Here is a 55,419-nt window from a genome sequence, read left to right as displayed (position 1 = left end):
TTCTTGTACGGCCGCTGGCCCTGCGGGGCGTAGCCGGGCTGCTGGTAGCCCTGCTGCGGATACCCCTGCTGCTGCGGGTACGCGGGCTCGCGGTACGCCGGCTCCTGGTAGTGCGGAGCCGGCGGCGTCGGCGCGGCAGCGGGCGTCACCGCCCCCGCGCGGTCGATGATCTTGTCGAGTTCGCCGCGGTCGAGCCACACACCGCGGCACTCCGGGCAGTAGTCGATCTCGATGCCGTTGCGCTCGCTCATGACCAGGGTCGCGTTGTCGGTGGGACACTTCATGGCCACAGTCAACAAGGCCAACATGAGAGAACTCTCATGTGCAACCGGGAAACCGCCGTGACGGCGGCAGCGGGCTACTGGGCGGCGTCGTGGACGGGGAGCTCGATCGGGAGGACGGGGCAGTCCTTCCAGAGACGCTCGAGGGAGTAGTACATGCGGTCCTCCTCGTGGAAGACGTGCACGACCAGGTCGCCGAAGTCGAGGAGCACCCAGCGGCCCTCGGAGCGGCCCTCGCGGCGCAGCGTGCGCACGCCCGCCTCGTTGAGCTGGTCCTCCACCTCGCCGGCGATCGCCATGACGTTGCGCTCGACCCGACCGCTGACGAGCAGGAACGCGTCGGTCAGGGGCAGCGGGCCCGAGACGTCGAGGGCGACGAGGTCCTCACCGCCCTTGGAGTCGGCGGCGGTCGCCGCGATCTGCAGGATCTCGAGGGCGTGCGGGGATGCGGTCACGGTCGTGCCTCCGGTGCGGTGACGATGTCTGGTGTCGAGGTGGCGGAGCGGAGGATCAGAACACCTTCAGCCAGTAAGCGGCGACGAGCAGGCCGATGACGCCCACCGCGAGCACGCCCGCGGTGATGATGAGCACGGTCGGCAGGGCGTTGCCGCGCTTCTTCGGCGGCGTGATGACGCCGCGCGTGGACGTGTGGGTGCTGATCGCCCGGGAGGCGCGCACAGGGGCGACCTCCGAGGTGTTGAACTCGTTCTCTTCTCCGTCGAGCAGGTTGTCGATGTCGGAGGAGTCGAGGTGCTCCGGGTTGAGCCCGGTCGACCCGACGCCGCGCGGCAGGTCGATGGAGCCGGTCACGAGGATCTCCCCCGTGCTGCTGAGAGGGGCGGTCGCATCCGGGCGAGGGATGGACGGCAGGATGAGCGCGTTGGTGGTCGTCGCCGCGGTGGACTGCCCGACGTTGCGCGAGATGATCGGCTCGCTCGTGTCCTCCACCTCGGCCGCGGTCGACCAGTGGCCGGTCGGCGGGGTGAACGGGCGGCGCTCCTGCGCGGACGCGTCATCGGCCTCGACGGGCTCGGCGGCCTTCGGGGTCGCGGCCGAGGAGGGCGCGAGCCCGAACGCCGTGAACGGCGAGGTCGGGGCAGACGTCTGCACCGGCGGTGCGGCCGGGGTCGGGACGAACGGCGCGTCCTCGGCGGAACCGGACGGGGTTGAGGGCGTGAGCGGCGCGAACGGCCAGGCCGTCTTCGCGTCGTCGCCGGTCGCCTGCTCGGCGCGATCGTCTGTCGACGGCTCCTGCGCTGCGGGGGCGTCGGGCGCGTTGAACGCGATGGGGACGACGGGCTCGGCGAGGTGCGGGGTGTGGTTGGCCTGCTGGTTGGCCTCCTGCGCCTGCATCATCGCGCGCATCTCGCGGCGGGTCAGCGTGCGCTCGGGGGAACCGGCCGGAGCCGCACCGGTGGGCGGGACGACCGAGACGGGCTGGGTGACGGCCTCGGGCTTCGACGGGTCGGAGACCTCGTGGAAGAGCGCGGACGGCGCGGGCTCGTTCTTGTCGGCGGTGGCCGGCGCACCGGGCTCGGCGAAGAGGAGCGCGTCGAAGTCGTCGCCGCTCGCCGACTGCGGGCGCGACGGCGAGACCACGCCTGGATCGGCGAAGGCCGACGCAGGGATCGCGGGAGGCTCGGAGGCGGGGGTCGCGGGGACGGGAGCCGCAGGAGCCGGCGTGGTCGCCGAGTTCCCCTGGTTGGTCAGCACGGGGATCTCGCCGCCCGGGGTCGGCTCCGCCGTGCCGGCACGGCGCGACTCTTGGCGCGCTGCCGTGCGCTCGCTCTCACGTGCCTGTCGCCGCGTCAGGGGCGGCTGGCCATCCGCAGGCTGCTCAGGCCACGAAGTCATGCAACACTCCGATACAAGTGGTGTTTCGAGATGTACTGGACGACACCGTCCGGCACGAGGTACCAGACCGGGAATCCCCTGCTCACCCGGCTCCGACAGTCGGTCGACGAGATCGCCAGGGCCGGGACTTCCAACAAGCTTACGTCTCCCGACGGCAATCCAGAAATACTCAAGTCATGTCCCGGGCGACTCACAGCCACGAAGTGCGCGAGCTCCCAGAGCTCGTCGACGTTCCGCCAGCTGACGATCTGCGCGATGGCGTCGGCACCGGTGATGAAGATGAGATCGGCGTCGGGCCGCTGCGCGCGCAGGTCGCGCAGGGTGTCGATCGTATAGGTCGGACCGGCCCGGTCGACGTCCACCCGGCTGACGGTGAACCGCGGGTTCGAGGCGGTCGCGATGACCGTCATCAGGTAGCGGTGCTCCGCCTCCGTGACGGCGCCCTTCTGCCAGGGCTGCCCCGTCGGGACGAAGACGACCTCGTCGAGGTCGAACGACTGCGCGACCTCACTGGCCGCGACCAGGTGGCCGTGGTGGATCGGGTCGAACGTGCCGCCCATCACACCGATGCGCGGTCGCCGGCTCTCCTCCGTGAGCTCCATGCCCGGAAGGGTCAGTGCCCCTGGTTCGGGTGTCCGCTGCCGTGGTGCGTGGCGCCGGGGGCACCCGCGTGCGACGCGGCGTCGGCCGCGGCCTTGTGGCTGTGCCGGTTGGCGACGTCCTTGTAGCTGAAGACCACGATCGCGAGCACCGCGAAGATGGCGAGGGCGATGGCCCCGTACGCCCAGGTCGGCATCGGCAGGTCGACGTGGGTCTCGGCTTCAGCGAGGACGGTCGTCAGAAATGACATCTCGGGTTCTTCCTTTCCGGTGGGCGCTGGCCCGCCGACCAGTCTAGCGGGCGCTCAGCCGCGGATCTGCCCGGACCCGCGCACGATCCATTTGGTGCTCGTCAGCTCGGGGAGGCCCATCGGGCCGCGTGCGTGCAGCTTCTGCGTCGAGATGCCCACCTCGGCGCCGAAACCGAACTCGCCCCCGTCGGTGAACCGGGTGGAGGCGTTGACCATCACGACCGCGGAGTCGACCTGCGCGAGGAAGCGCTCGGCGTTCGCCAGGTCGTTCGTGATGATCGACTCGGTGTGCTGCGTCGAGTACCGGCGGATGTGGTCGATCGCCTCGTCGAGATCGTCGACGACCTTGACGGAGATGTCGAGGCTCATGTGCTCGGTCGCCCAGTCCTCCTCGGTCACGGGCACGCCGTCCGTCGCGTACGGCAAGGCGCGCTCGTCGGCGTGCACGGTGACGCCCGACTCCGCGAGAGCGCCGAGAACGGCCGGCAGGAGCCGCTCGGCGGCGGCCCGGTGCACGAGCAGCGTCTCGACCGCGTTGCACACGCTCGGCCGCTGCACCTTGGCGTTGCGGACGATGTCGACCGCCCAGTCCTCCCTGGCGCTCTCGTCGAGCACGATGTGCACCACACCGGCGCCCGTCTCGATGACGGGGACGGTGGACTCGGTGACGACCGTGCGGATGAGGTCGGCGCTCCCCCGCGGGATGAGCACGTCGACGTATCCGCGGGCGCGCATCAGCTCACCGGCGCCGGCGCGGCCGAACTCGTCGATGGTCTGCACGGCGTCGGCGGGGAGCCCGGCGGTCGCGAGCGCCGCCTGGATGACCGAGACCAGCACGCGGTTCGTCTCGATGGCCGCGCTGCCGCCGCGCAGCACCGCGGCGTTGCCGCTCTTGATCGCGAGGGCGGCGATGTCGATCGTCACGTTGGGCCGGGCCTCGTAGATGGCGCCGACGACACCGAAGGGCACCCGCACCTGCGAGATGGCGACGCCGTTCGGCAGGGTGCTCCCGCGCACGGACTGGCCGACGGGATCGGTGAGGCCCACGACCTCCAGCACGGCGTCCGCGAGGCCCTGCAGGCGTGCGGTGGACAGCGTGAGCCGGTCCAGGAGGCCGCTCGTCAGACCGTTCTCGCGGCCGTTCGCCAGGTCGAGCTCGTTCGCCGCGAGGATCTCGTCGGCCGAGGCGACGACACCCTCCGCGATGGCGGTCAGCGCGGCGTTCTTCTGCAGCGTGGTCGCGGTCGCGAGGGCGATCGAGGCGTGCTTGGCCGCGGCCAGCTTGTCGACGAGCGCGGCGGGCGCGACGGTGGACTGAGACATGCTCCCAGTCTAGGACGCGGCGGCACCCGGGGTGATGGCGGAGAGCGCTCCGGTGACGCTGGGGACGCCGTCGGGCGCGGGGGCGAACCACGTGCCGACGGCGTCGCCGCGCAGGGCCTCGGTGACGAGCGACGTGGCCGTGAGCACGACGGCCGTCCCGCGCTCGGCGGCCTGCCGCGCAGCGGACACCTTGGTGAGCGCTCCCCCGGTGCCGACGCCCGAGAGGCCGGTGGCGCCGATCTCGACGCCGGCGAGCTCGTCGTCGTACGCGACCCGGTCGATCCGCTCGGCCCCCGGCTCCTGCGGGGGCTTCGTGTAGAGCGCGTCGACATCCGAGAGGAGCACCAGGAGGTCCGCCTCCACCAGCAGCGCCACCAGGGCGGCGAGCCGGTCGTTGTCGCCGAAGCGGATCTCGTGCGTCGCGACGGTGTCGTTCTCGTTGACGACGGGCAGGATGCGCAGGTCGAGCAACCGCTCCATCGCCCGCTTGGCGTTGCTGCGGTGCGTCGGCGTCTCCATGTCCCCCGCGGTCAGGAGAACCTGCCCGGCGACGATGCCGTACCGGTCGAGGCTGTCCTGGTAGCGGTTGATGAGGACGTTCTGCCCCACGGCTGCCGCCGCCTGCTGTGTGGCGAGGTCGGTGGGGCGCTCCTGCAGCGACAGGTACGGGATGCCCGTCGCGATCGCTCCCGAGGAGACGAGGATGACCTGCGTGCCGCGCCCGTGGGCCTCGGCCAGCGCGTCGACCAGCGGCTGGATCTGCCCGGCGTTGTCCCCGCTGATGGAGGACGAGCCGACCTTGACGACGATGCGCCTGGCTGCAGGGATCCCGCTGCGGTCGTCGATGGTCATTCCTTGCCCGTCTCCTCGCTGCCGGCGCCTCCGTCGACGCCGTCGTTGTAGTCGTCGTCCTGCCACAGCCCGGACTCGCGCTCGCGGATGAGCTCCGCGCGGGCCTCCGCCTTCGCATCCATCCGCTCGAAGTACTCCTCGCGGCGCTGGTTGCGCGTCGGGCGGTTGTTGGCGTCCAGTCGGGCGTCCGTGCCGCGGGGCGCGGTCATGAGCTCGGCCGTGGAGGTGAGCGTGGGCTCCCAGTCGAACACCACGCCGTTGTTCCGGCCGATGACGACGGTCGAGCCGCCCACGGCGCCCGCCTTGAAGAGCGAGTCCTCGACGCCGAGCTTCGCGAGCCGGTCGGCGAGGTAGCCGATGGCCTCCTCGTTGGTGAAGTCGGTCTGCGCGACCCACCGCTCGGGCTTGGCGCCCAGGATGCGGTAGACCGGGCCGTCGCTGCCGCCCTCGACCTTGACCACGTACCCGGAATCGTCCACGGCCTTCAGCCGGATGACGATCCGCGGGCGCGCCTCCTCGAGGGCGACCTGCTCCGCCCGCGCCGTCTCGACGAGCTCGCCGAGGGCGAAGGACAGCTGCCGCAGGCCCTCGTGGCTCACCGTCGAGATCTCGAACACGCGGTAGCCGCGGGCCTCGAGGTCCGGGCGCACCAGTTCGGCCAGGTCGCGGGCCTCCGGCACGTCGATCTTGTTCAGCGCGATCAGCTGCGGGCGCTCCAGCAGCGGGAGCTGCCCCTCCGGCACCGGGTAGGCGGCCAGCTCGCCGAGGATCACGTCGAGGTCGCTCAGCGGGTCCCGGCCGGGCTCGAGCGTGGCGCAGTCGAGCACGTGCAGCAGCGCCGAGCAGCGCTCGACGTGACGCAGGAACTCCAGGCCGAGGCCCTTGCCCTCGCTCGCCCCCTCGATCAGGCCGGGGACGTCGGCGACCGTGTAACGGACGTCGCCCGCCTGGACGACGCCGAGGTTCGGGTGGAGCGTGGTGAACGGGTAGTCGGCGATCTTGGGCTTGGCGGCCGAGAGGGCCGCGATCAGGCTCGACTTGCCGGCCGACGGATAGCCGACGAGGGCCACGTCGGCGACGGTCTTGAGCTCGAGGAGGACGTCGCCCTCCCAGCCCGGAGTGCCGAGGAGCGCGAAGCCGGGGGCCTTGCGCTTCTGGTTCGAGAGAGCCGCGTTGCCGAGGCCGCCGATGCCGCCCGCGGCCGCGACGACGCGCATGCCGGGCTCGGTCAGGTCGGCGATCTCCTCGCCGTCCTCCGACTTGACGACGGTGCCGACCGGCACGGCCAGCTCGAGGTCTTCGCCGGTGTGACCGCTGCGGTGGTCGCCCATCCCGAACCCGCCGCTGTCGCTCGATCGGTGCGGTGCGCGGTGGAAGCCGAGCAGGGTGGTGACCTGCGGGTCGGCGACGAGGACGATGTCCCCGCCGTTGCCGCCGTTGCCGCCGTCCGGGCCGGCCAGCGGCTTGAACTTCTCCCGACGGACCGAGACGCACCCATTGCCGCCGTTGCCGGCGCGCAGATGCAACGTCACGCGATCAACGAACGTCGCCATGTGGTGCTCCCTACTTGTGTCCTAAACCGCGGATGGGCGGGCCGAAGCCCGCCCATCCGGAAAGTGGTGCTGGTGGTGGAGGCTAGGCCCCGACTGCCACGATGTTGACGACCTTGCGGCCGCCCTTGTTGCCGAACTCGACCGCGCCCGCCGCCAGAGCGAACAGCGTGTCGTCGCCGCCACGGCCGACGTTCACGCCGGGGTGGAAGTGGGTGCCGCGCTGGCGGACCAGGATCTCACCGGCGTTGACGGTCTGGCCGCCGAAGCGCTTGACGCCGAGGCGCTGCGCGTTCGAGTCGCGGCCGTTGCGAGTGGAGCTCGCTCCCTTTTTGTGTGCCATGTCTTCTTCTCCTCGGGAGGTCCGGGTCGACTACTTGATGCCGGTGATCTTGACGCGCGTGAGCTCCTGGCGGTGGCCCTGACGCTTCTTGTAACCGGTCTTGTTCTTGAACTTCTGGATCACGATCTTGGGGCCGCGGAGGTCGCCGAGGACCTCGGCGGTGACCTTCACCTTGGCGAGCGACTTGGCGTCGGACGTGATCTTGTCACCGTCGACAAGCAGCACCGCAGCCAGCTCGACGTTGCCGTCCTTGTCGGCCTTGATGCGGTCCATCGTGACGATGGTCCCGATCTCGACCTTCTCCTGCCGGCCACCGGCGCGCACAACTGCGTAAACCACTTTCACGTACCTTTTTCGTCGGGGAACAGTTCCCGGCGGCCTGACGGCCCGGACCTGGTCCTACTTACTGTTCTCGGAAGTCACTGGCGAGTCCGACGCCCCGGGGACCGGGAGCGGCTCTCAGAAAACCATGATGGCGAAGCGGGCGACGCCCAACACACACCAGCGGTCAACTTTACCTGAGGCCGCACGTCACGTCAATTCAACGCGGGGGCTCCAGGACCGTGCGGCGCCGTCGATGGCGCCGTTCCTACAATCATTGTATGACGGTCTTGATCGATCCCCCGGCATGGCCCGCCCACGGCATGTTGTGGTCGCATCTGGTCAGCGACGCGTCCCTGGACGAGCTCCACGCCTTCGCGGCGGCGAACGACGTCCCTCGACGTGCGTTCGACCAGGACCACTACGACGTCCCCGACCGCCGTCACGACGAGCTGGTGGCCGCCGGAGCGCTCGCGGTGCCCGGCACGGAGCTCGTCAGACGCCTGATCGCCAGCGGACTGCGCGTGAAAGCACGAGACCGCGTGCGGAGGCACTGACACTCGGTCAGCACCTCCCGCACGCGGTCCCGGAGGCTGCGGCGCGGTTACTCGGACTTGGGTGCGATCTCGCCGCCCGCGATCACCGCGGTACTGGCGCGACGGCTGCGGTTGCGGCCCTGCCCCGGCTCCTTCGGCTGCGGGAGGGAGTCGAGCACCGAGCCGAGCAGCTGCTCGGTCTCCTCGGCGGACGGACGCGCGGCCGGAGCGGCCGGCTCGTGCGGCTCGGGCAGGTCGAGCAGCGGGAGGAGGGCGGACGCGTCGTCCGCCGCCTCGTCTGCGACTGGCTCGACCGACTCGACGGTGGCCTCCTCGACGATCGCCTCCGCGACCGCCGCCTCGTCCACCGGGGCGGCCGCGGCCGCCGGCGCTGCGGCGGTGTCGGTCACGGTGTCCTGCTCGGCGGACGCGCCGCCCTTGCCCTTGCGGCGGCGCTTCTTCGGCGCGGGGGCCGACGCGGGCTCGGCGGCCGCGGGAGCGGCCTCGCCGTCCTGCTGGTGCGGGTGGATCGTCGACGCGGCGATCTGCGCGAGCGCGTTCTTCGCGTCGTCGGTGATCGCGTGGGTGCCGCCGTTGCCGGAGTGCGACGGAGCGCTCGCGGGGGCGGAGGCGGACGAGCCGCCGCCGTTGCCGTTGCCGCCGCGACCGCGACGACGCTCGCCCGACGGCGCCTGCTGCTGCGGCTGACGGTGCTTCACGACCGGGTCGTGGTGCACGACGACGCCGCGGCCGGCGCAGACCTCGCACGCCTCGCTGAAGGTCTCCAGGAGGCCGAGGCCCAGCTTCTTGCGGGTCATCTGCACGAGCCCGAGCGAGGTGACCTCGGCGACCTGGTGCTTCGTCCGGTCGCGGCTCAGGCACTCGATCAGGCGGCGCAGCACGAGGTCGCGGTTCGTCTCCAGCACCATGTCGATGAAGTCGACGACGATGATGCCGCCGATGTCGCGCAGGCGCAGCTGGCGGACGATCTCCTCGGCGGCCTCGAGGTTGTTCTTGGTGACCGTCTCCTCCAGGTTGCCGCCGGAGCCGACGAACTTGCCGGTGTTGACGTCCACGACCGTCATCGCCTCGGTGCGGTCGATGACGAGCGAGCCGCCCGAGGGCAGCCAGACCTTGCGCTCCAGCGCCTTCTCGATCTGCTCCGTGATGCGGTGCTCGTCGAACGCGTCGCGCTCGCCCGTGTACGCCTCGACGCGGTCGAGGAGGTCGGGGGCGACCTGGCGGAGGTAGTTCTCGATCGTCTGGCGCGCCTCGTCGCCCGCGATCACGAGCTTCTGGAAGTCCTCGTTGAAGACGTCGCGGATGATCTTGATGAGGAGGTCGGGCTCGCTGTGCAGGAGCGCGGGCGCCTGCTGCTTCTCGACCTGCTTGCTGATGTCGGCCCACTGCGCGGTGAGGCGGTTGACGTCGAGCGTCAGCTGCTCCTCCGTCGCGCCCTCGGCGGCGGTGCGCACGATGACGCCGGCGCTCTCGGGGAGCACCTCCTTGAGGATCTTCTTCAGGCGGGCGCGCTCGGTGTCCGGGAGCTTGCGGCTGATGCCGTTCATGGAGCCGTTCGGCACGTACACGAGGTAGCGGCCGGGCAGCGAGATCTGGCTCGTGAGGCGGGCGCCCTTGTGGCCGACCGGGTCCTTGGTGACCTGGACGAGCACGCGGTCGCCCGGCTTGAGGGCGAGCTCGATGCGGCGGGGCTGGTTGCCGGTCTCGACCGCATCCCAGTCGACCTCGCCGGAGTACAGCACGGCGTTGCGGCCGCGGCCGATGTCGACGAACGCGGCCTCCATGCTCGGGAGGACGTTCTGCACGCGGCCGAGGTAGACGTTGCCGATGAGGGACGCCTCCTGCGAGCGGGCGACGTAGTGCTCCACGAGCACCTTGTCCTCGAGCACGCCGATCTGGATGCGGCCGCTCTTCTCGCGGACGATCATCTGGCGGTCGACGGACTCCCGGCGGGCGAGGAACTCGGCCTCGGTGATGACGGGCCGGCGGCGGCCGGCGTCGCGACCGTCGCGGCGACGCTGCTTCTTCGCCTCGAGACGGGTGGAGCCCTTGACCTTCTGCGGCTCGGTGATGAGCTCCGGCTCGCGCGGCGTGCGCACCTTGACGACGGTGTTCGCCGGGTCGTTCGACCCCTCGCGGCCGCTCTCGCCCGCGCGACGGCGGGCGCGGCGGCGGACGCCACCGGTCGGCTCCTCGTCCTCGTCGCCGGGGAGCGGCGGGAGGGGGACGATGTCCGGGGCCTGGAAGAGCAGGGTCGTCGGCGGAAGGCCGGGCACGCCCGCGAGCGGCGCCTCGGTCTCCGCGAGCGGCTCCGGGAGGGCCGGCGGCTCGTGCGCGCCGCGCTCGGCGACGGCGACGACCGTCGTGGCCGCCTCCGGCGTCGTCTCCGTGGCCTCCGCGGGCTCGGCCGCGTCGGGACGTCCCCCGCGGTCGCCCGAGGGCTCCTGCTCCGGCGGGGGCGTCGTGGCACCCGCCTGCTGGACCGGGGAGTCGGTGGTGCGCTTCACCGCGCGTCGCGCTCCGAAGAGCCCCTTGCGCTTGCGCCCTCCCGTCTCCGTGTCGTTGCCATTGCTGTCGATATTCTCGTTTTCCACCATCGCTGGTGCACTCCTCGACCGGCTGCGGTTCCCCGCTCACCGGGTACTTTCCGTCGGAGCCGACCCAGGCCGACCCCGTAATCCTTGCTCGGACACGGCCGGCTCGTGGCGCGGCGCGCATCCGGCTCTGTCTTCGCCGGCCTTCGCGGCCGACCCTCACCGGGCGCCGGGGGCGCCCTCAAGCCTTCATTCGTCCGTCTCCGGCAGGGCCGGATCGACGTCCAGAGACGATTATCGCATGATGAGGGATCGGATGCCGGTGCTCCCAGGACCACCCGCGTGGCGCATGCCATAATCCGAGGGTGTCTGAACCTGCCGTCGCGGCGCCCTATCGCCGCCCGACCGTCCTCGCGATCTTCCTGATCGTCGCCGGTGTCATCGGCCTCTGGGCCGCGTTCATGCTGACGGTGGACAAGTTCCACCTGCTCGAGAACCCCGACGCCCAGCTCTCCTGCAACTTCAGCGTGCTGGTGGGCTGCTCGAAGAACCTGAACTCGTGGCAGGGCTCCCTGCTCGGCTTCCCGAACCCGATGCTCGGCCTCGGCGGCTGGACGGCGACGATCGCCGTCGGCGTCGGCCTGTTCGCGGTGCGCGGCCGGTTCGCCCGCTGGTACTGGATCGCGTTCAACGTCGGTGTCGCGCTGGCGCTCGCGCTGGTGATCTTCCTGATCACCCAGTCGCTCACCGTGCTGAACGTGCTGTGCCCGTGGTGCATGGTCACGTGGGTCGTCACGATCCCGACCTTCCTCGCCGTCACGCTCTACAACCTCAAGGAGGGGCACATCCCGGTGCCCGAGCGCGCCCGCCGGTTCTTCGGAGCGGCCTACGGCTGGGTGCCCCTGATCACCATCGTCTGCTACGCGATCGTGGCGATCCTGGCGCAGATCCAGCTGGACTGGATCCACCGGGCGTTCATCTGATCCGACCCCGTCCGTCGACGACAAGAGGGCCCGCGGCGATCGCCACGGGCCCTCTCTTCGTCGATCTGCGGTTCAGCCGAACCAGAGCGCGAGCTCGCGCTGCGCCGACTCGGGCGAGTCGGAGCCGTGCACGAGGTTCTGCTGCACCTTGAGTCCCCAGTCGCGGGCGAGGTCGCCGCGGATGGTGCCGGGCGCGGCCGTGGTCGGGTCGGTGGTGCCGGCGAGCGAGCGGAAGCCCTCGATGACACGGTTGCCGGCGACGCGCAGCGCGACGATCGGGCCCGACTCCATGAACTCGACGAGCGGCTCGTAGAACGGCTTGCCCTCGTGCTCGGCGTAGTGCTTGGCGAGCAGCTCGCGGTCGGCCTGCAGCATCCGGATGTCGACGAGGGAGTAGCCCTTCGCCTCGATGCGGCGCACGATCTCACCCGTGAGGCTGCGGGCGACTCCGTCCGGCTTGACGAGGACGAGGGTCTCTTCGACGGCGGTGGTCATGGGTTCTCCGTTCCGTTGTGGGCCGTTGCGGCCCGTTGGTTGCGGTCGATGCGGGCGGCGGCGATCATGCAGTAGGTCCACATGGCCGTGAAGATCGCCCCGACGATGAAGAAGGCGGGCACCAGGAATCCGGCGGCGACGACCGTCAGCTGCACGATCCAGCCGAGGATGACCCCGACCGGCCAGCGGAGTGTGCCGACGGCCAGGATCATGAGCACGATCACGGCCGCTCCCCCGCCGAGCGCGATCGCGGGGGGCAGCGCGCCGAGCCCGAAGAGCACGAGCGCGCCGAGGAAGACGATCACGAGCTCGAACGCGAGCAGGATCGAGCCGAGGCTCTCGCGCAGGCTGCGCCGGCGACGGGCGCGCGGCGCAGGGGCCGCGGGCTCGCCGGGCGTTCCGGGCTGTTCGGGAACGCCGGGGGCGTCGCTCACGCGCCGGCCCCCTTCCACTCCTGCTCCTCGGCGTACGCCATCGCGGCGCCGACGAGGACGATCGAACCGGTGACCACGACGGCGCGCCGGCCGCCCTCGCCCGCCCACTCCCGGGCGGACTCGAGGGCGTCGAGGGCGTCGCCGTAGACGATCGTCGCCTCGTCGCCCACCTCGTCGCGCACGATGTCGCCGAGTTCCTCGGCGTCCAGCGCGCGTTCGCTGGCCGGCTGCGTCACGAAGAACTGCGTGGCGACGGGCGCGAGCGCGCGGACGACGCCGCGGGTGTCCTTGTCGGCGAGGGCGCCGAGCACGAAGGTGAGCTCGTCGAAGTCGAAGTACCGGCGCAGGGCGTCGGCGAGCGACGCCGCGCCCGCCGGGTTGTGCGCGGCGTCGACCAGGATGGTCGGCTCGATCCCGATGAGCTGCAGCCGGCCGGGCGACGTGGCGGTGGCGAAGCCCTCCTCCACCAGATCGGCCTTGAGCGGCTGTGAGCCGCGCCCGAGGAACGTCTCGACCGCGGCGACGGCCACGGCGGCGTTCTGCGCCTGGTGGTCGCCGTAGAGCGGCAGGAAGACGTCCTCGTAGGTGGCCGCGCGTCCGCGGACGGTCACGAGCTGGCCGCCGACGGCGACCTTGGTCTCCGCGACGTCGAAGTCGCGCGGCTGCAGGGCGAGGCTCGACTCCGTGAGGGCCGCGGCCTCCCGCAGCACGTCGAGCGCCTCGGGGGTCTGCGCCGAGGTCACGACGTCCGCGGACGGCTTGATGATGCCGGACTTGGTCCGTGCGATCTCCTCGACCGTGTCGCCGAGCGCCTTCGTGTGGTCGAGCGAGATCGGCGTGAACACGGCCACCTGGCCGTCGCCGACGTTCGTCGAGTCCCACTCGCCGCCCATCCCGACCTCGATCACGGCGACGTCGACGGGAGAGTCGGCGAAGACCGCGTAGGCCAGGGCCGTCAGCGCCTCGAAGAAGGTGAGCGGCGGCTTGCCGGCCTCCTCCAGCTCGGCGTCGACGATCTCCAGATACGGGCGCACGTCGTCCCAGTTGCGGACGAGCTCCTCGTCCGAGACCGGGTGGCCGTCGATCACGATGCGCTCGTTGAAGCGCACCAGGTGCGGGCTCGTCAGGAGGCCCGTGCGCAGCCCGTAGGCGCGCAGCAGGCTCTCGACGATGCGGCTGGTCGACGTCTTGCCGTTCGTGCCGGTGATGTGCACGATCGGGTAGGCCCGCTGCGGGTCGCCCAGCAGCTCGACGGCGCGGCGGGTCGCGTCGAGCCGGCGCTCCGGAGCCCCCTCGCCGACGCGGGCGAGCAGCGCCTGGTAGACGGCCTCCGCCTGGTCGCGCCACTCGTCCTCGGGAATGTCGTCGCTCACGACTCCTCCATCCTGGTCACGCCGACGGTGAACCCGCCCGCGTTCGCGAACTGCCCGGCCGTGAAGGCCTTCTCGAATCCGGATGCCGCCGCGCCGACAACGAGCTCGAGCGCGAGGGTCTCGCTCGCGATGTCGACGTCCGCCGCGAGGCCGAGCGCGCGCGCGTCGTCCTCGTGCTCGAAGGTCAGGGCGAGGCGGATGCGGTCGCTCACGTCGAGGCCGGCCGCCTTGCGGGTGTCCTGCACGGCGCGGATGACATCGCGCGCCAGGCCCTCGGCCTCCAGCTCCGGGGTGGTGCGGGTGTCGAGCAGCACGAAGCCGCCGCCCGCCAGCAGGGCGAGCGCGCTGGACGACTCCTCGTCGGCCTGGGCGGTCTCGAGGACGAGCTCGTACTCCCCCTCGACGAGCTCGATGCCGCCGACGGTCACGACGCCGTCGTGCTCGCTCCAGTCGCCGGCACGGGCGGCGCCGATGACCTGCTGCACCTGCTTGCCGAGGCGCGGGCCCGCGGCACGCGCGTTCACGGTCAGCTTGCTGGTGATGCCGTACGCCGACGCGCTGCCCTCCTGGAGCTCGACCAGCTCCACGGACTTCACGTTGAGCTCGTCGCGCAGGATGGCCTCGAACGGCCGCAGCGCGTCCACGTTCTCGGCCACCACTGTGAGCGCCGCCAGCGGCAGGCGCACGCGCAGACCGGCCTGCTTGCGCAGCGACAGGGTCGTCGAGCTGATCGCCCGGATGCGGTCCATCGCGTCGACGAGCGCGTCGTCGGCGGGGAACTCGGCCGCGTCGGGCCAGTCGGTCAGGTGCACGCTGCGGCCGCCGGTCAGACCCTTCCAGATCTGCTCGGTGACGAGCGGCAGGAGCGGCGCCGCGACGCGGGTGAGCGTCTCGAGCACCGTGTACAGGGTGTCGAACGCCTCGCTGCCGCTGCCGTCCTCCGCCACGCCGGTCCAGAACCGGTCGCGCGACCGGCGCACGTACCAGTTGGTCAGCACGTCGGCGAAGTCGCGCAGCTTGGCCGAGGCCAGCGTGGAGTCGAAGCCCTCCAGGTCGGCCGTCACGGCCTCCACCAGATCGCGCGTCTTCGCCAGCAGGTAGCGGTCGAGCACGTCCGTGGAGTCCACGGAGCGCTTGGCCTCGTATCCCGTCGCGTTGGCGTAGAGCGAGAAGAAGTACCACGTGCTCCACAGCGGCAGCAGCACCTGGCGGACGCCCTCGCGGATGCCCTCCTCGGTCACGACCAGGTTGCCGCCGCGCAGCACGGGGCTCGCCATGAGGAACCAGCGCATCGCGTCCGAGCCGTCGCGGTCGAAGACCTCGTTGACGTCGGGGTAGTTGCGCAGCGACTTCGACATCTTCTGCCCGTCGCTGCCCAGCACGATCCCGTGGCTGATCACGTTCTTGAAGGCCTGGCGGTCGAACAGCGCCGTCGACAGCGTGTGCAGCAGGTAGAACCAGCCGCGCGTCTGGCCGATGTACTCGACGATGAAGTCCGCCGGGCTGTGGGTGTCGAACCAGTCCTGGTTCTCGAACGGGTAGTGCACCTGCGCGAACGGCATCGAGCCCGAGTCGAACCACACGTCGAGCACGTCCGGGATGCGACGCATCGTCGAGCGGCCCGTCGGGTCGTCCGGGTTCGGGCGGGTGAGGTCGTCGATGAACGGGCGGTGCAGGTCGGGCTCCCCCGCCGCGTTCTGCGGCAGGCGCCCGAAGTCGCGCTCCAGCTCCTCCAGCGAGCCGTAGACGTCGGTGCGCGGGTACGCCGGGTCGTCGCTCTTCCACACCGGGATCGGCGAGCCGAAGTACCGGTTGCGGGAGATCGACCAGTCACGGGCGCCCGCGACCCACTTGCCGAACTGGCCGTCCTTGACGTTCTCCGGCACCCAGTTGATCTGCTGGTTGAGCTCGCCCATCCGGTCCCGGAACTCCGTGACGCGGACGAACCAGCTGGACACCGCCTTATAGATCAGCGGGTTGCGGCAGCGCCAGCAGTGCGGGTAGGAGTGCTCGTAGCTCGCCTGACGGAGCAGCCGGCCCTGGTCCTTCAGGAGCTTCGTCAGCGGCTTGTTCGCGTCGAACACCTGCAGGCCCTCGACATCGCTGACGGCCGGGAGGAAGCGCGCGCCGTCGTCGACGGAGATGATCATCGGGATGCCGGCGGCCTCGCAGACGCGCTGGTCGTCCTCGCCGTAGGCCGGAGCCTGGTGCACGATGCCGGTGCCGTCCTCGGTGCTGACGTAGTCGTCCACGAGGATGCGCCACGCGTTCTGCGTGCCGTAGGTCTCGGCGTCCGCGTAGTAGTCCCACAGACGGTCGTAGTGCACGTCCTCCAGGTCGCGGCCGAGCACGGTGCGCGAGACGGCGGCCTGCGCGTCCGCGGCGGACTCGTAGCCGAGGTCCTTCGCGTAGTTGCCGAGCAGGTCGGCGGCGATGAGGTACTCGCCGCTCAGCACGTCGTCCTCGGCACCGCCGTGCGTGTCGGCGGCACCGTCCGGGCCGGCGGGCACGACCGCGTAGGTGATCTCCGGGCCGACCGCGAGGGCCAGGTTGGTCGGCAGGGTCCACGGCGTCGTCGTCCAGGCGAGCGCGCGCACGCCGGTCAGCCCGAGCGCCTCGGCCTTCGACCCGACCAGCGGGAAGGTGACCGTGACCGTCTGGTCCTGACGCATCTTGTAGACGTCGTCGTCCATCCGGAGCTCGTGGTTCGACAGCGGCGTCTGGTCGCGCCAGCAGTAGGGCAGCACGCGGTAGCCCTCGTAGGCGAGGCCCTTCCCGTGCAGCTGCTTGAACGCCCAGATCACCGACTCCATGTAGGTGACGTCGAGCGTCTTGTAGTCGTTGTCGAAGTCGACCCAGCGCGCCTGACGGGTGACGTACTCCTGCCACTCCTTCGTGTAGCGCAGCACGGACTCCTTGGCCGCCTGGTTGAAGGCGGCGATGCCCATCTCCTCGATCTGGCTCTTGTCGGTCAGGCCGAGCTGCCGCTCCGCCTCGAGCTCGGCCGGGAGGCCGTGGGTGTCCCAGCCGAAGCGGCGGTGCACCTGCTTGCCGCGCATGGTCTGGAAGCGCGGGAAGACGTCCTTGGCGTAGCCGGTCAGCAGGTGACCGTAGTGCGGGAGGCCGTTGGCGAACGGCGGCCCGTCGTAGAACACCCACTCGGGCGCGCCCTCGCGGTTCGCGATGGAGGCGCGGAACGTGTCGTCCTTCTTCCAGAACGCGAGGATGCCGGTCTCGATCTCGGGGAAGGCCGGGCTGGGCGCGACATCGGCGCGGTTCTGGGCGTCCGAGCGCTCGGGCTCGGCTCCGTCCGGTGCGGACTGGGGGTACGGCATCTCACTCCTGGCAGGTTCGCTGGTCTGCACGAGGACGCCGGACGCGTGAACGCCCGTCGCGGTACCACCCCGCTTGCCCCATCCGCCGGCGTCGCCGGATGCGGCCTCTCCTTCTTCGGCTGTGACGGGCCGGCCCCGTTCGGTTCTACTGGGCGCCGCCGGAGCGACGCGGTTCTTCCGAAGACTCGCCGGTGATGACCGGGTCGTAGTCAGTCCGTCGATTCTACTCGTTTACGAGCAGACTCGCGTAGCCCCGGCACACCGGCTCGACCGCGGACCGGACCAGCGGGGCGAGCGGGCCGCGGCGGACCCCGGCGCGCGCCCACACGGTGGCGGCGGCGACGGCGGCGCCGACGACGGCGGTCGCGGCCGCCCGCGGGAGCAGCGCGTCCGGGTCCTCGCCGATGCGGGTGGCGATCGCGGCCGCGACCACGCGTACCAGTTCGAGGAAGCGCGGGAGGCCCGAGGCCTGCAGCTCGGCGTCCGTTCCCATCAGCTCCACCTGCGTGACCGCGAGCGGAAGCCGGTCGGGGCCGAAGCCCTCCGCCAGACGCACCACGGCCTCCAGCACCGCGTCCATCGGGGCGAGCGTGTCGTCGACCACGGCGAGCGCCGCCGCGAACCGGTCGAGGGATTCGTCGACCTCGAGCCAGAGCAGGTCGCTCTTGGCGGGGAAGTAGTTGAAGAAGGTGGCGCGGCTGACGCCGGCGCGTCGTGCGATGTCGTCGATGGTGGTGCGGGCGTAGGTCTGCTCGAGGAAGAGTTCGCCCGCGGCCTCGGCCAGCATCCGCCGCGATGAGGCGCGGGGTCGGCCGGAGCCGGAATGCGGTGACGTCATCGGGTGTTCCTTTCGAATGCCTATTATTGGACCCGGTCCACATATTAACGAATCGAAGGACACCCGTGACTACCACCCCCACCGCCGTGCGCAGCGAGACGGATCGACCCGGCATCACACCCGGCACGGCCCGTCGCGTGACGATCGCCTCGTTCGTCGGCACCGCGCTCGAGTCGTACGACTTCTACTTGTTCGCGTACTTCAGCGCGTTCTTCGTGGGGCCGCTGTTCTTCCAGCCGCTCGGGGCCTTCGGCGGCGTGCTCGCCGGGTTCCTGACTATCGCGGCCGGGTTCGTCATCCGCCCGATCGGGGCGATCGTCTTCGGCCATCTGGGCGACCGCATCGGCCGGCGCCCGACCCTCCTCATCACCATCGCCATGATGGGCGTCGGCACCGGCCTCGTCGGCGTGCTCCCCACCTACGCGCAGGCCGGCTGGTTCGGCGCGATCGCCCTCGTCGTCCTGCGCCTCGTGCAGGGGCTCTCGCTCGGCGGCGAGTGGGGCGGCTCCATCCTGCTCGCGACCGAGTACGCGAACCCGAAGCGCCGTGGCTTCTACGCCGCGCTCCCCCAGCTCGGTTCGCCGGTCGGCTCCATCCTGAGCGCCGTCGTCTTCATCGCCATGACCGCTCTGATCCCCGCCGACCAGATCGCGGCCTGGGGATGGCGGCTGCCGTTCCTGACGGCCCTGCCCCTCCTGCTCGTCTCGCTGTACCTGCGCTGGTCGATCGACGAGACCCCCGTCTTCAAGCAGCTGCTCGAGACCGGCACGCGCGACCGCTTCCCCGTCCTCGACGTGTTCCGCAAGGCGCCGTCCGGCTTCGTCATCGCCATCGGAGCGGCCGTGCTCGGCATCGGCTCCTACTCGCTGATGAACACCTACATGGTCGACTACGGCACGGCCACCCTGCACTTCAGCTTCCAGGACCTGCTGGTCGCGACGACCATCGGCGGCCTGCTGCAGCTCGTGACCATCCCGCTCTTCGGGGTCTGGGCGACGCGGATCGGCTCGGCGCGCGTCGTGATGATCGGTGCGATCGGGACGCTGATCATCGCCTTCCCGATGTACTTCCTGCTCCAGTACGCGACGTTCCCGATCCTCGTGGGCAGCATGATCATCGGCGGCATCCTGCCCACGCTCTCGTGGGCGGGTCTCGGCGGCCTCATGTCCGACCTGTTCCCGAGCGAGGTGCGCTACAGCGGCCTGTCGGTCGCCTACAGCCTCGCCGCCCTGCTGACGGCGTTCGTGCCGGCGCTGACGCTGCTGCTCGGCGGCGCCACGGGCAACGCCTGGTGGCACCCGGGCATCGTGCTCGCCCTGATGAGCGCGATCACCCTGGTCGCCGCTCTCGTCGCCGCGCGCAGAAAGCCTATCGTCGACGAGGTCTGAGCGCCTCCCCGCGGTCCTCCGGTACGCTTGTACGGTCGCACACTCAGGCACCCCGATGACACGGTGCCGCACATATCGAACCGGAGGACCATGAGCGCCGCGAACCCCGTGCCCGAGAAGCCCGCACTCGAAGGGCTGGAAGCCAAGTGGGGCGACCGCTGGCAGCAGCAGGGCACCTTCCGCTTCGACCGCGACGCCGCACTGGCCGCTGGACGGGACTGCGTCTACTCGATCGATACTCCCCCGCCGACCGCCTCCGGGTCGCTGCACATCGGTCACGTCTTCAGCTACACGCACACCGACGTCGTCGCGCGCTACCACCGCATGCGCGGCGAGCACGTGTTCTACCCGATGGGCTGGGACGACAACGGCCTGCCCACCGAGCGCCGCGTCCAGAACTACTACGGCGTGCGCTGCGACCCGACCCTCCCCTACGAGGCGGACTTCGTCCCGCCGTTCGAGGGCGGCGACAACAAGAGCAGCAAGGCGGCCGACCAGAAGCCGATCTCGCGCCGCAACTTCATCGAGCTGTGCGAGCGGCTCACCGTCGAGGACGAGAAGCAGTTCGAGGCGCTCTGGCGCTCGCTCGGCCTCTCCGTCGACTGGTCGCAGACCTACCGCACCATCGGGCACGAGTCCCTGCGGACGTCGCAGCTCGCCTTCCTCCGCAACATCCAGCGCGGGGAGGCGTACCAGGCCCTCGCCCCCACGCTCTGGGACATCACCTTCCGCACCGCCGTCGCCCAGGCCGAGCTCGAGGACCGCGAGCAGCCGAGCGCGTACCACCGCGTCGCGTTCCACGGCGCCGACGGCCCCGTCTACATCGAGACCACGCGACCGGAGCTGCTGCCCGCCTGTGTCGCCCTCGTCGCCCACCCGGACGACGAGCGCTACCAGCCGCTCTTCGGCACCACGGTGCGCACGCCGGTCTTCGGCGTCGAGGTCCCCGTCGTCGCCCACCACCTCGCGCAGCCCGACAAGGGCAGCGGCATCGCGATGATCTGCACCTTCGGCGACATCACCGACGTCACCTGGTGGCGCGAGCTCGACCTGCCGAACCGCGCGATCATCGGCTTCGACGGCCGCATCGTGAGCGAGCCGCCCGCGGCGATCGAGAGCGCCGAGGGCAAGGCCGCCTACGCCGAGCTCGCCGGCAAGACCACCTTCTCGGCCAAGCAGGCCGTGGTGGAGCTGCTGCGCGCCTCCGGCGACCTGATCGGCGACCCGAAGCCCATCCAGCACCCGGTCAAGTTCTTCGAGAAGGGCGACAAGCCGCTCGAGATCGTCTCGACCCGGCAGTGGTACGTCAAGAACGGCGCCCGCGACGAGCAGCTGCGCCAGCGTCTGATCGAGCTCGGCCAGGAGATCGACTGGCACCCTGACTTCATGCGCGTGCGCTACGAGAACTGGGTCAACGGCCTCACGGGCGACTGGCTGATCTCTCGCCAGCGCTTCTTCGGCGTGCCGATCCCGGTCTGGTACCCGCTCGACGCCGACGGCAACCCGGTGCACGACCAGCCCATCCTGCCGACCGAGGAGCAGCTCCCGGTCGACCCGTCGTCCGACCCCGCCCCGGGCTACGACGAGTCGCAGCGCGGCCAGGCCGGCGGCTTCGTCGGCGAGCTCGACGTGATGGACACCTGGATGACCTCCTCCCTGACCCCGCAGCTCGCGGGCGGCTGGGAGCGCGACGGCGAGCTGTTCGACGCGGTCTACCCCTTCGACCTGCGCCCGCAGGGCCAGGACATCATCCGCACCTGGCTCTTCTCGACCCTCCTGCGCTCGCAGCTCGAGAACGACGTCGTGCCGTGGCGCAACGCCGCCATCTCCGGCTTCATCGTCGACCCCGACCGCAAGAAGATGTCGAAGTCGAAGGGCAACGTCGTCACCCCCGCCGACATCCTGGAGCGCCACGGCTCGGACGCCGTGCGCTACTGGGCCGCCTCCTCGCGCCTCGGCACCGACGCGGCGTTCGACCCGCAGAACCCGACGCAGATCAAGATCGGCCGCCGCCTGGCCATCAAGCTGCTCAACGCGGCGAAGTTCATCCTCGGCTTCGAGGCGCCCGCCTCCCTCGATCTCGAGCAGGTCACCAGCCCGCTCGACGTCGGGATGCTGCAGAACCTCTCCGACGTGATCGGCGACGCCACCGCGGCGCTCGACGCGTACGACCACGCCCGCGCCCTCGAGATCGTCGAGACGTTCTTCTGGACGTTCTGCGACGACTACCTCGAGCTGGTCAAGGAGCGTGCGTACGGCGAGGCGAACGCGGAGCAGGTCTCCGCCGTCGTCGCCCTGCGCGTCGCCCTCTCGGCGTTCCTGCGCCTGCTGGCGCCCGTGCTGCCGTTCGCGGCGGAGGAGGCGTGGAGCTGGTCCGCCGAGGGCTCCGTGCACGTCGCGCCGTGGCCGACCGCCGACGAGGTGGCCCCGCAGACCGCCGATCAGCGCGCGGTGCTCGCGATCGTCGGGCGCGCCCTGACGGGCATCCGCGGCGCCAAGACGGCCGCGAAGGCCTCGCAGCGCACCCCCGTCGACTCGGCTGTCATCGCGGGCCCGGCGGCCGAGATCGCCGCCATCGAGTCCGCCGCCGGCGACCTCCGCTCGGTCGGCAGAATCGCCGAACTGCGTTTCGCATCCGCCGACGAGCTGGCGGTCACCGATATTCTGCTTTCTCAGGCCCCGAACGAGGAGAAACGATGACGGCGACCGTCCGGAAGGTGGAGGACAACGAGTTCTTCACCTGGCTCGACCTCTATGCGGGGTACGGGGACTTCTACGAGAACCCCGTGACCGACCAGAAGGCGCTCCTCGTGTGGAGCTGGATCACCGACCCCGGCAACGAGCTGGAGGCGTACTTCGCGATCGACGACGAGGGCACCCCGGTGGGCGTCGCGCACGTCCGCGAGTTCGTGCGCCCGCTCGACGGCAGCAAGGGCCTCTACCTCGACGACCTGTTCGTCTCGCCCGACGCGCGCGGCGAAGGAGCGGGCAGGCAGCTGCTCGAATTCCTCCGCGACGCGGCCCGCGATCGCGGCCTGTCGGTGGTGCGCTGGATCACCGCGAAGGACAATGAGACGGCGCGTCGCCTCTACGACGCCGTCGCACAGAAGACCAAGTGGGTGACCTACGATCTCGTCCCCTGAACAGGATCGGGATATGGTCAGAACACGCAGGCGGCTCTCGTGGCCGTATGGGGAAGGCGAACGGAGTAACCCATGACGATCGAGGTCCGACCGGTCAGGGACGGAGATTTCTTTGCCTGGCTTGAGCTGTATTCGAAGTACGCGGAGTTCTACGAGACCGAGCTGACCGACCAGAGGGCCCTCGTGCTCTGGTCGTGGCTCACCGCTCCCGAGCACGAGGAGCAGGGCTACGTCGCCGTCGACAGCGACGGCGACCGCATCGTGGGGCTCGCGCACGTGCGCGAGTTCGCACGCCCGCTGGAAGGCGACCGCGGTCTCTTCCTCGACGACCTGTTCGTCCTGGAGAGCGAGCGCGGCTCGGGCATCGGACGCGCGCTGATCGACCACGTGCGGTCGCTGGCCGAGGAGCGCCGGCTCGGCGTCGTCCAGTGGATCACCGCCCAGGACAACACGGACGCCCAGCGCGTCTACGACGCCGTCGCCTCCCGCACCTCGTGGGTGACCTACGAGATCGACCTGGCGGGTCAGGGCTGATGCAGCTCGGAACCCGATGGGCCGTCGGCGCGACCCCGCCCGAGAACCTCCCCGAGGTCGTCACCTACGCGGTGTCGACCGTCGAGGAGGAACTGGTCGCCACGGACGTGGCGACCGAGGGCTGGCGCTGGACCCTCACCTGGCTGGAGGGCCGTCCGGTCGTCGAGCTGGACGACGGCACCGTGGTGCGGTACAACCCGCAGGAGGACTCCGCCACGATCACGCAGCCGGTCGAGCAGCAGGCCACCGACTACGACGAGGTCTGAGCCCTCCGTCGGCGCGCTCTAACGCGGAAGCCCCGCCACGACACGCGCGGCGCTGTCGCGCGTGGCCTCGACGAGGGCAAGGCGCTCTGCATAGGCCGGCGAGCGGCGGACGGGGCGGGCGCCCCACGCGGTGAGCGCGCGGCCGAGGCGGAGTGCGGTGCGATGGGTCCACGGCCGGCGGGCCGGGAGCACGTAAGCGGTCATGAGGCGGATCCTTCCGGGACGGGCTGGGGCGTCGGCTCCGCGGAGCCGCCGTCGTAGGTGCGGGCGCTGAACAGCAGCCGCATGGACACGAGGGTGAGGACGACGACCACGCCGCCGCCGATGACGAACGGCAGCCGGAGGTCGATGCGGGCGACGAACCCGCCGAGCACGGTCGCGATCGGGGTGAGCCCCCAGCCGATCGTGCGGACGATGCCCATCGCCCGGCCGAGCATGTCGCCCGGGATGAGGGCCTGACGGAGCGCGCCCCACGGCACGTTCCAGACGGCGACGCCGAACGCGCCGACCGCGTAGCTGGCGATGGCCACGACCACGTTGGCCGTGACGCCGACCCCGAGGACCCCGACGCCGCTGACGAGGATGGACCAGAACATGATCCGCCCGCGCCCGAAGCGCGCGACGAGGGCGCTCGAGAGGAGCGCGCCGACCAGGGCGCCGAGGCCCACACCGGCGGTCACGACGCCGATCAGGGCCTCGGGCACCGAGAAGGTCTGCAGGAGCAGCAGCACGACGCTCCCCTGCGCGAACGCGAGCGCCGACGCCGTGAGCGACGTGAGCACGATCATCGTGCGCAGGAACCGGTGCCCGGCGAGGAACCGCACGACGGCGCCCATCCCGGGACGGGCGACCGCCTCCCCCGACGCCAGCTCGGCCTCCGTGGCCTGGACGTGCGCCCGGGCGGCGGCGGCAGGGATCGTCAGTGCGAGCAGACCCGCGATGAGGAACCCTGAACCGGTCAGCCAGACCGGCAGCACGAGTGCGACCGCGAACAGGAAGCCGGCGATGGGGGTCGCGATGAAGTTCTGCACGACGATCTCGGCCGACTGCATCCGGCCGTTCGCCCGGTCGAGCTGATCGCGGCCGACGAGGCTCGGCACGACCGTCGTGGTCGCGTTGTCGAACACCGTCTCGCCCAGACCGAACAGCAGCACGCACGCATACAGCCACCAGATGGTGAGCGCGTCCGCGGAGATCAGTGCCGCGAGCAAGGCCGCCACAGCGAACCGCAGGCTGTTGGCGACGGCCATCGCGATGCGCCGGTCGACCCGGTCGAGGAGCATCCCGGCCGGGATGCCGAACAGCAGCCACGGGAGGAACGTCACGGCCGTCACGCCCGCGATCAGGGCGGGGTCGCGCGTGAGGGTGGTGGCGATCAGCGGGACCGCCGTGCGCCCGATGCCGTCGGCGAGGTTGCTGGCGATGGCGGCGGTCCACAGGCGGTTGAACCCGGCCCCCATCGGCGACCGGCGCACGCGCGGCTCGGGCGCGGTGGTCATCGCTCGCTGGCCTCCACCAGCGGGAACGCGTTGAACTGCACCTGGACGCGCTTGCGACCCTCGGTGTCCTGGGTCTTCCACTGCTCGCGCAGCCGCTCCTGCAGCGCGTAGTACTCGCGGCCGAACTCGGCGAGCTGATCGATCGTGAGCTCGAGGTGGGAGGTCGAGAGCGTGCTCGCCTGCATCCACTCGGCCCCGTAGACGTCGAGACCGCGGCGCACGAACGCGGTGAGGCGGCGCTCGTTGTTCTGCTGCCACTCGCGCGAGATCAGCTCGTTGGCCTCCCGTCCGGCGGGGGTGGCCAGCGTCTCGAGCGAGCCGATGGTGACGCCGCCGGGAGACATGCGCCACCAGCGCTCGCGGCCGGAGCCGCGCTCCGTGTCCTCGACGATGATGTTGTGCTTGGCGAGCTGGCGGAGGTGGTAGCTGGTGGACCCGCTGGACTCCCCCAGACGCTCGGCGAGACCGCTGGCGGTCGCCGGTCCGAAGTCGGACAGCTCGTTCATGATCTCGACGCGCAGCGGATGGGCGAGGGCGCGCAGCGCCTCCATCCCGAGGGCGTCGTGCATGGGGTGCGAGATCGCCGGCGGCTTCTGCTCAGCCGGGGTCGCGTCGCGGTCTTCTTCGGTGGACATGGAACGAGGATACAATCGCAAAGACTTCTTTGCAAGCACTTCTTTGCACGTGATTGTTTGCAACGCTCTGTTTGCAGAAGTCTCTTTGCACCGCCGCCTCCCTCGGCCCTAGGCTGGGTCGATGGCAGACACTAATCCGTTCTTCTCCCCCAGCACCCTCCCTTACCAGCTGCCCCCGTTCGCCGAGATCCGGGACGAGCACTACCGGCCCGCCTTCGACCGCGGCTTCGAGGAGCAGCTCGCCGAGGTCGAGGCCATCACGGCCTCCCCCGAGCCGCCGACATTCGAGAACACGTTCCTGCCGCTCGAGCGCTCGGGGGGCGTGCTCCAGCGCGTCGCCGAGGTCTTCTTCAACAAGAGCTCCTCCGACAGCACGGACTTCACCAACGCCCTCGAGGAGGAGATCGCGCCGCAGCTGGCCGCCCACCAGGACGCCATCCTGCTGAACCCGGCACTGTACGCGCGCATCGCCGCCGTGCACGCGCAGCTCGACGACCTCGATCTGGATGCGGAGTCCCGCTACCTCGTCGAGCGCTACCACACCGAGTTCACCCTCGCCGGCGCCGGCCTCGACGACGCCGACAAGGAGCGCCTGCGCGAGTACAACCAGCGCCTGTCGACGCTGACGACCCGGTTCGAGAAGAATCTGTTGGCCGACACGAACGAGCTCGCGGTCGTGCTCGACTCGGCCGACGAGCTCGCCGGTCTCGGCGAGGGCGAGATCTCGGCGGCGGCGGAGGCCGCGCGCGAGCGCGGATTGGATGGCAAGTACGTCGTCACCCTCGTGCTCCCGACGGGGCACCCGTGGCTCGCCTCGCTCACCCGCCGCGACGTGCGCGAGCGGATCATGACGGCCTCCCGCTCGCGCGGCATCCACGGCGGCGACAACGACAACCGCGAGCTCGTGCTCGAGATCACGCGGCTGCGCGCCGAGCGCGCCCGCCTGCTCGGCTTCGACACGCACGCGGCGTTCGTGACCGCCGACGAGACCGCCCGCACCCCGCAGGCCGTCGCCGACATGCTCGGCCGGCTCGCCCCTCCCGCCGCCCGCAACGCCCGCGCCGAGCAGGCGGACCTCGAGCGCCAGCTGCCGGACGGCGACACGGTGCAGAGCTGGGACTGGGCCCACCTGACCGAGAAGGTGCGCCAGGAGAAGTACGACGTGGACTTCGCCGCCATGCGGCCGTACTTCGAGGCCGAGCGGGTGCTGCACGACGGCGTCTTCCACGCCGCGACCAGCCTGTACGGCATCACCTTCGCGGAGCGGCCCGATCTGGTCGCCTACCACCCCGAGGCGCGCGTCTTCGAGGTGCGCAACGAGGACGGCAGCGAGCTCGGCCTCTACATCCTCGACCTCTACACGCGGGACTCCAAGCGCGGCGGAGCCTGGATGAACCCGCTGATCTCGCAGTCGGAGCTCCTCGGGACGCCCACGGTCGTCGTCAACAACCTCAACGTCCCGAAGCCTGCCGCCGGTGAGCCCACCCTCCTCACCTACGACGAGACGAACACCCTCTTCCACGAGTTCGGGCACGCGCTGCACGGGCTGTTCGCCCGGGTCACCTACCCGAAGTTCGCCGGGACCAACGTGTTCCGCGACTTCGTCGAGTTCCCGAGCCAGGTCAACGAGATGTGGATGCTCTGGCCCGAGATCGTCGAGAACTATGCCGTGCACCACGTGACGGGCGAGCGGATGCCGCAGGAGCTCGTCGACCGGCTGCACGCCTCCGAGTCGTTCAACGAGGGCTTCGCGACCAGCGAGTACCTCGCGGCGGCCCTGCTCGACCAGGCCTGGCACTCCATCACCGCCGACGACGCGGTGGAGGATGTCGCCGCGTTCGAGGCGCAGGCCCTCGCCGCGGTCGGACTCGACGCCCCGGCCATCCCGCCGCGCTACGCGAGCACCTACTTCGCCCACACCTTCTCGGGCGGATACGACGCGGGCTACTACTCCTACATCTGGAGCGAGGTGCTCGACGCGGACACGGTCGAGTGGTTCAAGGAGAACGGCGGCCTCAACCGCGCGAACGGCGACCGCTTCCGCTCGCGCCTGCTCGGCGTCGGCGGTTCGAAGGACCCGCTGGAGGCCTACCGCGACTTCCGCGGGCGCGACGCGGTGATCGAGCCGCTGCTGAAGCGGCGCGGCCTCGGCGGCTAGCCGGGCCTCGTGACCACGCGGACCCGATGATCACTCGGGCGCGGTGATCACTCGGTACTAGCCCCCTTCCCGCGGGCGGCCCTAGCCTGGGCGCAGATGCCGCGGGAAGGGGGCCTCCATGAGCGCAGCCGGACCGGTGCGCCCGATGCCGGCGCCCACGGTCCGCACGCTGCTGCTGCTCAGCATCCCGGCCCTGCTGATCGGGGTGCTGTCGGCCTTCTCGCTCTGGCTCCTCGACGAGCTCGCCGACGTGCTGCAGAAGGCGCTCTGGACGGCCCTGCCGGGCGCGATCGGCGTGGACGGGGCATCGGGGTGGTGGATCTTCCTCGTCCTGACCGTGACCGGCGCCGCGGTCGGGCTCGTCGTCTGGCTGGTCCCCGGCCATGCCGGCCCCGACTCCGCCACGACCGAGCTGGTGACGACGCCGCTCCCGCCTGCCGTCGTTCCGTCGCTCGCGCTGGCCGCGGTGCTCGGCCTCGCCGGCGGGGTGAGCCTCGGGCCGGAGAACCCGATCATCGCGATCAACGCCGGCCTGCTCGTGGCGCTGGTGGCCCGGCTGTGGAAACGCGTGCCGACCGAGCTGGTGCTGCTGATGGCCGCCTCCGCCACGATCGGCGCGATGTTCGGCACGCCCGTCGCCGCCGCCCTCGTCTTCACCGGGATCGTCGCGGCCGCGCCGGGCGGCGGGGCGCTCTGGGACCGGCTGTTCCTGCCGCTCGTCGCCGCGGCTGCCGGGTCCGAGACGATGACGCTGCTGTCGCATCCGCAGTTCGGGGTGCCGATGCCCGCGTACACCGACGTGCACTGGCCCGACGTCGTCGCCGCGTTCGTGATCGCGACCGTGGCGGCGCTGCTGGGCGTCCTGGGCGCCTGGGCCTTCCCCGCGGTGCATCGCGCCTTCCACAGCCTGCGCAACCCGCTCCTCGTGTCGCTCGCGGGCGGTGTCGTGCTCGGCATCCTGGGCGTCATCGGTGGCCCGGTGACGCTGTTCAAGGGGCTGACGCAGATGGGCGAGCTGATCCACGACCGGGCGGACTACTCGGCGGTGCAGCTGCTGGTGATCGTGCTGGTGAAGGTCGTGGCGCTGCTCGTCGCGGCCAGCGCGGGCTTCCGCGGCGGGCGGGTGTTCCCGGCGGTCTTCATCGGTGCGGCGATCGGGCTGCTCGCGTCGGCTCTCGTGCCGGGCATCCCGTTGCCGGTCGCCGTCGCCTCCGGTGTGCTCGGGATGACCGTCGCCGTCGCGCGGGACGGTTGGATCGCGATCTTCGTGGCGCTGGCGGTGACGCAGAGCGTGGCGGTACTGCCGATCCTGTGCCTGGCGATCCTGCCGGCGTGGCTGGTGGTGACGCGCTCGCCTCAGTGGCTCATCCGCGCGCGCGAGGGCGCCGACGGACTCACCGCTCCCGCACTCCGTCCGGAGGCGTGAGCAGGCGGGACGGAGTCGGCTAGGCCGACTTCTCTTCGCGGCGGGTGCGGTGCGGGACGATCGTGGGGGCGGCGTTCTCGAGCACCGCCTCCTTGGTGACGACCACGCGGGCGACCTCGGAGCTGGACGGCACCTCGAACATGATCGGGCCGAGCACCTCCTCCATGATGGCGCGGAGGCCGCGGGCACCGGTCTTGCGCAGCACGGCGAGGTCGGCGATCGACTCGAGGGCGGCGTGCTCGAACTCGAGCTGCACGCCGTCGAGCTCGAACATGCGCTGGTACTGGCGCACGAGGGCGTTCTTCGGCTCGGTGAGGATCTGCATCAGCGCACTCTGGTCGAGCTGGGTGACCGTCGTGACGACGGGCAGGCGGCCGATGAACTCCGGGATGAGCCCGAACTTGTGCAGGTCTTCCGGCAGGACCTCGCTGAAGAGGTTGATGTCGTCGCCCTTGGAGTGCAGCGGGGCGCCGAAGCCGATGCCCTTCTTGCCCGCGCGGGACGAGATGATCTCTTCCAGCCCCGCGAAGGCGCCGGCCACGATGAACAGCACGTTCGTCGTGTCGATCTGGATGAACTCCTGGTGCGGGTGCTTGCGGCCGCCCTGCGGCGGCACGGAGGCGACCGTGCCCTCGAGGATCTTCAGCAGCGCCTGCTGCACGCCCTCGCCCGACACGTCGCGCGTGATGGACGGGTTCTCGGCCTTGCGGGCGATCTTGTCGACCTCGTCGATGTAGATGATGCCGGTCTCGGCGCGCTTGACGTCGTAGTCGGCGGCCTGGATCAGCTTGAGGAGGATGTTCTCGACGTCTTCGCCGACGTATCCGGCCTCGGTGAGCGCGGTCGCGTCGGCGACCGCGAACGGCACATTGAGGCGGCGCGCGAGCGTCTGCGCCAGATAGGTCTTGCCGCAGCCGGTGGGGCCGATCAGCAGGATGTTGCTCTTGGCGATCTCGACGTCGTCGATGGCGTCGGCCGCGGTGATGGTCTGCTTGGCGCGCACCCGCTTGTAGTGGTTGTACACGGCGACGGCGAGCGAACGCTTGGCGGCCTCCTGGCCGATGACGTACTCCTCGAGGAACCCGAAGATCTCCTTCGGCTTCGGCAGCTCGAACTCGCTCGCGGCCTCTTCGCCGGCTTCGGCGAGGCGCTCCTCGATGATCTCGTTGCAGAGCTCGACGCACTCGTCGCAGATGTACACGCCTGGACCGGCGATCAGCTGCTGGACCTGCTTCTGGCTCTTGCCGCAGAAGGAGCACTTGAGCAGATCGGCGCTCTCCCCGATTCGTGCCATCCCTCGTCCCCTCCCACTACACGGGTGTCTTCTCAACGAGCCTAACCTGTGCGGACGACAATGGTGCGCACCGGCGGGTCGATAACGTCACACGGGCTTCTGCCCAGAGCAGATCAGGTCCCAGAGACGCCGAAGGGCGGGGCGGTCGCTGCGACCGTCCCGCCCTTCGGCGTGGAGCTGCTTACTTGACCAGTGCCGGCAGCGTCTTGCGGCTGGTGAGCACCTGGTCGATCAGGCCGTATTCGAGGGCCTCGTCCGCCGACAGGATCTTGTCGCGGTCGATGTCCTTGTTGACCTGCTCCTGCGAGCGGTTCGAGTGGCGCGCGAGCGTCTCCTCGAGCCACGTGCGCATGCGCAGGATCTCGCGGGCCTGGATCTCGATGTCGGACGCCTGACCCTGGCCGGCCTCGCCGACGGCGGGCTGGTGGATCAGGATGCGGGCGTTCGGCAGGGCGAGGCGCTTGCCGGGAGTGCCGGCGGCGGTGAGGACCGCGGCGGCCGAGGCGGCCTGGCCGAGCACGACCGTCTGGATGTGCGGGCGGATGTACTGCATCGTGTCGTAGATCGCCGTCATCGCGGTGAACGAGCCACCGGGCGAGTTGATGTACATGACGATGTCGCGGTCCGGGTCCTGGCTCTCGAGCACGAGGAGCTGGGCCATGATGTCGTCGGCGGAGGCGTCGTCCACCTGCACGCCGAGGAAGATGATGCGGTCCTCGAAGAGCTTCGCGTACGGGTCCTGGCGCTTGTAGCCGTAGGCAGTGCGCTCCTCGAAGCTGGGGAGGATGTAGCGCGAGCCGGGCGCCTGCACGCCGCCGAGGGCCTGGCCGCCGGCGGGGGCGCCGCCGAGCATGGGGATGTTCATTGTGATGTCCTTAGTCCTTCCGGCGTTGCGCTACTTGTTCGAATCCTGGTCGGTGCCGCCGCCGCCCGCGACGTCGAGCGCCGACTCGCGGATGTGGTCGACGAAGCCGTACTCGAGCGCCTCCTGAGCGGTGAACCAGCGGTCGCGGTCGCCGTCGGCGTTGATCTGCTCGACCGACTTGCCGGTTGCCGAGGCGGTGATCTCGGCGAGGCGCTTCTTCATGTCGAGGATGAGCTGGGCCTGGGTCTGGATGTCGCTCGCGGTGCCGCCGAAGCCGCCGTGCGGCTGGTGCAGCAGGACGCGCGCGTTTGGCGTGATGTACCGCTTGCCCTTGGTGCCCGCGGTGAGCAGGAGCTGGCCCATCGAGGCCGCCATGCCGATGCCCACGGTGACGATGTCGTTCGGCACGAACTGCATGGTGTCGTAGATCGCCATGCCGGCCGTGATCGAGCCGCCGGGCGAGTTGATGTAGAGGTAGATGTCGCGCTTCGGGTCCTCTGCGGCCAGGAGCAGCAGCTTCGCGGCGATCTCGTTCGCGTTCTCGTCCCGGACCTCGGACCCGAGCCAGATGATGCGGTCCTTCAGCAGTCTGTCGAAAACATTGGGCTGGATACCCAGGTCGGCCATGTTCGCTCCGTTTCCTTGTCGCTTGGAATCGAATCTATCGGAGCGCCACGGCCATTTCGGTGGTGTTCGCCCTGGGCAGAGAGCCGTGGCGCGGGAGGTGCGGGGCCGGAGTCACTCGTCGTCGAGCTCGGCGGCGTACGCCCCGACGGCGCGACCGTAGCGGCCCAGGTGGGGCGACAGGGCCGTCAGCGACTCCCGCAGGGCGTCGGCGTGCAGGCCGAGGTCGAAGAGCGCGAGGGCGGCGAAGGCGCGCGCGTCGGCTGCGAGCGGGTCGTCCGGGCGTGCGGCGAGGAGGTCGCGCAGCAGCTCCACCGCCTCCTCCGGGCGGTCGAGGTTGCGGAGCGTGCTGGCGAGCTGGATGGTCGCGCGGGTGCGCTCCGGCTCGGCAAGCCCGGCGTCGAGGGCGCGGCGGTAGAGCGGCTCGGCCTCGGCCTCCCGGCCCGCGAAGTCGTAGGCGCCGGCGGTCTCGTACATCCCGAGCGCGTCGTCGGGCCGCGCGGCCGCGAGGGCCAGGATCGCGGCGAGCGTCGCCTCCTCACCCCGGGTCGCCGCATCGTCCCACACGGCGTCGATGCGTCGCTGCCACTCGTCCATCGTCGTCCCCTCGTCCTGGTCCTGGAAACGACGAAGGCCGGGCGCATGCGCACCCGGCCTTCGTCGTGATGTGGATTACTCCGCGTCCGCGGCCTTCTTGGCGGGCTTCTTCGCGGGAGCCTTCTTGGCGGGAGCCTTCTTCTTCGGCTTCTCCTCGGCGGCGGGGGCCTCGGCGGCCTCCTCGGCCGGAGCCTCGGTCGCCTCGTCGGCGGTCTCGTCCTCGTCGTCACCGGAGGCGACGGCGGTGAACTCGCTGAGGTCGACCGGCTTGCCGTTGCTGTCGACGACCTTCACCTTGCCGAGGACGATCGCGAGGGCCTTGTTGCGGGCGACCTCTCCGACCATCGACGGGATCTGGCCGTTCTCGCTGAGGATCTTGACGAACTCGTTCGGGTCCATGCCATACTGCGCCGCGCCCTGGATGAGGTACTGGGTGAGCTCGTCCTGGCTGACCTTGACGTCCTCGGCGCTGGAGACCTCGTCGAGGAGGATCTGCGTGCGGAACGTCTTCTGGCTCGACTCGGTGACCTCGGCGCGGTGCACGTCGTCCTCGAGGCGGTTCTCCTGCTCGAGGTGACGGTGGACCTCGTCCTCGACGAGCTGCTCCGGAACCGGGATCTCGACGAGCTCGAGGAGCGTGTCGACGAGCTGGTCGCGGGCGGAGGTGCCCTGGCCGAACGCCTTCGAGCGCTCCACCTGGGTGCGGAGGCTGTCGCGCAGCTCTGCGATGGTGTCGAACTCGCTGGCGATCTGGGCGAAGTCGTCGTCCGCCTCCGGCAGCTCGCGCTCCTTGACGGCGTTGAGCGTGACGGTGATCTGCGCGTTCTCGCCCTCGTGGTCGCCGCCCATGAGCGGGGCCTCGAAGGTGGTGGTCTCGCCGGCGGTCAGCGTGTCGAGCGCCTCGTCGATGCCCTCGATGAGCTCGCCCGAGCCGATCTCGTAGGAGATGTTCGCGGCGGTGTCGACCTCTTCGCCACCGATCTCGGCGGTCAGGTCGATCTGGGCGAAGTCGCCCTTCTTGGCCGGACGGTCGACGGTGACGAGCGTGCCGAAGCGGCTGCGCAGGTTGTCGAGCTCCTCGTCGATGTCGCTGTCCGCGATCTCGGCGGCGTCGACCGTGATGGTGATGTCGTCGAGCTTCGGGAGCGTGATCTCGGGGCGGACGTCGACCTCGATGGTGAGGAGGAGGTCGCCCGAGAAGTCGGCCTCGGCCGGCCACTCGGTGATGTCGGCGGAGGGGCGTCCGAGCGGGCGCACGTCGTTCTCCTCGACGGCCGCACGGTAGAAACCGTCCAGACCCTCGTTGACGGCGTGCTCCAGCACGGCGGCCTTGCCGACTCGCTGGTCGATGATCGCCGGCGGGACCTTGCCCTTACGGAAGCCGGGGATGCTGACCTGCTCGGCGATGTGCTCGTACGCGTGGGTGATGGAAGGCTTCAGCTCCTCCGGCGTCACCGAGATGGTGAGCTTTGCGCGGGTGGGGCTGAGCTTCTCGACCGTGGTCTTCACGATGTCTGGGTTCTCCTGAATGTTCGAACGATGGTCTTCTCGCAAGGAACGAGGTCCTCGTCGGGGCGACAGGATTCGAACCTGCGACCTCCCGCTCCCAAAGCGGGCGCTCTAGCCAAGCTGAGCTACGCCCCGGCTAAAACGGTGCGAAAGACCACGCGCAAGTCTACTGCACACGAGGTGGCCCCCGCGTGTACTACGATGGTCGTCGGCCGTCGCAGAGCAACGGCTTCGGGGATGTAGCTCAATGGTAGAGCCTCAGTCTTCCAAACTGATTACGCGGGTTCGATTCCCGTCATCCCCTCCGTTGTAACACTGGGCGAGCGATTCGCCGAGTCTGGAAAAGCCTGAGCCTTATGCCTCTCCAGATCCCGCATCTGCCACACTCTGCTTGTGACTCTGCACATCGCTTTGGTGAGCGAATCAATAGTTGTCCAGCTCGGGGATCGTCTGCTGACTGTTGGAGGCGAGCCTTGGGATCCCACGGCCAACAAGACGATCGTTGTAGAAGCATCGAACGGGCGCGCTGTGATCGGCTACGCGGGTCTCGCGCACATTTCCGGGGAGCCCACTGGCGAGTGGCTAGTCCGCAAGATTACAGGCTCACCAGCATCGCCCATCGGATTTCAATTCGGCGGTTCTGCGCCTCTTCATCTTGGTCAGATTCGACATCGCATTGTTAGTGGAATCGAAGCCGAGTTTGCGAAGAGTCAACCGAGAGGACGACGGTACAGTATCGAGCTCATTGTCAGTGGCTGGGGCTACCCGCGCGTGACCCGCGACAGCAAAAGACCAACATCGTTTACCTATTCGATGAGCCACAGCGGCGTACCGGGCGCGCGGTGCAGAATCGTCTCTACAACTCGCTATCGTTTCCGAGATCCAAGTCGTTGCTGGACGCTCTCAGCCATCGGGCGAGGAGATCTGATCGATTTGGGGACCATCAACGCGCGCCTTAGCTCTAAGAACAGGACGCTCAATGTCGACGATGTCGAGGCTGAGATAGTTAGCGCTATAAGAACTATCGGCAACTCAGTCGAGAGTGGCGTCGGCCGAGACATCATGAGCGCTTACTTGCCAGCGTTTCCTTGGACGGTGCCGCCGCATATTCGTTATTATCGCGACACTTCTGTTCACGATGAGAGGGTCGCGTACCTACCAGCATTCCTGGCGCCAGGAATGATTTCGCCAGCAGCTCAGATGAACAGCAGCTCCGGCTTCCAGATCGTCTTCAACGCGGACACGCCCGACGAGTGGTGCTACCAAACTGAGACAGTTCCTAAATGGACCACGCCCGGAACACGCCGACTCAACACGCAAGAGGGTAAGCGATTACGGTAACCGTCCTCCAGCGCCGCAGGTGTCGCGACTAAATTACGCGCGGATGCCCAATTTCGATTCCCCGCCGAGATGCCCGTGCCGATACCGACGTCCACGATCCGCGGGCCTGGCAGGAGAGCGATCACGGCGTCCGCGAGCGCCCGCGGATAGCGGGGCCGGGCGCGGTCGTAGCGTTCCGGATCGTCGCCGAAGGACTCGGCGATGACGCGGTGGCTGTGGATGACGGGACCGGAAGGTTCAGGGGCGTCGGCGACCATGACCGCACGCTACGACCGGTCGGGACACCGTGTCCACGCGGGTTCGCCGACGGCCGACGAGGGCCGATCAAATCGACCCCCTTCCGCCACCTGCCACGATGGCTGCATGACCGCATCGACTCCCGCCCCGCATCGCGTCTTCTCCTACGGCACGCTCCGGCAGCCCGACGTGCAGAAAGCGCTCTACGGACGTGATGTGCCGACGATCTCGGACACGCTTCCCGGATACCAGCTCGACTGGCTCGTCATCACCGATCCTGACGTGATCGCGACCTCCGGGTCCGATCGGCATCCCATCCTGCGGCGCGGAGAGCCCGGCGATCTGGTCGAGGGCGCCTTCCTCGAGCTCGACGACGCCGAGCTCGCCGCCACCGATGCCTACGAGGTCGCCGACTACGTACGGAGCGTCGTGACGCTCGCGTCCGGCGTCGAGGCGTTCGTCTACGTCGCCGGCGACGAGGGTGACGCTCCCCTCTAGGCTGATCCCCGTGCCGAACACCGCCTCCGCTCCCCTCCGTCTCGTCGTCGCGGACGACTCCGTGCTGCTGCGGGAGGGGCTGATCCGGCTGTTCGACGAGGCCGGGTTCGAGACGGTCGGCGCCTACGGTGACGCCGAATCGCTGCTCGCGGAGGTCGGAGAGGTGGCGCCGGATGTCGCGGTGCTGGATGTGCGGATGCCCCCGACGTTCCGGGACGAGGGCGTGCGCGCGGCGCTACGCCTACGGGCCGAGCACCCGGGCGTGTCGGTGCTGCTGCTCAGTCAGTACGTCGAGGGGACGTACGCGCAGGAGCTGCTCGCGAGCGGGCAGGGCGGCACCGGCTACCTCCTCAAAGACCGCATCGCGTCGCTCGACGAGCTGCGGGATGCGGTGACGCGGGTGGCGCAGGGCGGCACGGTGCTCGATCCGGAGGTGGTCCGCGAACTCCTGACGCGGCGGGTGGACCCGGTGGCCGCGCTGACGCCGCGCGAGCGCGAGGTGCTGGGGCTGATGGCGGAGGGCCGGACGAACTCGGCGATCGCGGCGCAGCTGGTGATCGGCGTGGGCGCGGTGGAGAAGAACGTGACGTCGATCTTCCAGAAGCTCGCCCTCGAGGACTCCGGCGACGACCACCGCCGGGTGCTGGCGGTACTGGCGTTCCTGCAGCGGTGAGGACAGAATGGCGCGTGAACCGCTCATCGACGACGAAAGCAGGTGCACCGTGGCAGGACTGGACGACATCACGAACAAGGCCAAGGAATTCCTCGACAACGACAACGTCAAGAACGCGCTGAAGTCCGAGCAGGCCGAGGACATCAGCGACAAGCTGCTCGACGGCGTCGCCGGCGCGGCCAACAAGGTCACCGGCGGCAAGTTCGAGGACCAGATCAACGGCGCACGCGACGCCGCGGACAAGGCGGTCGGCACCGAATAGGGCCGAAGCCGCACACGACAGACACCGCGAGGGCGGGTGACGGTTCGACCGTCACCCGCCCTCCGTCGTGTCCGGGCTGGGCTGCGCTCAGGCGAGCGGGAGGCGCGTGCCGATCCGCGTCGGACCGCCGGCCGGGCTGTCGACCACGAGCTCGCCGCGCATCCCGCGCACGCGCTCGCTGAGACCGCTCAGCCCGTGCCCGGGGGTCAGGACCGCTCCCCCGGTGCCGTTGTCCGTCACCCACACGCTCAGCCACGGCGCACCGGCCGCGTCGGCGGTGCGATCCACGAACAGGCGCGCCTCGGTCGCACCGGAGTGCTTGGCGACGTTCGTCGCCAGCTCCGCGAGCACGTAGTAGGCGTTCCGCTCGGTCTCCGGGCTGAACCGCTCCCCCGGCGCGAGCGACGACTCGACGCGCATCGGGACGGTGCTGCGGGCGGCGAGCGACTCCGCGGCGGCGATCAGACCGCGATCCTGCAGGAGGGGCGGCGCGAACCCGCGGGACAGCGCCCGCAGCTCCTCGAGGGTGTCGCCCGCCTGCTGCCGGGCCTCGGCGAGCAGCGCGGCAGCGGCAGCGGGATCGTCGGTGAGCTTGCGCTCGGCGGCGGCGATGTCCATCTGCAGGCGGATCAGCCGCTGCTGCGGGCCGTCGTGCAGATCGCGCTCCAGCCGGCGCAGCGCCTGGTCCTCCGCGGCGACGGCCGCGCCCCGCGAGGCGGACAGGTCGGCGACCTCCCGCTGCAGCGTCTCCGACGGCCACGCGCCCAGCAGGCCGCGCGCGATGGCGTCGTGCATGAGGGTGAGACCGCGCGTCACGAACGGAAGCGTGGCGGCGAACAGCGCACCGGCGATGAAGTACAGGATGCGGTCGCCCACGATCGGGTCGAAGGTCGAACTCGACTGCGACGCCCAGTCCACGATGACGCGCGACAGGAACACCGTCTGCCCGTCGTGCGGGATGAAGCCCTCCCAGATCCAGCCGGTCAGGCCACCGAGGGCCACCGATGCCCAGACGATCGTGACGGTCCAGGAGACGATGCTGACGATCGGGTTGATCAGGATGCCGTGCAGCAGGTACAGCCAGTAGTGGCCGTTCACGAACGGGCCGAAGGCGGAGCGCCAGAACGTGCGCGGCTTGTCGGCCGGCTCCCACAGCGGGCGGCGGATCTCCGGGCGGCCCGCCCAGCGCAGGCACTCGACCTCCACCGTCCCGAACCCGCGGGCGGTGTAGAACGCGCCGATCAGGACGAACAGGCCGACGTAGATCACGATCGTGCCGACACCCGTCCAGAACAGCGTCTGGAGGACGGAGAGTCCGACGATGGCGATCGGCATGGTCAGGAGCAGGAAGCCGAGCTCGCGCGGGACGCCGCGCCAGAGGGAGCCGTACGTGGTGCGGTCGGCGGGCGGAGCGGGGCGGGCGGTCACGGGATCCAGCATGGCGGATGAGGCGGAGGTCATGGGTTTCTCCAGTCGGGGACGATGACTCCAGCCTCCCGTCGGCGGCTTCACGTCGGTATGCGGGTGGCAGGCGGATCCCGGCGGGGGTTATCCCCCGCACGGCCCGCCGGTCGACGTTCGGGCGCCACCCAGGCGAGCCTCAGCTTAGTTAGCGCAGGCTCAGCTTCGTTGCGGAATTCCGGGGGCTGAGTAGCGTTGAAGCAGGCACGAGAAAGGACGCCAAACAATGACGGACATCGCCGCAAGCCAGAGTGTTTCCAACCCGGACGTCGCCGCCGGAGTCGCCCAGTTCCTGAGCCCGGTGGTCATCGACCTCACCGCGCTCGTCGTCAACGGAAAGCAGGCGCACTGGCACGTGCGCGGCGCCAACTTCATCGGCGTGCACGAACTGCTCGACACGATCGTCGACCACGCGCAGGAGTGGGCCGACCTGGCCGCCGAGCGCATCGTCGCCCTGGGGCTCCCGGTCGACGGCCGCCTCGGCACGGTCGCCGCGAAGACCACCACCCCGGAGCTGACCGCGGGCTTCCGCCCCTCCAACCAGACCATCGCCGAGGTCATCGCGCAGATCGACGCCGCCCTCGCGGCCGTCAACACCGCGGTGAAGGAGCTCGACGAGCTCGACCAGACCAGCCAGGACGTCGCCATCGAGATCGCCCGCGGCCTCGACAAGGACCGCTGGTTCCTGTTCGCGCACATCAGCGAATAAGCACGTCACCGCGCCACGAACGCGCCTGAAGGGCCGTCCTCCGCTCCGGAGGGCGGCCCTTCGCCGTCACCGGCCAGAGACGCGGCTACCGCAGCGTGTCGTGCGTGAAATGGCCGGCCAGGAGCGTCGCCGCAACCGGAAGGGCGCGGAGCTCCTCGTCCGTCGCCGCGGCGGGGTCGAGGTCGAGAACCGCGAGGTCGGCCGGCTCTCCGGCGGCGATACGGCTGCGCGCCGACGCCTCCAGCGCAGCGGAGAACGGGATGCGCTGCTCGGGATGCCAGGGCTCGCGCCCCTCCCGCGACCGGTTCACGGCCGCCGCGATCGCGATCCACGGGTCGAGCGGCGCGACCGGAGCATCGGAGCCGAACGCGAGCCGCACGCCGTGCCGCAGGAAGTCCGCGAGCGGGAACGCGCGGTCGGTCCGCCCCTCCCACAGCCGGTCGGCGACATCCCGGTCGTCCATGGCGTGCTCGGGCTGCACGCTCGCCGTGACGCCCAGGCGGGCGAACCGGGGAACGTCGGCCGGATCGACCAGCTGCGCGTGCTCGATGCGACCGCCGGCGCCGACGCGCTCGAACGCGTCCAGCGCGCGACGGTTCGCCTCGTCGCCGATGGCGTGCACGGCCGGCTCGATCCCGTGGTCGACGGCGAAGCGCATCGCGGCGACGAGCTCGCGCTCGTCCAGATTCGCGACGCCGTGCCCGCCGTCGGGGTAGGCGTGGCTGCACAGGGCGGAGCGGGTGTTGAGCGAGCCGTCCGAGATGACCTTGAACGGTCCGGCCGTCAGGAGGCCGCTCGTCCCGTCGATCGTCCGACCGGTGTGCAGACCGAGAGCCGCCGCGCGGTCCAGATGGTCGCCGTAGATCCCGAATTCGACGCGGAGCCGCGGCTCGGCGGCGGAGAGCCGGCGCTGCCACGTCTCCACGTTCCAGCCGTACTCCAGGTCGACGATGCCGACGACGCCCCGGCTCGCCGCGACGGTGGCGGCATCGGCCGCCCAACGGTCCATCGTCGCGTCGTCGGCCGTCGTGAGCGCGCTGGAGACGGCGAAGCTCGCGTCCTCGCGCAGCACCGCGTCGTCCGACTCCAGGCCGAGATGACGCGCGGCCGCCGTGTTCAGCCACGAGCAGTGCAGGTCTCCGGCGATCAGGACGACCGGCCGCTCCCCCGCAGCCGCATCCAGCAGCTCCCGGGTCGGGAGGTCGGGCCAGAGCGCGTCGTGGAAGCCGAAGCCGACGAGGAGGTCGTCCCCGTCCTGACCTCCGGCGGACACGCGCCGCCGCACCAGGTCGGCCGCCTCCGCGGCCGAGGCGGCCCGGGACACGTCGAGGCGGCGTGCGGTCTGCGCCCACTGCGTGAAGTGCACGTGCTGATCCCAGAGCCCGGGGACCAGCCACCGGCCGTCGAGGTCGAGCTGCTCAGCACCGGCCGCATCGAGGCGTCCAGCGAGGTCGACGGCGTCGATACGACCGTCCGCGATGCGCACATCCACCACGCCGTCCGAGCCGGGGATGCGGGCCCCGGTCAGCAGGAGGCTCATCGAGCGGCGCGGCGGCGGTCGTGCACGATCGTCATCTCGCGCAGCAGCCCGTCGCTGGCGTACGGGCCGTCGCCCGCGAGCTCCAGGAGGATGCGGTCGACGATGTGGTCGGGCCGGTTCTGGCTCATCTTCTGCTTGGCGCTGATCCGCGTGGGCGTCAGCCGAAGGCCGACGGTCCCCGAGGAGATGCGCTGCGCGTAGGCGGAATCGGCCTCCGTGCCGGCCATCTGCCGCGGCTCGGGCAGCTCGCGCTCGAAGTGGTCGACCAGCCGGGCGAGCACCTCGAGGTTCTCCTCGTCGCTCAGGATCTCGGGCACCCCCGAGAAGTGGGCCGAGATGAAGTTCCAGGTCGGGACGGCCGGCTTGTCGTCGTACCAGCTCGAGGAGATGTAGCCGTGCGGGCCCTGGACGATGATCATCAGCTCGTGCTCCCCCAGCTCGTGCAGCTGCTCGTCGGGTCGGCCGACGTGGCTCAGGAGGCTGATCTCCTCCCGGGTGTCGTCGAGGATGACCGGGTAGTGCGACGCGACCAGGCCGGCGTCGGTGTGGCTGACGAAGGTCGCCCACGGGTTCTCGCGGACGAGCCGCTTGAGCTCCTCCGCGTCGGTGAGGGTGAAACTCGGGTTCTGGCGCATGCCGCCTCCTAGGCCTGATCCTTCGGGCACCAGTACAGCTTGCGGCCGCCCAGCTCCTCCATCACGATGTGGGTCCCGCAGACGCGGCAGGGCAGGCCCTCGCGCTTGTAGACCCAGTGCCGGTCGTCCCGGCTCGCCATCGCTTTGCGGTACGACTCGTCGTCGAGATCGTCCATCGTCATCATCTGACCGGTCGCGACGCCGATGCGCAGCAGCTTGACCCAGTCGTGCCAGAGCTCGCGAACGGTGTCCTCCGGGACCTGCTTGCCCGGCGTGTGCGGGTTCTGCCGGGCGCGGAAGAGCAGCTCGGCGCGGTAGACGTTGCCGATGCCGCTCACGACGCTCTGGTCCATCAGCAGCAGGGCGATGGCCGTGGGCTTGCGGCGGACGGTCGACACGAACCGCTCCTCGGCCTCGGGGCCGTCGTCGAGCATCGGGTCGGGCCCGAGCTTGGCGATCACCGCATCCACCTCGGCCGGGTCGAGCACCTCGCACGCGGTGGGGCCCCGCAAGTCGGCGACGGCCGTGTCGGTCAGCAGGCGCACGCGCACCTGCCCGACGGGCTCGGGCGGGAAGCTGGTGATCTCGGCCTCGAGCTTCTCGGACTCGGCCATGCGCAGCCGCGTGCGCCGCGGCGCGCCGATCGAGTGGAGGGAGTTCTCCCCCGCGTCGTCGAACACCCGGGCCGCGTCGGCGTCGGTGCCGCGCTGGTTCGTCTGCCCCATCCGGCCGTTGGCGGAGGCGATGGTCGGGTCGACGCTGATCTCGCCCGCGAAGTCCCACGCGCCGTAGATGCCCAGGTGGATGCGCAGCCAGAGCCCGTTCTCGAACTCCAGGAACATCTGCTTGCCGACGGCCTTGGCCGCCGTCATGACCTGACCGTCGATCCGCGCGGCGCCCTCGGCGAACCGGCCCTGCGGCGACGACACCGTCACCCGGTGGCCGACGAAGTTCGTCGCGAACTGCCGCGCGATGCGGTGGACGGAGTGGCCCTCGGGCATCAGCGGTCCACGTTCCGGCCCGCGATGTCGCCGGTGGCCTCGAACTCGGCGAGCTGGGCGATGCGGCGCACGTGCCGCTCCTCGAGCGAGAACGGCTCGGCGATGAAGACGTCGATGAAGCGCGTGGCCTCCTCGACGGTGTGCTGGCGGGCGCCGATCGAGATCACGTTGGCGTCGTTGTGCTGCCGCGCGAGCTGCGCGGTGCTCTCGTTCCAGACCAGGGCGGCGCGGACGCCGAGCACCTTGTTGGCCGCGATCTGCTCTCCGTTGCCCGAGCCGCCGAAGACCACGCCGAGCGCCTGCACGCCGGCCTGCTGGTCGCGCACGACCGCCTTGGCCGCGTTGATGCAGAACGCCGGGTAGTCGTCGATCGGGTCGTACTCGACCGGTCCGTGGTCCACGACCTCGTGCCCCGCCGCCGCGAGGTGCTCCTGGAGGTGCCTGCTGAAGTCGAGGCCGGCGTGGTCGGTGGCGATGTGGATGCGCATGGAGCAAGTCTAGGGAAGCCCACCGACCCGGGCGCACGGGTCACTAAGGTGGATCGGGTGGACACGATCCACGCGAATCTCGTCTTCAAGGAGTCACCGTTGCCCGGAGAAAACCTCACCCGCATCGAAGCACAGGAGCGCGCGTCGCTCGTCCGCACCCACGCCTATGACGTCGTCCTCGACCTGACGACCGGCCCGGAGACCTTCCGCAGCACGACGACCGTGCGCTTCTCCGCGACCGAGGGCGCGTCGACGTTCATCGACGCGATCACCCGCACGGTCCACTCGGTCGTGCTCAACGGCGTCGAGCTCGACCCGGCGCAGGTCGCCGACGGCGTGCGCATCCGGCTCGACGGCCTGCAGGCCGAGAACGAGCTGACGGTCGACGCCGACGCGATCTATACGAACTCGGGCGAGGGCCTGCACCGCTTCGTCGACCCGGTCGACGGCGAGGTGTACCTCTACAGCCAGTTCGAGGTGCCCGACTCGCGCCGCATGTTCGCGGTCTTCGAGCAGCCCGACCTGAAGGCGACGTTCGCCTTCACCGTCACCGCGCCCGAGCACTGGGCCGTGGTGAGCAACTCCCCGACGCCCGAGCCCGTCGCGGCCGGCGACGGGAAGAAGACGTGGACCTTCGCGCCCACCTCCGTCATCTCCTCCTACATCACGGCGCTCATCGCCGGCCCGTACGAGTCGGTCCACAGCGAGCTGACGAGCAGCGACGGCCGCACCATCCCGCTCGGCGTGTACGCGCGCAAGAGCCTGGCCGGCTTCCTCGACGCCGACTACATCTTCGAGAAGACCCGCGAGGGCTTCGCGTTCTACGAGGAGCGCTTCGACGTCCCGTACCCGTTCGAGAAGTACGACCAGCTGTTCGTGCCGGAGTTCAACGCCGGCGCGATGGAGAACGCGGGAGCCGTGACCTTCACGGAGACCTACGTCTTCCGCTCCAAGGTCACCGACGCCATCAAGGAGCGCCGGGTCGTCACCATCCTGCACGAGCTCGCCCACATGTGGTTCGGCGACCTCGTCACGATGAAGTGGTGGAACGACCTCTGGCTGAACGAGTCGTTCGCCGAGTACGCCTCCACGCTCGCCACCGCCGAGGCCACCGAGTGGCACGAGGCGTGGACCACCTTCGCCGCCATGGAGAAGAGCTGGGCGTACAAGCAGGACCAGCTGCCCTCGACCCACCCGATCGTCGCGACCATCAACGACCTGGAGGACGTGCAGGTCAACTTCGACGGCATCACGTACGCGAAGGGCGCCTCGGTGCTCAAGCAGCTCGTGGCGTGGGTCGGCCAGGACGACTTCCTCGCCGGCGTCTCGGAGTACTTCAAGAAGCACGCGCACGGCAACACCGAGCTCCGCGACCTCCTGGTCGAGCTGGAGGCCACCAGCGGCCGCGACCTGACCGACTGGTCCGCCAAGTGGCTCGAGACGGCGGGCGTGAACACGCTGCGCCCCGAGATCGAGGTCGACGCCGACGGTGTCATCACGTCCTTCGCGGTGCTGCAGACGGCCGCGGCCGACTACCCGACCATCCGGCCGCACCGCCTCGCGATCGGCTTCTACGAGCTGCGCGACGGCGCCCTCGTGCGCGACCACCGCATCGAGCTGGACGTGGACGGGGAGCGCACCGAGGTCGCCGAGCTGGTCGGCCGCGCGCGCCCGGCCCTCGTGCTCCTCAACGACGACGACCTCGCCTACGCCAAGATCCGCCTCGACGACGCGTCGCTCGCCGTCGCCATCGAGCACCTCGGCGAGATCGAGAGCCCGCTCGCCCGCTCGCTCGTCTGGGGCGCGGCGTGGGATGCGACCCGCGACGCCGAGAGCAGCGCCAGCGACTACGTGCGCCTGGTGCTCGGCAACATCGCCTCCGAGACGGAGTCGACCACCCTCCGCACGACGCTGAACCAGCTCGGCCTCGCCGCCGGCAGCTACGTCGCCCCGGAGCGCCAGAAGGAGACGATGCAGGCGGTCGCGACCGCGCTGTGGGAGCTCGCGAAGCAGGCCGAGGCCGGCAGCGACGCCCAGTTCCAGTTCGTCAAGTTCTTCGCGGCCTACGCGTCGACCGACGAGCACCTCGCCGAGATCGCCGCGCTGCGCGACGGCTCGCAGTCGCTCGACGGCCTGACCGTCGACACCGACCTCGCGTGGGAACTGCTGATCGCCCTCGTCGCGGGCGGCAAGGCCGGCACGGCGGAGATCGACGCGGCCCTGGAGGCGGACAACACCGCCAACGGCGGCCAGTTCGCCGCGCAGGCCCGCGCGAGCATCCCCACCGCTGCGGGCAAGCAGGCGGCGTGGGACTCGGTGTTCGGCTCGGACGACCTCCCGAACACGATCGTGCGCTTCACCGGCATCGGCTTCCAGCGCGCCGCCGACACCGCGGTGCTCGAGGGCTTCGTGGCGCCGTACTTCGCCGCGCTCCAGGACGTCTGGGCCTCGCGCTCCTACAAGATCGCGGAGTACCTGGTGGCGGGCATGTACCCGGCGCCGCTGGCGAACGCCGCCCTGCGCGACGCGACCCGCGCCTGGCTCGACGCGAACCCCGAGCCGGCCGCGCTGCGCCGCCTCGTCGTGGAGAACCTGGCCGGCGTCGAGCGCGCGCTCGCCGCGCAGGAGCGTGACGCGCAGGCGTAATCGCACCGAACGACGTCGAGGAGGGGACCCTCGTCCGACCCGGCCTGGTACCACGGGCCGATGGCGGACGGGGGCCCCTCCCTCTACGTTGGAACCATGATTCAACTCGACCGCCTCACCAAGAGGTTCGGCCCCAAGACGGCCGTCGACGGCATCACCGCGACCGTCCAGCCCGGCAAGGTCACCGGCTTCCTCGGCCCGAACGGCGCCGGCAAGTCGACGACCATGCGCATGATCATGGGTCTCGACCGCCCGACGTCCGGCGGCGCGATCGTCAATGGAAAGCGCTACGCCGACCTGCGCTCGCCGCTCACCGAGGTGGGCGCGCTGCTCGACGCGAAGGCCGTGCACACCGGCCGCACCGCGTACGGGCACCTGCTCGCCATGGCGGCGACCCACGGCATCCCGAAGAGCCGCGTGCACGAGGTGATCGGGCTCACCGGGCTCGACTCCGTCGCCAGCAAGCGCGTCGGCGGCTTCTCGCTCGGCATGGGCCAGCGGCTCGGGATCGCCGCCGCGATGCTGGGAGACCCGGCCACCCTCATCCTGGACGAGCCCGTCAACGGCCTCGACCCCGAGGGCGTGCTGTGGGTGCGCCAGTTCGCCCGGCACCTCGCCTCGCAGGGACGCACCGTGTTCCTCTCGTCCCACCTGATGAGCGAGATGGCGCAGACCGCGGACCACATCATCGTGCTCGGCCGCGGACGCATCCTGGCCGATGCTCCCGTCGACCAGATCCTCGCCGGAGCGGCCAGGAACGCCGTGCGCGTGCGCACGCCGCAGGCCGAGGAGCTCGCCCGTGCGATCTCCTCCGCCGACGTCACCGTCACCGGTGTGGAGGCCCAGCTCATCGAGGTCTCCGGCCTCACGGCCGCCCAGGTCGGCGAGGCCGCCGCGCGCACGGGCATCGTGCTGCACGAGCTCACCCCGCTGAGCGCCTCGCTCGAGGAGGCCTACCTCGAGCTCACCCACGACGAGGTCGAGTACCGCACGGAGGTCGACAAGTGACCACGACAGCCCCCATCCGCCCGCACGAGCACTCCGCGCTCGGCCGCCTCACCTTCCCGCGCGTCGTCCGGTCCGAATGGATCAAGCTGCGCACGCTCCGCTCCACCTTCTGGACGCTCGCCAGCGTCGTCGTCCTGGTCGTGGGCTTCGCGACCCTGCTCGCCGCGTTCGTGCCCGAGGCGTCGACGCTCGGCGAGCGGGTGCCGAAGGACCAGCTCTCGCAGCTCGTGACGAGCACGGCCACCGCCGGTCTCACGTTCGCCCAGCTGGTCGTCGCCGTCCTCGGCGTGCTGGTGATCAGCGGCGAGTTCTCCACCGGCATGATCCGATCGTCCTTCGCCGCGGTCCCCCGCCGGTTCCCCGTCCTGGCGGCGAAGGCCATCGTGCTCTTCCTCACCGCGTTCGTCGTCGGCCTGGTCAGCTTCGCTGCCTCCTGGGCGATCGCCGTCCCGCTCATGACGGGCAAGGGCTACACGGGCGACCTGATCTCGGACCACACGGTCTGGGCCATCCTCGGCTCGGCGGCCTACCTCGGGCTGGTCGCGGTGTTCGCGCTCGGCCTCGGGACGATCGTCAAGGCGAGCGCGGGCGGGATCGCCGCCGCCCTCGGCGTGCTCTTCCTGCTGCCGATCGTCGCGGGCATCGTGCAGTCGCTCCTGCCCACGGCGGAGTGGATCCGCGACACGACGCACTACCTCATCGGCAACGCCGGTCAGGGCATGTCGGGCCTCGAGAACGGCACCTTCGAGCCGTGGCAGAACGTGCTCACCGTCGTGGTCTGGACCGCCGTGTCGTTCGTCGGCGGCGCGATCCTGCTGCAGCGTCGGGACGCATGACCCAGCCCCTCCCCGCAACGGAATCGGCCCCGGCCGGCCTGGAACTCCCCAGGCCGCCCGGGGTCATCCGGCGTTTCCTGGCCGCGCACCCGCTGCTGCTCGACACGGCCGTCGTCACCGTCTACTTCGTCCCGTCGATCCTGCTCACCGTCGTCACGCAGATCACGACCCCGTCGGTCGGCGCCGCGCTGGCGATCGTGCTCGTCGTGCTCGCCGGCGCCTCGCTCTACTTCCGCCGCTACCGGCCGCGGATCGTCTTCGCGGTCGCCACCGTCGCCCTGGTGGGCAGCACGGTCATCGGCGAGACCGTCGACTTCATCCCGCTGCTCTTCGCGCTCTACGCCCTCGCGGTCTACCGCTCGACCCGGTCGGCGTGGATCGGGTTCGCGATCACCGCGGTCGCGACCGCCGCCTCCCAGTGGGTGCTGGCGCTGCTCGAGCACGCCGGGTTCTACGGCTCCGACCACACGGACCCCACGGCCTCCTCGTTCACGGTGCTCTCGTTCTCGCTCGTCGCGGTGCTGATGGGCAACAACATCGGCGGGCGGCGTCGCTACCTGGCCGCGCTCATCGACCGCGCTCGCCAGCTGGCCCGCGAGCGCGACCAGCAGGCGGTCATCGCGGCCGCCGCCGAGCGCAGCCGCATCGCCCGCGAGATGCACGACATCGTCTCCCACAGCCTCACCGTGATGATCACGCTGTCGGAGGGGTCGGCTCGCCTCGCCGAGACCGCGCCGGAGCGTTCCGCCGAGACGATGCGCATGGTCGCGGAGACCGGCCGCTCCGCGCTCGGCGACATGCGCCGCCTGCTCGGCGTACTGCGTGCGGACGAGGAGGAGACCGCCGAGCACCAGCCGCAGCCCGGGGTCGGCGAGCTCAGCGAGCTGGTCGAGCGCTTCCGCGCGGCCGGCATGGCCGTGCGGGTCACGATCACCGGGGAGCCGCCGACCGACGTCGGGCAGCAGCTGACCGTGTTCCGCGTCGTGCAGGAGGGACTCACCAACGCCCTCCGGTACGGGCGCCTCGCGAACGTCGTCGAGGTCGTCATCCAGTACCGGCCGGATCGCATCGCGATCACCGTCGAGGACGATGCGGCCGTGCACGAGCAGCCGGCCGTCGGTTCCGGACGCGGCCTCCTCGGGCTGCGCGAGCGCGTCGCCCTCTACGGCGGGACGCTGGACGCCGGTCCGCGCGCTCCCGTCGGCTGGCGGCTCCACGCCGAGTTCGACGCCGTGCGACCGACCGGCGGCCCCGCCGCATCCCCTCCGCCATCCCTCCCGGCCGACCCGGACCCCGCGGACACGACCGACACCACCACCGAGGAGACGCCATGATCGATCCCACTCCCCTGCGCATCCTGCTGGTCGACGACCAGTCGCTCGTCCGGCTCGGCTTCCGGATGGTCCTGGAGGCCGAGCCCGACTTCCACGTCGTCGGCGAGGCGGCCGACGGGACGGAGGCCGTCCGGCTCGCGGTGGAGGCGCGACCCGACGTCATCCTGATGGACGTGCGGATGCCGTCCATGGACGGCATCGAGGCGACCCGCCGCATCGTCGCGGCCAACCCCGACGCGCGGATCATCATCCTCACCACCTTCGACCTCGACGAGTACGCGTTCGGCGGGCTCCGTGCCGGCGCGAGCGGCTTCCTGCTCAAGGACGCCCGCCCGGACGACCTGATCGCGGCGATCCGCGCCGTCGCTGCAGGCGACGCCGCCGTGACCGGCCGGGTGACCCGCTCGATGCTCGAGCTGTTCGCCGACCGCCTGCCGGAGGGCGCGGCTCCCGTGGCCGACGCGGACGACGCCGCGGCCGCGCTCACCCCGCGCGAGCGCGAGATCCTGCTCGCGATGGCCGACGGCCTGACCAACGGCGAGATCGGGGCGAAGTTCTTCCTGACCGAGTCCACCGTGAAGACGCACGTCGGCCGGGTGCTCTCGAAGCTGCACCTGCGCGACCGCGTGCACGCCGTGATCTTCGCCTACGACAACGGGCTCATCGATCGCTGACACGGCTCCCGGATCCAGCCCGCGCCAAGGCGGCCCTCGCTAGGCTCGGACGCGTATGGGAATCATGAAGAGCACTTTCTGGACCGACCTCGGAGCCTGGGCCGTCGCCGCCGGGTGGAACCTCCTGAACGCCGCCCTGATCGTGGTGGGCGCGTTCCTGCTCAGCTGGCTGCTGCGCGTGCTGATCCGTCGCGTGGTGAAGCAGATCGTCAGCGGGGTGAAGAAGGGGCAGAGCGTCACCGACACGCAGGCGCTCGTGGCCTCCCCGCTCGCCGCGGTCCGGGTGGTGCAGCGCACGCGCACCCTCGGCTCCGTGCTCAGCAACATCGTGAACGTGACGATCGGCATCATCGCGATCATCCTCGTCCTGAACATCTTTGCGAAGGACGCGCTGGGTTCGTTCGCCCTGCTGACGGCCGCGATCGGTGCCGGCCTCGGTTTCGGCGCGCAGAACATCGTCAAGGACGTGCTCAACGGGCTCTTCATGGTGATGGAGGACCAGCTCGGCGTCGGCGACGTCGTCGACCTGGGCTCCGCGACCGGCGTCGTGGAGGCGGTCGGCATCCGCATCACCCAGGTGCGGGATGTCAACGGCACGCTCTGGTTCGTCCGCAACGGCGAGATCGTGCGGGTGGGCAACATGTCGCAGGGATGGTCGCGGGTCATCATCGACCTCGCCGTGCCCTACGACACCGACATCGAGGCCGTGCAGGAGAAGATGCTCGCCACCGCCACGGCGCTGGCGACCAACCCGAAGTGGCGCTCGCGCGTGCTCGAGAAGCCCGAGCTCTGGGGGCTGGAGTCGATCTCGGCCGACGCCATGGTCATCCGCATCGTGCTGAAGACACGCACGACCGCGAAGGACGACGTGTCGCGCGAGCTGCGCATCCAGCTCAAGCAGGCGCTGGACGAGATGGGCGTCAAGCTGCCGTCGCTCTCCGCCGTGGTGCTGAGCGGGTTCGACAGCGCCGGCAGCGTGAGCGGCGCGAAGCCGCCGCGCACCCGCCCGGTGCAGGCCGTGCCGGAGAAGCCGCTCACCGGCCGCAAGGCGCGCGCCGCCGCCAAGCGCGCCGCCGTGAACCCCAACGCCATCCGCATCACGCCGGGAGCGTCCGCGGCGACCCTGCCTCGCACCCCGAAGCAGCCGAGCGCGGAGAAGGCGGCTCCCGCCCCGAAGACCGGGCCGACGGCCAAGCCCGCCGCCGAGAAGACCGGTGCTGACAAACCGGTCACCGACAAGCCGGCCACCGACAAGCCCGCCGGCGGCGCGCCTCCCACGTCGCCGAAGCCGCGCACCTCCCCCACGCCCCCGACCGAGCCTCCCGCGGAGTGACATGACCACCATCCCCGTCGGCCCGCCGTCCGGGCCGTCCTTCTTCGAGCAGGTCGGCGGCCACGACACCTTCCGCCGGCTCGTGGACGCGTTCTACCGCGGGGTCGCCGCCGACCCGGTCCTCAAGCCGATGTACCCGGAGGAGGACCTCGGCCCCGCCGCCGAGCGCCTCACGCTCTTCCTGGAGCAGTACTGGGGCGGACCGGGCACCTACAGCGCCGAGCGCGGCCACCCGCGTCTCCGGATGCGGCACATGCCGTTCAAGGTCAACCCCGACGCCCGCGACCGCTGGCTGGCGCACATGCGCGCGGCCGTGGACGAGCTCGGCCTGCCTCCGCTGCAGGAGGAGACGCTCTGGAGCTACCTGGAGCGCGCCGCGTTCGCTATGGTCAACACATTCGAGGAGTAGCCCTCGAGCCCGACGTGCCGAAGGAGACACGCCATGCCGTCTGAATCCGACAAGCACGCCGCCCCGGACGCCCTCGTGGTCGGAGCCGGCCTCGCCGGTCTCGTCGCCGCCTCCGAGCTGCTCGACGCCGGCCGGCGCGTGACCATCGTCGAGCAGGAGCCGGCCGCCTCTCTGGGCGGTCAGGCGTGGTGGTCGTTCGGCGGTCTGTTCCTCGTCGACTCACCCGAGCAGCGCCGCATGGGCGTGCACGACTCGCTCGCCCTCGCCCGGCAGGACTGGTTCGGCTCCGCCGGGTTCGACCGCGAGGAGGACCACTGGCCGCGCCGCTGGGCCGAGGCCTACCTCCAGTTCGCAGCCGGTGAGAAGCGCGCCTGGCTGCACGAGAAGGGCGTGCGCTTCTTCCCGGTCGTCGGCTGGGCGGAGCGCGGCAGCGGCTCGGCCGGCGGTCACGGCAACTCCGTCCCCCGGTTCCACATCACCTGGGGCACCGGCCCCGGCGTGGTCGCGCCGTTCATCGCGCGGGTCCAGGCGGGCGTCGCGGCCGGCCGTGCGCGCATCCTGCACCGGCACCGCGTCGACGAGCTCATCGTCGAGGACGGCCGGGTCACCGGGGTGCGCGGCGCGATCCTGGCACCCGACACCGCGGCCCGCGGAGCCGCGAGCAATCGGGAGGTGACCGGCGACTTCGAGCTGCGCGCGCCGGCGGTGATCGTGAGCAGCGGCGGTATCGGCGGCAACCACGACCTCGTCCGCGCAGCGTGGCCCGAGCGTCTCGGGACGCCGCCCGACGTCATGCTCTCGGGTGTGCCCGCGCACGTGGACGGCCGGATGCTCGGCATCGCCGAGAAGGCCGGGGCCCACCTGATCAACGGCGACCGGATGTGGCACTACACGGAGGGCATCCAGAACTGGGACCCGGTCTGGGAGCGGCACGGCATCCGCATCCTCCCCGGCCCGTCGTCGCTCTGGCTCGACGCCCGCGGCGAACGCCTGCCCGCACCGCTGTTCCCCGGGTTCGACACCCTGGGGACGCTCGAGCACCTGCGCCGGATCGGCTCCGACTACAGCTGGTTCATCCTCACCCAGAAGATCATCGAGAAGGAGTTCGCGCTCTCCGGCAGCGAGCAGAACCCCGACCTCACCGGCAAGGACGTGCGGCTGCTCGCCAAGCGCGTCGCTCCGGGCGCACCCGGCCCGGTCGAGGCGTTCAAGGAGAAGGGCGCCGACTTCATCGTGGCGGACACGCTCGACGAGCTGCTCGCCGGGATGCAGCGGCTCAGCGAGGTGCCGCTCGACACCGACCTGGTCACCCGGCATGTGCGAGAGCGGGACCGCGAGCTGGACAACGACTTCGGCAAGGACTTGCAGCTCGCGGCCATCCGCGGCGCGCGCGCCTATCGCGGTGACAAGCTCATCCGCGTGGCGAGCCCGCACAAGCTGATGGACCCGAAGGCCGGTCCGCTCATCGCCGTGAAGCTGCACATCCTCACCCGCAAGAGCCTCGGCGGCATCGAGACGGATCTCGACGCCCGCGTCCTCGGCGCCGACGGCGAGCCGATCCCGGGCCTCTACGCGGCAGGCGAGGCAAGCGGGTTCGGCGGCGGCGGGGTGCACGGCTACCGGGCGCTGGAGGGCACGTTCCTCGGCGGGTGCCTGTTCTCCGGGCGCACGGCAGGGCGGGCCGCGGCGCGGGCCGTCTGAGGCCGCACCGCTCCCGCCGACGGGGTCACATCCGGAGCGACCAGGCCTGGCGCTTGATGAGGGTGTGGCCGCGCTGGGTCGTCAGGCGCGTCCACGTGCCGGTCTCCAGCACGGTCACCGGCTCCTCCGGGTCGAGGAAGCCCAGGCTCTCCGCGGCGAACGCGGCGCCGGCCGGGACGTACTCGAGCCCGTCGATCGGGCGGCCCCACACCTCGGCGCGCACGCGTTGGACGAGCTGTTCGCCGGTGCCCTCCGGCAGGGCGTCCGCGATCTCGGCGATGCCGGCGCGGGCGGTCGCCTCCATCAGCTCGTACGTCGTCTCCCCCACCGGGCGCCAGCCGCCCCGGGGCGGCGAGATGCCCGCCCAGGTGACCGTGGACACCTCGAGCGGCAGCCGCACCCCCACGGGGCCCGCGGGCGCGTCGTCGGCCTCGGCGGCCTCCCGGACGCGCGCGAGGCGGTCGAGCAGCGAACGAATCGGGACGACCGCGTCGAAGGCCACCTCGTCGTCCGTCGCGAACGTCCGCAGGCCCAGCACGGTGGGGGTCTGATCGAGCAACCCCCTCTGATAGAGGATGGCGGTGTAGACCGCCAGCACGCCCGATCCTGCGATCAGGCGCACGGAGCCCTCCTCCACACGGGCCGCTCGAGACAGGTAGGTCTGGAGGTCGGCGACGGCGAGGCTGTCAACGAGGGAAAACGACTGGTTCATCGGACCTCTAAACTACTAGAGACATCGGACGGAGACACTGTGAGCGAGCCATTGGCATCCCTTCTGACCGCCCTCGATCTCACCGACACCGGTGCGCGCACCAGTGAGGACATCTTCACCGGGCCCTCCCAGTGGATGCCGCTGGGCCGCGTGTTCGGCGGCCAGGTGCTCGCGCAGTCGATCGTCGCGGCGACCCGCACGGTCTCGGAGGACCGCGGCATCCACTCGATGCACGGCTACTTCCTGCGCCCCGGCGACGTGAACCTGCCGATCACGTTCTCGGTCGACCGCATCCACGACGGCCGGTCGTTCTCGACGCGGCGCACCCAGGCGTACCAGAACGGCCTCCCGATCCTGTCGATGATCGCTTCGTTCCAGGACGAGGACGAGGGGCTCGAGCACCAGGTCACGATGCCGGAGGGCCTGCCGGAGCCCGAGTCGCTGCCGTCGTCGGCGGACAGCCTGGAGGACGTGCGGCATCCCGTCGCGCAGTACTGGGCGAGCCAGCGGCCGTTCGACATGCGCCACGTCACCTCTCCCGTGTATCTGAGCGTCGAGGGCGACCACGTCGCCCACCAGGCGGTCTGGTTCCGCGCCATCGGCGAGCTCCCGGACGACCCCGCCCTGCACCGTGCCGCCCTCGCCTACGCGAGCGACTACACGATCATGGAGTCGATCATGCGCCGCCACGGCGTCGCCTGGGCGAACCCGGGCCTCAAGGCCGCAAGCCTCGACCACGCGATGTGGTGGCACCGCCCCGCCCGCGTGGACGAGTGGCTGCTCTACACGCAGGAGTCGCCCAGCGCGAGCGGCGGCCGCGGCCTGGCCCAGGGCCGCATCTACAGCCGCGACGGCCGGCTGGTCGCGAGCGTCGCCCAGGAGGCGATGGTCCGCGTCCCGGCCGACGAGCGCGACTGAGGCGTTCCGGGCTCCCCGCGTCAGCCGAAGGTGCTGCGCAGGAGCACCGTCCCATCTCCCGCCGAGCGGATGTCGATGGAGGCGATATCGGCGACCGCGATGCTCGTCGTCGCGACCGGAACCACCGTCGTCCCCTCCTGCGCCGACCACGTGGAGATCTGCGTCTCGTGCCCCTGGCGGTCGGTGACGACCATCGCATAGGTCCACGAGCGGGAGCCGTCGTCGCCGCCGACCCGTGCATAGCTGCACCGGGAGTCGATGCGCGTGCCCCAGGGCTCGGCGGTCAGCCGCAGATCGGCGGTGAGCGCGCTGGGCTCGACCTGCTCCATGGCGATCGGCTTCGCCTCCGGGGCCGAGCCGGTGAGCGCCGGCGGAAGGACGAGGGCGAGCACGCCCACCAGGAGCACCGCGGCGGCGGCCGCGATCCCGGCGGTCAGCCAGCGGGTGCGCACGCGGTGCCGGCGCGCGCGCTTCACCAGGAGTGGCAGCACCTCCGCGCCGATGCCGGCGGGCTCGGGAACGGGCGCGGGGCCGGTCAGCGCGGCCAGACCCTCCTCGCGCGGCAGCAGCCCGAGCAGGCCGGGCATCCCCGCCAGCTCGGAGACCGCGGCCGTGCACCGGTCGCACTCCCGCAGGTGCTCCTCGTAGGCCCGCCGGTCGGCCGGCGACAGCGCGCCGAGGACGTACGCCGCATCCCAGGTGGCGAACTCGTCGTGCGTCGTCATCGCTCCGTCACTCCCTTCTCCTGCAAAGCGAGCCGCAGGGCCCGCAGACCGTAGTGGAGGCGGGACTTCACAGTGCCCTCCGGCACCTCCAGCTCGCGTGAGATCTCCGCGATCGAGCGGCCGCCGTAGTACGCGTGGACGATCACGGCGCGGTGCTCGTCCGACAGTTCGGCCAGCGCATCCGACACCAGCCAGGCGTCGAGCACCGCGTCGGACTCGCTGGCGGTCGTGGTCACCTCGGGGAGCGTGTCCGTCCCGAACTCGTGCTGGTCGTGCGCGCTGCGCTTGGTGTCGATCACCAGATTGCGGGCGACGGTGAACAGCCACGCGCGCGCCGAGTGCTGCGACTGGTCGAGCACGGCCGGCCGCCGCCACGCCCGCAGCAGGGTCTCCTGGACCACGTCGTCGGCCAGGGCG

The 55,419-nt window shown here is 70.6% G+C and carries 55 protein-coding genes and 2 tRNA genes (1 of these 57 only partly in view); 24 read left to right on the top strand and 33 right to left on the bottom strand.

What is annotated here, in order from left to right; genetic code table 11:
* From BGO91_RS01340 to rplU, 10 genes are all read right to left on the bottom strand, one after another.
* Positions 1–284 carry the 5' portion of a zf-TFIIB domain-containing protein gene (locus BGO91_RS01340; RefSeq protein ID WP_290471072.1) on the bottom strand. Its footprint begins 37 nt before the window's first position, so 284 of the gene's 321 nt are visible here — the first part of the coding sequence; the start codon lies at positions 282–284; the stop codon falls past the left edge of the window.
* 74 nt (positions 285–358) lie between these two features.
* Entirely contained in the window at positions 359–736 is a 378-nt protein-coding gene (rsfS, locus tag BGO91_RS01335; RefSeq protein ID WP_290471071.1) for a ribosome silencing factor, read from the bottom strand.
* A gap of 55 nt (positions 737–791) precedes the next feature.
* Positions 792–2,135 (bottom strand): hypothetical protein, encoded by a 1,344-nt coding sequence (locus BGO91_RS01330; protein WP_290471070.1) that lies wholly within the window; start codon positions 2,133–2,135, stop codon positions 792–794.
* Positions 2,132–2,737, bottom strand: a complete 606-nt coding sequence (nadD, locus tag BGO91_RS01325; RefSeq protein WP_290471069.1) for a nicotinate-nucleotide adenylyltransferase — start codon at positions 2,735–2,737, stop codon at positions 2,132–2,134. Before nadD ends, BGO91_RS01330 begins: the two co-directional genes overlap by 4 nt.
* 11 nt (positions 2,738–2,748) lie before the next feature.
* Positions 2,749–2,985 (bottom strand): hypothetical protein, encoded by a 237-nt coding sequence (locus tag BGO91_RS01320; protein ID WP_290471068.1) that lies wholly within the window; start codon positions 2,983–2,985, stop codon positions 2,749–2,751.
* Between the two features lie 54 nt (positions 2,986–3,039).
* Positions 3,040–4,308 carry a glutamate-5-semialdehyde dehydrogenase gene (locus BGO91_RS01315; RefSeq protein WP_290471067.1) on the bottom strand — a complete coding sequence of 423 codons (1,269 nt, stop codon included), beginning with the start codon at positions 4,306–4,308 and terminating at the stop codon, positions 3,040–3,042.
* A 9-nt stretch (positions 4,309–4,317) separates the two neighbouring features.
* Complete coding sequence (proB, locus tag BGO91_RS01310) at positions 4,318–5,160, bottom strand: glutamate 5-kinase (RefSeq protein ID WP_290471066.1); 843 nt, start codon at positions 5,158–5,160, stop codon at positions 4,318–4,320.
* Entirely contained in the window at positions 5,157–6,713 is a 1,557-nt protein-coding gene (obgE, locus tag BGO91_RS01305) for a GTPase ObgE (protein WP_290471065.1), read from the bottom strand. Before obgE ends, proB begins: the two co-directional genes overlap by 4 nt.
* Positions 6,714–6,795: 82 nt before the next feature.
* Positions 6,796–7,053: a 50S ribosomal protein L27 gene (gene rpmA, locus BGO91_RS01300; RefSeq protein WP_021757229.1), complete on the bottom strand. Its 258-nt coding sequence runs from the start codon at positions 7,051–7,053 to the stop codon at positions 6,796–6,798.
* A 30-nt stretch (positions 7,054–7,083) separates the two neighbouring features.
* Positions 7,084–7,392, bottom strand: coding sequence for a 50S ribosomal protein L21 (gene rplU / locus BGO91_RS01295; RefSeq protein ID WP_025155948.1), 309 nt, complete (start codon positions 7,390–7,392; stop codon positions 7,084–7,086).
* Between the two features lie 263 nt (positions 7,393–7,655).
* On the opposite strand from rplU, the gene BGO91_RS01290 reads away from it, so the two are divergent.
* Positions 7,656–7,931, top strand: a complete 276-nt coding sequence (locus BGO91_RS01290) for a DUF4031 domain-containing protein (protein ID WP_290471064.1) — start codon at positions 7,656–7,658, stop codon at positions 7,929–7,931.
* A gap of 47 nt (positions 7,932–7,978) precedes the next feature.
* Here BGO91_RS01290 and BGO91_RS01285 read toward each other — a convergent pair whose 3' ends face one another.
* Positions 7,979–10,528: an Rne/Rng family ribonuclease gene (locus BGO91_RS01285; RefSeq protein ID WP_290471063.1), complete on the bottom strand. Its 2,550-nt coding sequence runs from the start codon at positions 10,526–10,528 to the stop codon at positions 7,979–7,981.
* Positions 10,529–10,830: 302 nt separating this feature from the next.
* Here BGO91_RS01285 and BGO91_RS01280 point away from each other — a divergent pair, with 302 nt between their 5' ends.
* Entirely contained in the window at positions 10,831–11,448 is a 618-nt protein-coding gene (locus tag BGO91_RS01280) for a vitamin K epoxide reductase family protein (RefSeq protein WP_290471062.1), read from the top strand.
* Between the two features lie 72 nt (positions 11,449–11,520).
* On the opposite strand, the gene ndk is transcribed toward BGO91_RS01280, so the two are convergent.
* The 5 genes from ndk to BGO91_RS01255 form a co-directional block, all read right to left on the bottom strand.
* A complete protein-coding gene (ndk, locus tag BGO91_RS01275) occupies positions 11,521–11,943 on the bottom strand; it encodes a nucleoside-diphosphate kinase (RefSeq protein WP_290471061.1) in 423 nt (140 codons plus the stop codon).
* Positions 11,940–12,377, bottom strand: coding sequence for a DUF4233 domain-containing protein (locus tag BGO91_RS01270; protein WP_290471060.1), 438 nt, complete (start codon positions 12,375–12,377; stop codon positions 11,940–11,942). Before BGO91_RS01270 ends, ndk begins: the two co-directional genes overlap by 4 nt.
* The gene (locus tag BGO91_RS01265) at positions 12,374–13,750 is read right to left on the bottom strand and encodes a folylpolyglutamate synthase/dihydrofolate synthase family protein (RefSeq protein WP_290471059.1); all 1,377 of its coding nucleotides are present in this window, start codon (positions 13,748–13,750) and stop codon (positions 12,374–12,376) included. The genes BGO91_RS01270 and BGO91_RS01265 overlap by 4 nt, the downstream gene beginning before the upstream one ends.
* Entirely contained in the window at positions 13,747–17,085 is a 3,339-nt protein-coding gene (ileS, locus tag BGO91_RS01260; protein WP_290471058.1) for an isoleucine--tRNA ligase, read from the bottom strand. The genes BGO91_RS01265 and ileS overlap by 4 nt, the downstream gene beginning before the upstream one ends.
* 223 nt (positions 17,086–17,308) lie before the next feature.
* Positions 17,309–17,923, bottom strand: a complete 615-nt coding sequence (locus BGO91_RS01255) for a TetR family transcriptional regulator (RefSeq protein ID WP_290471057.1) — start codon at positions 17,921–17,923, stop codon at positions 17,309–17,311.
* A 65-nt stretch (positions 17,924–17,988) separates the two neighbouring features.
* Here BGO91_RS01255 and BGO91_RS01250 point away from each other — a divergent pair, with 65 nt between their 5' ends.
* From BGO91_RS01250 to BGO91_RS01230, 5 genes are all read left to right on the top strand, one after another.
* A complete protein-coding gene (locus BGO91_RS01250) occupies positions 17,989–19,311 on the top strand; it encodes an MFS transporter (RefSeq protein WP_290471056.1) in 1,323 nt (440 codons plus the stop codon).
* A 90-nt stretch (positions 19,312–19,401) separates the two neighbouring features.
* The gene (valS, locus tag BGO91_RS01245; RefSeq protein ID WP_290471055.1) at positions 19,402–22,011 is read left to right on the top strand and encodes a valine--tRNA ligase; all 2,610 of its coding nucleotides are present in this window, start codon (positions 19,402–19,404) and stop codon (positions 22,009–22,011) included.
* Positions 22,008–22,454, top strand: coding sequence for a GNAT family N-acetyltransferase (locus BGO91_RS01240; RefSeq protein ID WP_290471054.1), 447 nt, complete (start codon positions 22,008–22,010; stop codon positions 22,452–22,454). Before valS ends, BGO91_RS01240 begins: the two co-directional genes overlap by 4 nt.
* 72 nt (positions 22,455–22,526) lie before the next feature.
* Positions 22,527–22,988 carry a GNAT family N-acetyltransferase gene (locus BGO91_RS01235; protein ID WP_290471053.1) on the top strand — a complete coding sequence of 154 codons (462 nt, stop codon included), beginning with the start codon at positions 22,527–22,529 and terminating at the stop codon, positions 22,986–22,988.
* Complete coding sequence (locus BGO91_RS01230) at positions 22,988–23,254, top strand: hypothetical protein (RefSeq protein WP_021762181.1); 267 nt, start codon at positions 22,988–22,990, stop codon at positions 23,252–23,254. The genes BGO91_RS01235 and BGO91_RS01230 overlap by 1 nt, the downstream gene beginning before the upstream one ends.
* Before the next feature lie 18 nt (positions 23,255–23,272).
* Here BGO91_RS01230 and BGO91_RS01225 read toward each other — a convergent pair whose 3' ends face one another.
* From BGO91_RS01225 to BGO91_RS01215, 3 genes are read right to left on the bottom strand one after another with little or no spacing between them, the layout of a single operon-like run.
* On the bottom strand, positions 23,273–23,458 hold the full coding sequence (locus tag BGO91_RS01225; protein WP_290471052.1) for a hypothetical protein: 186 nt from the start codon (positions 23,456–23,458) through the stop codon (positions 23,273–23,275).
* Positions 23,455–24,753, bottom strand: coding sequence for an MFS transporter (locus tag BGO91_RS01220; RefSeq protein WP_290471051.1), 1,299 nt, complete (start codon positions 24,751–24,753; stop codon positions 23,455–23,457). The genes BGO91_RS01225 and BGO91_RS01220 overlap by 4 nt, the downstream gene beginning before the upstream one ends.
* On the bottom strand, positions 24,750–25,388 hold the full coding sequence (locus BGO91_RS01215) for a winged helix-turn-helix domain-containing protein (protein ID WP_290471050.1): 639 nt from the start codon (positions 25,386–25,388) through the stop codon (positions 24,750–24,752). Before BGO91_RS01215 ends, BGO91_RS01220 begins: the two co-directional genes overlap by 4 nt.
* 121 nt (positions 25,389–25,509) lie before the next feature.
* Between BGO91_RS01215 and BGO91_RS01210 the strand changes: the two genes are divergently transcribed.
* Together BGO91_RS01210 and BGO91_RS01205 are read left to right on the top strand one after the other, a co-directional pair.
* Positions 25,510–27,546 (top strand): M3 family metallopeptidase, encoded by a 2,037-nt coding sequence (locus tag BGO91_RS01210; RefSeq protein ID WP_290471049.1) that lies wholly within the window; start codon positions 25,510–25,512, stop codon positions 27,544–27,546.
* Positions 27,547–27,664: 118 nt separating this feature from the next.
* Positions 27,665–28,972, top strand: coding sequence for an ion channel protein (locus tag BGO91_RS01205; RefSeq protein WP_290471048.1), 1,308 nt, complete (start codon positions 27,665–27,667; stop codon positions 28,970–28,972).
* A 19-nt stretch (positions 28,973–28,991) separates the two neighbouring features.
* Here BGO91_RS01205 and clpX read toward each other — a convergent pair whose 3' ends face one another.
* From clpX to BGO91_RS01175, 6 genes are all read right to left on the bottom strand, one after another.
* Positions 28,992–30,266 (bottom strand): ATP-dependent Clp protease ATP-binding subunit ClpX, encoded by a 1,275-nt coding sequence (gene clpX / locus BGO91_RS01200; protein WP_290471047.1) that lies wholly within the window; start codon positions 30,264–30,266, stop codon positions 28,992–28,994.
* Positions 30,267–30,447: 181 nt separating this feature from the next.
* On the bottom strand, positions 30,448–31,131 hold the full coding sequence (locus tag BGO91_RS01195) for an ATP-dependent Clp protease proteolytic subunit (RefSeq protein ID WP_290471046.1): 684 nt from the start codon (positions 31,129–31,131) through the stop codon (positions 30,448–30,450).
* Between the two features lie 30 nt (positions 31,132–31,161).
* Positions 31,162–31,758: an ATP-dependent Clp protease proteolytic subunit gene (locus tag BGO91_RS01190; RefSeq protein ID WP_290471045.1), complete on the bottom strand. Its 597-nt coding sequence runs from the start codon at positions 31,756–31,758 to the stop codon at positions 31,162–31,164.
* 111 nt (positions 31,759–31,869) lie between these two features.
* Entirely contained in the window at positions 31,870–32,352 is a 483-nt protein-coding gene (locus BGO91_RS01185; RefSeq protein WP_290471044.1) for a tetratricopeptide repeat protein, read from the bottom strand.
* Between the two features lie 75 nt (positions 32,353–32,427).
* Positions 32,428–33,861 carry a trigger factor gene (gene tig / locus BGO91_RS01180; protein ID WP_290471043.1) on the bottom strand — a complete coding sequence of 478 codons (1,434 nt, stop codon included), beginning with the start codon at positions 33,859–33,861 and terminating at the stop codon, positions 32,428–32,430.
* 60 nt (positions 33,862–33,921) lie between these two features.
* Positions 33,922–33,996: transfer RNA gene (locus BGO91_RS01175), tRNA-Pro, on the bottom strand.
* Positions 33,997–34,094: 98 nt separating this feature from the next.
* Between BGO91_RS01175 and BGO91_RS01170 the strand changes: the two genes are divergently transcribed.
* The 5 genes from BGO91_RS01170 (at position 34,095) to BGO91_RS01150 (ending at position 36,872) form a co-directional block, all read left to right on the top strand.
* Positions 34,095–34,165, top strand: a tRNA-Gly gene (locus tag BGO91_RS01170).
* 89 nt (positions 34,166–34,254) lie between these two features.
* Positions 34,255–35,202, top strand: a complete 948-nt coding sequence (locus tag BGO91_RS01165) for a hypothetical protein (protein ID WP_290471042.1) — start codon at positions 34,255–34,257, stop codon at positions 35,200–35,202.
* Positions 35,203–35,565: 363 nt separating this feature from the next.
* Positions 35,566–35,937: a gamma-glutamylcyclotransferase family protein gene (locus BGO91_RS01160; protein ID WP_290471041.1), complete on the top strand. Its 372-nt coding sequence runs from the start codon at positions 35,566–35,568 to the stop codon at positions 35,935–35,937.
* A 10-nt stretch (positions 35,938–35,947) separates the two neighbouring features.
* Positions 35,948–36,610, top strand: a complete 663-nt coding sequence (locus BGO91_RS01155) for a response regulator transcription factor (RefSeq protein WP_290471040.1) — start codon at positions 35,948–35,950, stop codon at positions 36,608–36,610.
* Positions 36,611–36,659: 49 nt separating this feature from the next.
* A complete protein-coding gene (locus BGO91_RS01150; protein WP_290471039.1) occupies positions 36,660–36,872 on the top strand; it encodes an antitoxin in 213 nt (70 codons plus the stop codon).
* Positions 36,873–36,959: 87 nt separating this feature from the next.
* On the opposite strand, the gene BGO91_RS01145 is transcribed toward BGO91_RS01150, so the two are convergent.
* Positions 36,960–38,333, bottom strand: coding sequence for a sensor domain-containing protein (locus BGO91_RS01145; RefSeq protein ID WP_290471038.1), 1,374 nt, complete (start codon positions 38,331–38,333; stop codon positions 36,960–36,962).
* A gap of 226 nt (positions 38,334–38,559) precedes the next feature.
* Here BGO91_RS01145 and BGO91_RS01140 point away from each other — a divergent pair, with 226 nt between their 5' ends.
* Complete coding sequence (locus BGO91_RS01140) at positions 38,560–39,042, top strand: DNA starvation/stationary phase protection protein (RefSeq protein WP_021763778.1); 483 nt, start codon at positions 38,560–38,562, stop codon at positions 39,040–39,042.
* 85 nt (positions 39,043–39,127) lie between these two features.
* On the opposite strand, the gene BGO91_RS01135 is transcribed toward BGO91_RS01140, so the two are convergent.
* Genes BGO91_RS01135 through BGO91_RS01120 form a run of 4 tightly spaced genes read right to left on the bottom strand, consistent with a single transcriptional unit; the run spans position 39,128 to position 42,706 of the window.
* A complete protein-coding gene (locus BGO91_RS01135) occupies positions 39,128–40,582 on the bottom strand; it encodes an amidohydrolase (protein ID WP_290471037.1) in 1,455 nt (484 codons plus the stop codon).
* Positions 40,579–41,217 carry an FMN-binding negative transcriptional regulator gene (locus tag BGO91_RS01130; RefSeq protein ID WP_021764925.1) on the bottom strand — a complete coding sequence of 213 codons (639 nt, stop codon included), beginning with the start codon at positions 41,215–41,217 and terminating at the stop codon, positions 40,579–40,581. Before BGO91_RS01130 ends, BGO91_RS01135 begins: the two co-directional genes overlap by 4 nt.
* A gap of 8 nt (positions 41,218–41,225) precedes the next feature.
* A complete protein-coding gene (locus BGO91_RS01125; RefSeq protein ID WP_290471036.1) occupies positions 41,226–42,218 on the bottom strand; it encodes a DNA-formamidopyrimidine glycosylase family protein in 993 nt (330 codons plus the stop codon).
* Positions 42,218–42,706 carry a ribose-5-phosphate isomerase gene (locus BGO91_RS01120; RefSeq protein ID WP_021764927.1) on the bottom strand — a complete coding sequence of 163 codons (489 nt, stop codon included), beginning with the start codon at positions 42,704–42,706 and terminating at the stop codon, positions 42,218–42,220. The genes BGO91_RS01125 and BGO91_RS01120 overlap by 1 nt, the downstream gene beginning before the upstream one ends.
* A 99-nt stretch (positions 42,707–42,805) precedes the next feature.
* Here BGO91_RS01120 and pepN point away from each other — a divergent pair, with 99 nt between their 5' ends.
* The 8 genes from pepN (at position 42,806) to BGO91_RS01080 (ending at position 52,647) form a co-directional block, all read left to right on the top strand.
* Entirely contained in the window at positions 42,806–45,352 is a 2,547-nt protein-coding gene (gene pepN, locus BGO91_RS01115) for an aminopeptidase N (RefSeq protein ID WP_290471150.1), read from the top strand.
* A 96-nt stretch (positions 45,353–45,448) separates the two neighbouring features.
* Complete coding sequence (locus tag BGO91_RS01110) at positions 45,449–46,360, top strand: ATP-binding cassette domain-containing protein (RefSeq protein WP_290471035.1); 912 nt, start codon at positions 45,449–45,451, stop codon at positions 46,358–46,360.
* Positions 46,357–47,196 (top strand): ABC transporter permease subunit, encoded by an 840-nt coding sequence (locus tag BGO91_RS01105; protein ID WP_290471034.1) that lies wholly within the window; start codon positions 46,357–46,359, stop codon positions 47,194–47,196. The genes BGO91_RS01110 and BGO91_RS01105 overlap by 4 nt, the downstream gene beginning before the upstream one ends.
* Positions 47,193–48,530 (top strand): sensor histidine kinase, encoded by a 1,338-nt coding sequence (locus BGO91_RS01100; protein WP_290471033.1) that lies wholly within the window; start codon positions 47,193–47,195, stop codon positions 48,528–48,530. The genes BGO91_RS01105 and BGO91_RS01100 overlap by 4 nt, the downstream gene beginning before the upstream one ends.
* A complete protein-coding gene (locus BGO91_RS01095; protein WP_290471032.1) occupies positions 48,527–49,204 on the top strand; it encodes a response regulator transcription factor in 678 nt (225 codons plus the stop codon). The genes BGO91_RS01100 and BGO91_RS01095 overlap by 4 nt, the downstream gene beginning before the upstream one ends.
* A 55-nt stretch (positions 49,205–49,259) precedes the next feature.
* Positions 49,260–50,537 carry a mechanosensitive ion channel domain-containing protein gene (locus BGO91_RS01090; RefSeq protein ID WP_290471031.1) on the top strand — a complete coding sequence of 426 codons (1,278 nt, stop codon included), beginning with the start codon at positions 49,260–49,262 and terminating at the stop codon, positions 50,535–50,537.
* Between the two features lies 1 nt (position 50,538).
* A complete protein-coding gene (locus BGO91_RS01085; RefSeq protein WP_290471030.1) occupies positions 50,539–50,946 on the top strand; it encodes a globin in 408 nt (135 codons plus the stop codon).
* Between the two features lie 33 nt (positions 50,947–50,979).
* Positions 50,980–52,647, top strand: coding sequence for an FAD-binding dehydrogenase (locus BGO91_RS01080; RefSeq protein ID WP_290471029.1), 1,668 nt, complete (start codon positions 50,980–50,982; stop codon positions 52,645–52,647).
* Between the two features lie 25 nt (positions 52,648–52,672).
* On the opposite strand, the gene BGO91_RS01075 is transcribed toward BGO91_RS01080, so the two are convergent.
* Complete coding sequence (locus BGO91_RS01075; protein ID WP_290471028.1) at positions 52,673–53,359, bottom strand: hypothetical protein; 687 nt, start codon at positions 53,357–53,359, stop codon at positions 52,673–52,675.
* Between the two features lie 39 nt (positions 53,360–53,398).
* On the opposite strand from BGO91_RS01075, the gene BGO91_RS01070 reads away from it, so the two are divergent.
* Positions 53,399–54,277, top strand: coding sequence for an acyl-CoA thioesterase II (locus BGO91_RS01070; protein ID WP_290471027.1), 879 nt, complete (start codon positions 53,399–53,401; stop codon positions 54,275–54,277).
* 20 nt (positions 54,278–54,297) lie between these two features.
* On the opposite strand, the gene BGO91_RS01065 is transcribed toward BGO91_RS01070, so the two are convergent.
* Together BGO91_RS01065 and BGO91_RS01060 are read right to left on the bottom strand one after the other, a co-directional pair.
* Complete coding sequence (locus BGO91_RS01065) at positions 54,298–55,002, bottom strand: anti-sigma factor (protein ID WP_290471026.1); 705 nt, start codon at positions 55,000–55,002, stop codon at positions 54,298–54,300.
* On the bottom strand, positions 54,999–55,419 hold a 421-nt coding region (locus BGO91_RS01060), incomplete at its 5' end, for a sigma-70 family RNA polymerase sigma factor (RefSeq protein ID WP_290471025.1). The genes BGO91_RS01065 and BGO91_RS01060, both read right to left, overlap by 4 nt.

Origin of the sequence: Leifsonia sp. 71-9 (assembly GCF_001898805.1) — a bacterium.
GTDB lineage: Bacteria > Actinomycetota > Actinomycetes > Actinomycetales > Microbacteriaceae > Leifsonia.
This window is presented reverse-complemented; position numbering and strand designations above follow the sequence as displayed.

What these genes read in the sequence shown, in the direction of transcription:
- BGO91_RS01330 (WP_290471070.1), bottom strand. Translation starts at nt 2,135, where the DNA reads ATGACTTCGTGGCCTGAGCAGCCTGCGGATGGCCAGCCGCCCCTGACG.
- nadD (WP_290471069.1), bottom strand. Translation starts at nt 2,737, where the DNA reads ATGGAGCTCACGGAGGAGAGCCGGCGACCGCGCATCGGTGTGATGGGC.
- BGO91_RS01320 (WP_290471068.1), bottom strand. Translation starts at nt 2,985, where the DNA reads ATGTCATTTCTGACGACCGTCCTCGCTGAAGCCGAGACCCACGTCGAC.
- BGO91_RS01315 (WP_290471067.1), bottom strand. Translation starts at nt 4,308, where the DNA reads ATGTCTCAGTCCACCGTCGCGCCCGCCGCGCTCGTCGACAAGCTGGCC.
- proB (WP_290471066.1), bottom strand. Translation starts at nt 5,160, where the DNA reads ATGACCATCGACGACCGCAGCGGGATCCCTGCAGCCAGGCGCATCGTC.
- obgE (WP_290471065.1), bottom strand. Translation starts at nt 6,713, where the DNA reads ATGGCGACGTTCGTTGATCGCGTGACGTTGCATCTGCGCGCCGGCAAC.
- rpmA (WP_021757229.1), bottom strand. Translation starts at nt 7,053, where the DNA reads ATGGCACACAAAAAGGGAGCGAGCTCCACTCGCAACGGCCGCGACTCG.
- BGO91_RS01290 (WP_290471064.1), top strand. Translation starts at nt 7,656, where the DNA reads ATGACGGTCTTGATCGATCCCCCGGCATGGCCCGCCCACGGCATGTTG.
- BGO91_RS01285 (WP_290471063.1), bottom strand. Translation starts at nt 10,528, where the DNA reads ATGGTGGAAAACGAGAATATCGACAGCAATGGCAACGACACGGAGACG.
- ndk (WP_290471061.1), bottom strand. Translation starts at nt 11,943, where the DNA reads ATGACCACCGCCGTCGAAGAGACCCTCGTCCTCGTCAAGCCGGACGGA.
- ileS (WP_290471058.1), bottom strand. Translation starts at nt 17,085, where the DNA reads ATGCCGTACCCCCAGTCCGCACCGGACGGAGCCGAGCCCGAGCGCTCG.
- BGO91_RS01255 (WP_290471057.1), bottom strand. Translation starts at nt 17,923, where the DNA reads ATGACGTCACCGCATTCCGGCTCCGGCCGACCCCGCGCCTCATCGCGG.
- valS (WP_290471055.1), top strand. Translation starts at nt 19,402, where the DNA reads ATGAGCGCCGCGAACCCCGTGCCCGAGAAGCCCGCACTCGAAGGGCTG.
- BGO91_RS01240 (WP_290471054.1), top strand. Translation starts at nt 22,008, where the DNA reads ATGACGGCGACCGTCCGGAAGGTGGAGGACAACGAGTTCTTCACCTGG.
- BGO91_RS01235 (WP_290471053.1), top strand. Translation starts at nt 22,527, where the DNA reads ATGACGATCGAGGTCCGACCGGTCAGGGACGGAGATTTCTTTGCCTGG.
- BGO91_RS01230 (WP_021762181.1), top strand. Translation starts at nt 22,988, where the DNA reads ATGCAGCTCGGAACCCGATGGGCCGTCGGCGCGACCCCGCCCGAGAAC.
- BGO91_RS01225 (WP_290471052.1), bottom strand. Translation starts at nt 23,458, where the DNA reads ATGACCGCTTACGTGCTCCCGGCCCGCCGGCCGTGGACCCATCGCACC.
- BGO91_RS01220 (WP_290471051.1), bottom strand. Translation starts at nt 24,753, where the DNA reads ATGACCACCGCGCCCGAGCCGCGCGTGCGCCGGTCGCCGATGGGGGCC.
- BGO91_RS01215 (WP_290471050.1), bottom strand. Translation starts at nt 25,388, where the DNA reads ATGTCCACCGAAGAAGACCGCGACGCGACCCCGGCTGAGCAGAAGCCG.
- BGO91_RS01210 (WP_290471049.1), top strand. Translation starts at nt 25,510, where the DNA reads ATGGCAGACACTAATCCGTTCTTCTCCCCCAGCACCCTCCCTTACCAG.
- BGO91_RS01205 (WP_290471048.1), top strand. Translation starts at nt 27,665, where the DNA reads ATGAGCGCAGCCGGACCGGTGCGCCCGATGCCGGCGCCCACGGTCCGC.
- clpX (WP_290471047.1), bottom strand. Translation starts at nt 30,266, where the DNA reads ATGGCACGAATCGGGGAGAGCGCCGATCTGCTCAAGTGCTCCTTCTGC.
- BGO91_RS01195 (WP_290471046.1), bottom strand. Translation starts at nt 31,131, where the DNA reads ATGAACATCCCCATGCTCGGCGGCGCCCCCGCCGGCGGCCAGGCCCTC.
- BGO91_RS01190 (WP_290471045.1), bottom strand. Translation starts at nt 31,758, where the DNA reads ATGGCCGACCTGGGTATCCAGCCCAATGTTTTCGACAGACTGCTGAAG.
- BGO91_RS01185 (WP_290471044.1), bottom strand. Translation starts at nt 32,352, where the DNA reads ATGGACGAGTGGCAGCGACGCATCGACGCCGTGTGGGACGATGCGGCG.
- BGO91_RS01160 (WP_290471041.1), top strand. Translation starts at nt 35,566, where the DNA reads ATGACCGCATCGACTCCCGCCCCGCATCGCGTCTTCTCCTACGGCACG.
- BGO91_RS01145 (WP_290471038.1), bottom strand. Translation starts at nt 38,333, where the DNA reads ATGACCTCCGCCTCATCCGCCATGCTGGATCCCGTGACCGCCCGCCCC.
- BGO91_RS01140 (WP_021763778.1), top strand. Translation starts at nt 38,560, where the DNA reads ATGACGGACATCGCCGCAAGCCAGAGTGTTTCCAACCCGGACGTCGCC.
- BGO91_RS01135 (WP_290471037.1), bottom strand. Translation starts at nt 40,582, where the DNA reads ATGAGCCTCCTGCTGACCGGGGCCCGCATCCCCGGCTCGGACGGCGTG.
- BGO91_RS01130 (WP_021764925.1), bottom strand. Translation starts at nt 41,217, where the DNA reads ATGCGCCAGAACCCGAGTTTCACCCTCACCGACGCGGAGGAGCTCAAG.
- BGO91_RS01125 (WP_290471036.1), bottom strand. Translation starts at nt 42,218, where the DNA reads ATGCCCGAGGGCCACTCCGTCCACCGCATCGCGCGGCAGTTCGCGACG.
- BGO91_RS01120 (WP_021764927.1), bottom strand. Translation starts at nt 42,706, where the DNA reads ATGCGCATCCACATCGCCACCGACCACGCCGGCCTCGACTTCAGCAGG.
- BGO91_RS01110 (WP_290471035.1), top strand. Translation starts at nt 45,449, where the DNA reads ATGATTCAACTCGACCGCCTCACCAAGAGGTTCGGCCCCAAGACGGCC.
- BGO91_RS01100 (WP_290471033.1), top strand. Translation starts at nt 47,193, where the DNA reads ATGACCCAGCCCCTCCCCGCAACGGAATCGGCCCCGGCCGGCCTGGAA.
- BGO91_RS01095 (WP_290471032.1), top strand. Translation starts at nt 48,527, where the DNA reads ATGATCGATCCCACTCCCCTGCGCATCCTGCTGGTCGACGACCAGTCG.
- BGO91_RS01090 (WP_290471031.1), top strand. Translation starts at nt 49,260, where the DNA reads ATGGGAATCATGAAGAGCACTTTCTGGACCGACCTCGGAGCCTGGGCC.
- BGO91_RS01085 (WP_290471030.1), top strand. Translation starts at nt 50,539, where the DNA reads ATGACCACCATCCCCGTCGGCCCGCCGTCCGGGCCGTCCTTCTTCGAG.
- BGO91_RS01080 (WP_290471029.1), top strand. Translation starts at nt 50,980, where the DNA reads ATGCCGTCTGAATCCGACAAGCACGCCGCCCCGGACGCCCTCGTGGTC.
- BGO91_RS01075 (WP_290471028.1), bottom strand. Translation starts at nt 53,359, where the DNA reads ATGAACCAGTCGTTTTCCCTCGTTGACAGCCTCGCCGTCGCCGACCTC.
- BGO91_RS01065 (WP_290471026.1), bottom strand. Translation starts at nt 55,002, where the DNA reads ATGACGACGCACGACGAGTTCGCCACCTGGGATGCGGCGTACGTCCTC.